This is a genomic window from Corynebacterium crudilactis (assembly GCF_001643015.1).
GTDB lineage: Bacteria > Actinomycetota > Actinomycetes > Mycobacteriales > Mycobacteriaceae > Corynebacterium > Corynebacterium crudilactis.
Genome location: NZ_CP015622.1, coordinates 2,998,772 through 3,047,373 on the forward strand (window position 1 = coordinate 2,998,772; position 48,602 = coordinate 3,047,373).

The 48,602-nt window shown below is 51.2% G+C and carries 41 protein-coding genes; 18 read left to right on the forward strand and 23 right to left on the reverse strand.

The annotated features are described in order from the left end of the window. Positions 1–88: 88 nt before the first annotated feature. Positions 89–361 (forward strand): SDR family NAD(P)-dependent oxidoreductase, encoded by a 273-nt coding sequence (locus ccrud_RS15770; RefSeq protein WP_066569143.1) that lies wholly within the window; start codon positions 89–91, stop codon positions 359–361. Between the two features lie 259 nt (positions 362–620). After that, positions 621–803, forward strand: coding sequence for a Sec-independent protein translocase subunit TatA (gene tatA, locus ccrud_RS13765; protein ID WP_066569146.1), 183 nt, complete (start codon positions 621–623; stop codon positions 801–803). A 131-nt stretch (positions 804–934) separates the two neighbouring features. On the opposite strand, the gene ccrud_RS13770 is transcribed toward tatA, so the two are convergent. Further along, positions 935–2,461 carry a peptide MFS transporter gene (locus ccrud_RS13770; RefSeq protein ID WP_066570047.1) on the reverse strand — a complete coding sequence of 509 codons (1,527 nt, stop codon included), beginning with the start codon at positions 2,459–2,461 and terminating at the stop codon, positions 935–937. A 368-nt stretch (positions 2,462–2,829) separates the two neighbouring features. Between ccrud_RS13770 and ccrud_RS13775 the strand changes: the two genes are divergently transcribed. Then, positions 2,830–3,642: an SDR family NAD(P)-dependent oxidoreductase gene (locus ccrud_RS13775; RefSeq protein WP_066569149.1), complete on the forward strand. Its 813-nt coding sequence runs from the start codon at positions 2,830–2,832 to the stop codon at positions 3,640–3,642. A gap of 69 nt (positions 3,643–3,711) precedes the next feature. Then, positions 3,712–6,030 carry a cytochrome P450 gene (locus tag ccrud_RS13780; RefSeq protein WP_245670297.1) on the forward strand — a complete coding sequence of 773 codons (2,319 nt, stop codon included), beginning with the start codon at positions 3,712–3,714 and terminating at the stop codon, positions 6,028–6,030. On the opposite strand, the gene ccrud_RS13785 is transcribed toward ccrud_RS13780, so the two are convergent. After that, on the reverse strand, positions 6,027–6,590 hold the full coding sequence (locus ccrud_RS13785) for a TetR/AcrR family transcriptional regulator (RefSeq protein WP_066569151.1): 564 nt from the start codon (positions 6,588–6,590) through the stop codon (positions 6,027–6,029). The genes ccrud_RS13780 and ccrud_RS13785 overlap by 4 nt on opposite strands. A gap of 529 nt (positions 6,591–7,119) precedes the next feature. Between ccrud_RS13785 and ccrud_RS13790 the strand changes: the two genes are divergently transcribed. Further along, positions 7,120–11,523, forward strand: coding sequence for a lamin tail domain-containing protein (locus ccrud_RS13790; RefSeq protein WP_066569153.1), 4,404 nt, complete (start codon positions 7,120–7,122; stop codon positions 11,521–11,523). Between the two features lie 204 nt (positions 11,524–11,727). Here the strand turns inward: ccrud_RS13790 and ccrud_RS13795 are convergent, their stop codons facing one another. The 8 genes from ccrud_RS13795 to ccrud_RS13830 form a co-directional block, all read right to left on the reverse strand. Next, positions 11,728–12,495 (reverse strand): SDR family oxidoreductase, encoded by a 768-nt coding sequence (locus ccrud_RS13795; protein WP_066569157.1) that lies wholly within the window; start codon positions 12,493–12,495, stop codon positions 11,728–11,730. A 24-nt stretch (positions 12,496–12,519) separates the two neighbouring features. Then, complete coding sequence (locus tag ccrud_RS13800; protein ID WP_066569160.1) at positions 12,520–14,541, reverse strand: acetoacetate--CoA ligase; 2,022 nt, start codon at positions 14,539–14,541, stop codon at positions 12,520–12,522. 35 nt (positions 14,542–14,576) lie between these two features. Beyond that, a complete protein-coding gene (locus ccrud_RS13805; RefSeq protein WP_066569163.1) occupies positions 14,577–15,938 on the reverse strand; it encodes an MFS transporter in 1,362 nt (453 codons plus the stop codon). Between the two features lie 246 nt (positions 15,939–16,184). Beyond that, entirely contained in the window at positions 16,185–16,952 is a 768-nt protein-coding gene (locus ccrud_RS13810; protein WP_066569170.1) for an IclR family transcriptional regulator, read from the reverse strand. Between the two features lie 2 nt (positions 16,953–16,954). Beyond that, positions 16,955–17,836: an amidohydrolase family protein gene (locus ccrud_RS13815; RefSeq protein WP_066569171.1), complete on the reverse strand. Its 882-nt coding sequence runs from the start codon at positions 17,834–17,836 to the stop codon at positions 16,955–16,957. A gap of 210 nt (positions 17,837–18,046) precedes the next feature. Continuing rightward, positions 18,047–19,033 carry a hypothetical protein gene (locus ccrud_RS13820; RefSeq protein ID WP_066569172.1) on the reverse strand — a complete coding sequence of 329 codons (987 nt, stop codon included), beginning with the start codon at positions 19,031–19,033 and terminating at the stop codon, positions 18,047–18,049. A gap of 318 nt (positions 19,034–19,351) precedes the next feature. Next, complete coding sequence (locus ccrud_RS13825; RefSeq protein WP_066569173.1) at positions 19,352–20,866, reverse strand: MFS transporter; 1,515 nt, start codon at positions 20,864–20,866, stop codon at positions 19,352–19,354. A 440-nt stretch (positions 20,867–21,306) separates the two neighbouring features. Next, positions 21,307–22,044: a slipin family protein gene (locus tag ccrud_RS13830; protein ID WP_066569176.1), complete on the reverse strand. Its 738-nt coding sequence runs from the start codon at positions 22,042–22,044 to the stop codon at positions 21,307–21,309. A gap of 466 nt (positions 22,045–22,510) precedes the next feature. Here ccrud_RS13830 and ccrud_RS13835 point away from each other — a divergent pair, with 466 nt between their 5' ends. The 4 genes from ccrud_RS13835 (at position 22,511) to ccrud_RS13850 (ending at position 26,199) form a co-directional block, all read left to right on the forward strand. Further along, positions 22,511–22,831, forward strand: a complete 321-nt coding sequence (locus ccrud_RS13835; protein WP_066569178.1) for a nucleotide pyrophosphohydrolase — start codon at positions 22,511–22,513, stop codon at positions 22,829–22,831. After that, the gene (locus tag ccrud_RS13840) at positions 22,818–24,581 is read left to right on the forward strand and encodes a DUF2075 domain-containing protein (protein WP_066569180.1); all 1,764 of its coding nucleotides are present in this window, start codon (positions 22,818–22,820) and stop codon (positions 24,579–24,581) included. The genes ccrud_RS13835 and ccrud_RS13840 overlap by 14 nt, the downstream gene beginning before the upstream one ends. A 211-nt stretch (positions 24,582–24,792) precedes the next feature. Further along, positions 24,793–25,770, forward strand: a complete 978-nt coding sequence (locus ccrud_RS13845; protein ID WP_066569184.1) for a zinc-binding dehydrogenase — start codon at positions 24,793–24,795, stop codon at positions 25,768–25,770. A 42-nt stretch (positions 25,771–25,812) separates the two neighbouring features. After that, positions 25,813–26,199: a DUF1304 domain-containing protein gene (locus tag ccrud_RS13850; protein WP_066569192.1), complete on the forward strand. Its 387-nt coding sequence runs from the start codon at positions 25,813–25,815 to the stop codon at positions 26,197–26,199. A gap of 329 nt (positions 26,200–26,528) precedes the next feature. Here ccrud_RS13850 and thiD read toward each other — a convergent pair whose 3' ends face one another. Further along, positions 26,529–27,329, reverse strand: coding sequence for a bifunctional hydroxymethylpyrimidine kinase/phosphomethylpyrimidine kinase (gene thiD, locus ccrud_RS13855; RefSeq protein ID WP_066569196.1), 801 nt, complete (start codon positions 27,327–27,329; stop codon positions 26,529–26,531). 74 nt (positions 27,330–27,403) lie between these two features. On the opposite strand from thiD, the gene ccrud_RS13860 reads away from it, so the two are divergent. Together ccrud_RS13860 and ccrud_RS13865 are read left to right on the forward strand one after the other, a co-directional pair. After that, positions 27,404–27,751: a hypothetical protein gene (locus ccrud_RS13860; protein WP_066569199.1), complete on the forward strand. Its 348-nt coding sequence runs from the start codon at positions 27,404–27,406 to the stop codon at positions 27,749–27,751. Between the two features lie 72 nt (positions 27,752–27,823). Beyond that, on the forward strand, positions 27,824–28,027 hold the full coding sequence (locus tag ccrud_RS13865; RefSeq protein ID WP_066569203.1) for a heavy-metal-associated domain-containing protein: 204 nt from the start codon (positions 27,824–27,826) through the stop codon (positions 28,025–28,027). Positions 28,028–28,090: 63 nt separating this feature from the next. On the opposite strand, the gene ccrud_RS13870 is transcribed toward ccrud_RS13865, so the two are convergent. Genes ccrud_RS13870 through ccrud_RS13885 form a run of 4 tightly spaced genes read right to left on the reverse strand, consistent with a single transcriptional unit; the run spans position 28,091 to position 31,245 of the window. Continuing rightward, positions 28,091–28,441 (reverse strand): branched-chain amino acid transporter permease, encoded by a 351-nt coding sequence (locus ccrud_RS13870; RefSeq protein WP_066569206.1) that lies wholly within the window; start codon positions 28,439–28,441, stop codon positions 28,091–28,093. Beyond that, complete coding sequence (locus ccrud_RS13875; protein ID WP_066569212.1) at positions 28,434–29,147, reverse strand: AzlC family ABC transporter permease; 714 nt, start codon at positions 29,145–29,147, stop codon at positions 28,434–28,436. Before ccrud_RS13875 ends, ccrud_RS13870 begins: the two co-directional genes overlap by 8 nt. Continuing rightward, positions 29,148–29,753 carry a YqgE/AlgH family protein gene (locus tag ccrud_RS13880; RefSeq protein ID WP_066569214.1) on the reverse strand — a complete coding sequence of 202 codons (606 nt, stop codon included), beginning with the start codon at positions 29,751–29,753 and terminating at the stop codon, positions 29,148–29,150. It lies immediately after the preceding gene. Then, positions 29,746–31,245 carry a CCA tRNA nucleotidyltransferase gene (locus ccrud_RS13885; protein WP_066569219.1) on the reverse strand — a complete coding sequence of 500 codons (1,500 nt, stop codon included), beginning with the start codon at positions 31,243–31,245 and terminating at the stop codon, positions 29,746–29,748. Before ccrud_RS13885 ends, ccrud_RS13880 begins: the two co-directional genes overlap by 8 nt. A gap of 344 nt (positions 31,246–31,589) precedes the next feature. Here ccrud_RS13885 and ccrud_RS15775 point away from each other — a divergent pair, with 344 nt between their 5' ends. The 7 genes from ccrud_RS15775 to ccrud_RS13920 all read left to right on the forward strand — a co-directional run bounded on the left by ccrud_RS15775 (position 31,590) and on the right by ccrud_RS13920 (position 42,050). Continuing rightward, a complete protein-coding gene (locus ccrud_RS15775; RefSeq protein WP_074025547.1) occupies positions 31,590–32,540 on the forward strand; it encodes an NUDIX hydrolase in 951 nt (316 codons plus the stop codon). Positions 32,541–32,593: 53 nt separating this feature from the next. Beyond that, positions 32,594–35,053, forward strand: a complete 2,460-nt coding sequence (locus ccrud_RS13895; RefSeq protein WP_425394224.1) for a hypothetical protein — start codon at positions 32,594–32,596, stop codon at positions 35,051–35,053. 54 nt (positions 35,054–35,107) lie between these two features. After that, on the forward strand, positions 35,108–38,428 hold the full coding sequence (locus tag ccrud_RS13900) for a lipid II flippase MurJ (RefSeq protein WP_066569228.1): 3,321 nt from the start codon (positions 35,108–35,110) through the stop codon (positions 38,426–38,428). Positions 38,429–38,670: 242 nt separating this feature from the next. Next, positions 38,671–39,255, forward strand: coding sequence for a sigma-70 family RNA polymerase sigma factor (locus ccrud_RS13905; protein WP_066569230.1), 585 nt, complete (start codon positions 38,671–38,673; stop codon positions 39,253–39,255). Between the two features lie 135 nt (positions 39,256–39,390). Then, positions 39,391–40,344, forward strand: coding sequence for a thioredoxin-disulfide reductase (trxB, locus tag ccrud_RS13910; protein WP_066569232.1), 954 nt, complete (start codon positions 39,391–39,393; stop codon positions 40,342–40,344). Between the two features lie 86 nt (positions 40,345–40,430). Then, a complete protein-coding gene (gene trxA, locus ccrud_RS13915) occupies positions 40,431–40,754 on the forward strand; it encodes a thioredoxin (RefSeq protein WP_066569235.1) in 324 nt (107 codons plus the stop codon). A gap of 105 nt (positions 40,755–40,859) precedes the next feature. Further along, the gene (locus ccrud_RS13920) at positions 40,860–42,050 is read left to right on the forward strand and encodes an N-acetylmuramoyl-L-alanine amidase (protein WP_066569237.1); all 1,191 of its coding nucleotides are present in this window, start codon (positions 40,860–40,862) and stop codon (positions 42,048–42,050) included. Here the strand turns inward: ccrud_RS13920 and ccrud_RS13925 are convergent. From ccrud_RS13925 to rpmH, 8 genes are all read right to left on the reverse strand, one after another. Next, on the reverse strand, positions 42,047–42,664 hold the full coding sequence (locus ccrud_RS13925; RefSeq protein ID WP_066569243.1) for a hypothetical protein: 618 nt from the start codon (positions 42,662–42,664) through the stop codon (positions 42,047–42,049). The two genes, ccrud_RS13920 and ccrud_RS13925, sit on opposite strands and share 4 nt — an antisense overlap. 18 nt (positions 42,665–42,682) lie before the next feature. Continuing rightward, positions 42,683–43,957, reverse strand: coding sequence for a ParB/RepB/Spo0J family partition protein (locus tag ccrud_RS13930; RefSeq protein ID WP_066569246.1), 1,275 nt, complete (start codon positions 43,955–43,957; stop codon positions 42,683–42,685). 53 nt (positions 43,958–44,010) lie between these two features. After that, a complete protein-coding gene (locus tag ccrud_RS13935; RefSeq protein ID WP_066569250.1) occupies positions 44,011–44,940 on the reverse strand; it encodes a ParA family protein in 930 nt (309 codons plus the stop codon). A 105-nt stretch (positions 44,941–45,045) separates the two neighbouring features. Further along, positions 45,046–45,675, reverse strand: coding sequence for a 16S rRNA (guanine(527)-N(7))-methyltransferase RsmG (gene rsmG, locus ccrud_RS13940; RefSeq protein ID WP_066569252.1), 630 nt, complete (start codon positions 45,673–45,675; stop codon positions 45,046–45,048). A 228-nt stretch (positions 45,676–45,903) separates the two neighbouring features. Then, positions 45,904–46,857, reverse strand: coding sequence for a membrane protein insertase YidC (gene yidC / locus ccrud_RS13945; protein WP_066569255.1), 954 nt, complete (start codon positions 46,855–46,857; stop codon positions 45,904–45,906). A 54-nt stretch (positions 46,858–46,911) separates the two neighbouring features. After that, entirely contained in the window at positions 46,912–47,211 is a 300-nt protein-coding gene (gene yidD, locus ccrud_RS15115) for a membrane protein insertion efficiency factor YidD (protein ID WP_074025658.1), read from the reverse strand. Further along, positions 47,192–47,593, reverse strand: a complete 402-nt coding sequence (rnpA, locus tag ccrud_RS13950; protein WP_066569259.1) for a ribonuclease P protein component — start codon at positions 47,591–47,593, stop codon at positions 47,192–47,194. The genes yidD and rnpA overlap by 20 nt, the downstream gene beginning before the upstream one ends. A gap of 36 nt (positions 47,594–47,629) precedes the next feature. Next, positions 47,630–47,773, reverse strand: a complete 144-nt coding sequence (gene rpmH, locus ccrud_RS13955) for a 50S ribosomal protein L34 (protein ID WP_066569265.1) — start codon at positions 47,771–47,773, stop codon at positions 47,630–47,632. Between the last annotated feature and the right edge of the window lie 829 nt (positions 47,774–48,602).

Genomic DNA, 48,602 nt, shown 5'->3' on the forward strand with positions numbered 1-48,602 from the left:
ATATGACATCACTGGCGTAACCTATGCGCACCCGAATCTTCGCATTAGATTTTTGGATGTTCGGGATGCCACTTCATGAGATCAAGCGTTGGAAAAGCTTGCACAACATACCGACGGAACGATCGATGTCGTAGACAATAATGCAAGCGTGGTTTTTGAAGGGCCATTACAGAGTGCAGAGGAAGGGGACGTCGATAAGCTTCTTTCTATCAACGTGAAAGGCCTGACTTTTGGCGCTCGCGCTGCCCACCCTTATTTAGCGCGCACGCCGGGCGCGCATTTGTTGAATACGTCTTCGGCTTCAGCCGTGTACGGTCAGCCAAATATTGCCGGCCCGGCAGAAGCGCTGAATTTGGAATAGCGCAAAGACAATATTCGCGTGGTAGATGTGTGTCCGCTCTGGGCTAAAACTGGTTTGGTTCAAGGATTACGTTTGGGAGCACGCATCACGGAGTTTCTACCTTGGTTAAAACTCCGTACGTGATGAAACCCCTGTCTCCAAACCGCCTGGCCAAGAATTTCGCCAGACTAATTGCCGGTTAGTTGAACTGATCATTGTGTGCACCCTGTGCTGAAGTCTAGGGTGGAATACAGCAATCATTTCCTATGGAAGGTCCGTTATGACACCCGCAGGCCCAGCACAATTACTCATCGTCGCACTGGTAGTAATTGTTCTCTTTGGCTCCAATAAATTGCCTGATGTTGCCCGATCTTTGGGTCGTTCAATGCGCATTTTTAAATCCGAGATCAAAGAGATGAATAAGGATGCAATTGAAAGTTCTGAACAGTCTGTAAAGAACTAAAAAGAACTAGACAAGAAATAGGCAACAAAAATGCCGGCCCCCTCAAGATAGCGAGGGCGGCCGACATTATGCGTTAAAAATTCTTAACGGGCAAAATTCTTAACAGATAGATCTTTTAGCAGATTGAGCTTTTAGCGAACATCAATGAACTTCTTGAGTACCCAATTCTTCGATGCAATGATCGCAATACCAATAACGATTGCAGCGACACCAACAGCGATGAAGAAAATCTTTTCAGCGTCTGCATTGGTTGGATCGTAGTAACCACCCAGGGTGCCGGAGAGAGAAGTGCCCATGGATACTGCCATCAACCACACGGCGAACATGCGGGATTGGAAGGCTTCTGGAGCAACCTTTGTAGCCAGGGAGTTTCCAACAGGGGAGAGCAGCAGCTCTGCAATGGTGAAGAGGAAGTAGACCCAAATGATCAACAGCATTGGGGTGGAGTTCTCTGCACCGCCTGCGAAAGGCAGGAAGAAGAACAGTGCACAGCCGATGATGATATTGGCGATACCGAACTTCACAGCGGTAGACCACTGCTTGGAGCCAAGCTTTGTCCACAAGGTAGCAAAGATACCCGAGAAGATGATGATGAAGATCGGGTTGAAGGAGTTGATCAGTCCTGGAGGTAGTTCAAGTCCGAGGAAGTGGCGATCCAAACGGGTATCGGAGTAAACCGCAAGGACGGTGAACTGTGTCTGGAAGATAGCGAAGAAAAGCACGCCACCAATAAACATTGGGATGAATCCCAGAAGGCGAGACTTTTCTTTCGCGGTGGTCAGTGGGGAGGAATACATCTGAACCAGCAGTGCAACTGCCGCAATCAGGGCGATGGCAGCGGTGATGTTAGAGAGCCATTCCAGCTTGATCACGCCAGTTGCCACCAAAGCGACAACAGCTGCAACAACAATGACTACGCCCAAGAGCCATGGAAGGTATTGGTTCTTAGGGAGTGGGTTAGGGACATCGTGCCCAGCCGCACCGATGGTGGTCTTGCGCATTGCAACGTACTGGATCAGACCAAGTGCCATACCGAACGCTGCGATACCGAAGCCCCAGTGGAAGCCACCCCAACCCCAAATAGCGTTGGTGATCAGTGGTCCGAAAAGACCACCGAGGTTCACACCCATGTAGAAGATGGAGAAGCCTGCATCGCGGCGGCTATCCGTGCGAGAGTAAAGCTGTCCCAGCACCACCTGCGCGGCGGTCTTAACGCCACCAGATCCTAGACCGATGAGGACAAGGCCGATCGAGAGGCCCACATAGCCTGGAACCAAGGCCAGGGCGAGGTGTCCAACCATCACGATGATGGCGGAGTAGAAGAGTGTACGCTCTGATCCGAAAACTCGGTCCGCAAGGAATGATGCAACAAGGGAAGTCATGTAGACGAAGCCGCCATAGGCGCCCACGATAGACAGCGCTGCTGCTTGATCCATTCCCAATCCACCATTGGTGGTGGAGTAGTACAAGTAGAAGGCGAGGATGGACTGCATGCCGTAGAAGCTGAAACGCTCCCACATTTCTACGCCAAATAGATTTGCCAGCCCCCAAGGCTGGCCGAAGAACTGTTTTTCGTGGTGAGCGTCCGCCGTCTCGGACCCTGGATTAGGGCCTGAAGACTCGGGACTCACACCGTCTTGAGTTGTGTCGGTGTTCATAACTTCCATTTTCCTCCACCCAAAAGCACATTTCCAATTCTGGGACCCCTAAAGCCCTCATGAGAGCCCCCTTTAAAACCCCCAAGCATCAACCAGCTGATGAGGGAGTCTGGAAATGTTTCACGTGAAACATTCCAATCAACCCCGACCTGCTTGAGCACCCTCCCGTTTCCCACATACGCCGATCAGCAACCCCTGCAGTTAAGTCCATCAAATCAAAAAACAACCCCGGAATAGGGTGGATAAAGACGGAAAATGCCACCCTATTCAAGTTTTCAAAAACCTCACTAGACAGGTGTCTAATAACTACGGCATAGTGGGCGACAACATAAAAAGTGCCATGGAACACAGTTGGAAGGGAAATTGAAATGAGTCTCAAAAATAAGATTGCAGTAGTCACTGGCGCAGGATCCGGAATGGGACTAGCCACTGTAAAGGCATTCTTAAGAGAAGGCGCAACTGTTTATGCCCTTGATATCTCAGAAGACAATCTGAACCAAGAACTCAAGGCAGAGCCACATGCGCATCTCATTGCACTCGATATTTCCAATTCAGCTGCGGTCAATGAAGCCTTTTCCCGCATTGCTAATGAGCAGGGAAAAATCCACGCACTGATCAACGCAGCCGGAGTGAATACTCCCAATCGTCGTGCAACCGAATGGCTAGACAACATCAACCATTCCATGCTGGATGCGATGAAAAATGGTCAGCCGTACCATCCTGAATTTCTTTCTGAGATTCCCGATGAAGATTTTGATCGCGTCATGCAGATCAATGTCAACGGAACTTTCTACGCAATTCGAGCCGCAGCGCCACTATTAAAAGCTGCGGATGGGGGAGCCATCGTTAACTTTGCTTCTGTCGCTGGTCTCGTCGGGCTGCCCATGCCTGCTTATTATCCGGCATCAAAAGCGGCCATCGTGGGCATGACTCGGTCTATTTCTGGCGAGCTTGCGCCGTTTAATATCCGCGTCAATGCTCTTGCCCCGGCCGGGATCAACACCGCGCTGCTCACCCAATCCGGTGAGGATCATGTGCAGGCGCTGCTTTCCATGCAACCACTCAAGCGGCTCGCTGAGCCAGAGGAGATCGCGGAAACGTTGGTGTTCCTCGCTTCAGATGCCGGCGCTCATTACACCGGCCAGATTTTGTCGCCTTCCGGTGGCGCGTACCTCGCTTAAAAATTTGCTTCTCGACGCCTCCCTCCGGCGAGACCCCCACAACTAGCCCTTAAGTAAAGGACTCTTTTCATGTCTTCTCAAGAAACACACAAAGTTGGTTCCGCAGCCGCTATCAATGCAATGAATGCAGCTTCCCAAGCAGGAACCTTAACTGTTGATAATCCAGCTCCTGCTGCACCAAGCCGTTGTCCTTTCGCAGCTGGCTTTGATGCCATGGGCGATGCTTATTACAAGGATCCCGCTGCGCACTTTGCAGAGTTCCGAGATGAGACCCCAACATTTTTCTACCCATACCTCAATGCGTGGATGGTCACGCGCCACCAGGATGCACTCAAGGTGTTGGGGGATTGGAAGCAGTTTTCCTCAGCTGCAAACGCTGGGCTCATTGAGGTTCCAGAGGAATTCCAGGATGTCATTTCTAGCGAATTGATCTCCCGCGTTCTGGTGGGTTCTGATCCGCAGGGGCATACAACAGCTCGCGGTGTTGCCCAGTTGGGTTTCTTGCAAGAGAACATGGATGCGCTCGCTCCAGAAATTGAGGCACGCGCGCACCGCATCATCGATAAATTTGAAAACAACGGTTCCGGCAACCTCTTGGAAGATTATTGCTTGGAATTGACCACTCAAACTTTGCTTGCTCACATGGGTTTGGATTACTCCTGGGATACTCAGATCCGCGAGCTTCGTGATGATTTCTTCGCGGTCCTCGCATCTGCCCAAGAGCCTCTGCCTGAGCCGATGCGTTCTCAGGTCTGGACACGTTATGTGGCAGGAAATCTGAAACTGCGTGAAGTTATTGAATCACGCCGTGATTCCACCGAGCTTGATCTCATCTCTATCATGGCTTCTCAAAAAGATGAGCAGGGCAACTTTGTTCTGGATGCTGATCAAATTGCCATCCACCTCACCGAGTTCTGTGCAGCAGGCACTGACACCACGGCGCAGGCAATGGCCAATGCTTTGCTCTTCCTCAACGCACAACCAGAAGCGTTGGAGGATGCACTCTTGGAGCCGGAGTTGTGGCCTCGTGTGTTCGAAGAGACTGTGCGCCGTCGTCCATCCTCTACCTTCGCGTCCCGTCAGGCGATGATCGATATCGAGCTTGGTGGCGCATCCATCAAAAAGGGCGACATGGTGTGGGTCGCACTGTCCTCGGTTAACACTGATCCAGATTTCAAGGACAATCCTTTTGACTTTGATATTCACCGCCAAGAGCCAGAAGATCACTTGGCCTTTTCCACTGGCCGACATAAGTGCTTGGGTAATCCTCTGGCACGCGTGCAGGGGGCAACTGGCCTGAAGGTACTGTTTGAGCGCCTTCCTTCAATTACCGTCGATGATCCAGATTCTTTGGATTTCGTACGCATGGCTCTTCTTCCAGCACGCCGTTCCCTCAACGTCCATTGGGATCTTGCAGATATCGAACGCTCTCAGCAAACCACAATCCGCACTCTAGATCTGAAGGTTGCGCAGCGCGTGGAGGAATCCGAGGGCGTCATTTCTCTCACGCTGGTTCATCCCGATGGGGGAAAACTACCTAAGTGGAAACCGGGCGCACATGTGGATTTACATATCGGTGAGTTCACACGCCAGTATTCACTGTCCTCAGACTGTGAAGATCGCAATGCCTACCGAGTGGGTATCTTGCGCGAGCCTGCCGGACGTGGCGGCTCAGCTGCGGTTCATGATTTGCTTATCGACGGATCCTCCATCACGGTTTCCTGGCCACGAAATAATTTCCGTTTCGTGGATGCGGAGCGTTACCTCTTCATCGCCGGAGGCATTGGCATCACTCCAATCCTTGCGATGATCAAAGAAGCTGAACGCATCGGTAAGGAATGGACACTCCTCTACGGTGGCAGGTCTCGTTCCTCCATGGCATTCCTTCATGAATTGGAGGGCTACGGCGATCGCGTGAAGTTGGTTCCTCAAGATGAGCTTGGGCATTTGGATCTAGAAGCAGTACTTGGCACCGCTGCTGAAGGTACCTTGATCTACTGCTGTGGGCCTGAAGGATTATTGCAGGCTGTTGAATCTCAATCTGCCCACTGGCCAAAGGGCAGCTTGCGGCTAGAGCGCTTTGCTCCGAAGGTCATTGAACGCACCGGTGAAGATCAGGAATTCGAGGTGGAGTTCACCACCTCCGGAAAGACGTTTACTGTTGGTGCCGATGAGTCCATTTTGACGGCAGCAAAGCGCGAAGGCTTAAGCGTCATCTCCTCTTGCGAGACCGGAACCTGTGGCACATGTGAAACGACAATCACCTCCGGAGAAGTGGAGCACCGTGACTCCATCCTCACCGACGATGAGCAAGAGGCAAACGAAACCCTGATGATCTGTGTGTCTCGAGCTCAAGGCACCTGCCCGAAGCTAGTGCTTGCTCGTTAGGGTTTTTCAAACACAGTGAGCCACTGTCGGGCTACTGCCTGTTTCACCAATTCCTCGTTGGCATCTTGAGCGCGGACATAAAGGAAATAGAAATTCCTGTCCAAGCTCATGAGACTGGCGAGGAATTGAATGCGACGTTCCTCATTTTTTGCCAATTCCGGAACGGACAAGCTGAGGCGTTGCATCATGGCGAGCCATTCATCAGCGACTGCTGAGTCTTCTGCCATAGCCTGTTCCATAGCCCCGAACACCATGGCATATTCTTTCCACAGTTCCGACATGGTGTTCAACCAACCCAAGATTGATTCGAAAGTTGGTTCTTCAAGTTCAAAAACCTTGAGCAAAGGCGCACGGACACCAGGCTCAATTTCGCGCATTTTAGCCATCATCAGATCTGGCTTATTGCGGAAGTGTAGGTAGAGATTCGCGCGACTACCGCCAGCAGCTTGGGCAATCTGGTTCATCGACGTTGCTCCATATCCCTGCTTCAGGAAGAGTTCGTGAGCGGCGTCGATAAATTTTCGACGAGTTTCTGCCGCCTTCATATCTTTAAGATTCATGCTTTATAGCTCTTCTAGTTAAGGGAAGGGTTTTGAATAGCTTAGATCATCTGCGTCCACTAAAGGTGAAACGTGAAACCGGCAATGTTTCACGTGAAACATTGCCGTCCGAGGGGGAGACGTCGAAAAGCAAAATAGCGCGGGAGGCCACTAATCCCAACCCTATCTTGATTTTTTCACCCACTCGCCTCAAAACACCCCTCCCAGATTGGCGTCTAGCGAGCGTTTAAGGTGACACCCATGATGGAAGTCATTTAAGGTCATATATGCCCTTAAAATTGCCTTGAGGGCGTTTTTCCTCCGATGGCCTTAAAAATTAACCCGCTCCACCAAAAGTCATACTCATTTCGCCCACAGTTCATGTGAATTTAATAAGAAAACTCTAATCTATCTGCCAGGTGCAGGACATGCTTTCACTTGGAGATCTCTCAACCTCTTCCCGCCAGTTTGGCCGGATGAGGTTTTCTCTTTTCCACGTGTTGTCCACACGCAATGCTAGTAACTGAAAAATTGGACCTGAGGGAAAATCGTGAAAACTTCAAAACTAGGCCTACGGATTGCCATAGCTGCCACTGCAACCACAACGGCTCTTGCACTAACCAGCACCCATATGGTGCTTGCGCAGGAAAATGCTGATCTGTTGAATTCGGTGGAGGCTCTTGCTGAAGTTCCCTCCGATTTGGTCGTGACGGAAATCCTTCCGGACAACACCAGCTATGACAACTTCGAATTCTTTGAAGTACACAACACAGGTAGCGCACCCGTTACCATTGGGGAAGGGGAGTACACCTTTGCCTATTCCTATGATGATGCCGCGGACACTACACGCGATAATCCTCTATCCCTGGGCGAGGCTGTCACCGTGGCTGCCGGTGAAACAATCGTAGTGTGGATGGAATACACCTCAAGCACAGTAGACACCTCAGCGTTGAGTGAACAGGAATTCCGTGATTTCTATGACATGGATTCCTCTGCACGGATCTTCCGCGCGACGGGCCAAGCAGGTCTTGCCAATGGTGGTAACCGTGGCATCCGAATCCTCTACAACAATGAAGTTTCGCAGTGGGCGCATTACCCAGCAGGCAGCGCAGCAGTACAAAAGGGAATTGATTTTGCAGTTCCAGCACTGGGAGAACAGGCAAGCCCTGCTGTGCGCACCCAAACAGATCCGACTCCAGGTGTGGTCACTGCTGATCAATTAATCCCCGGTGGAGTAGAGCTTCCCGTGGAGCCAGAACTTCCTGTCGATCCAACAGATTCTCTCTTTGATGGGCTAACATCGCCGATAAATGCTGCTCCATTGATCATCACTGAGCTGATGGCCAACTCCACAAACATTGGCGGTTCCGATGGCTTTGAATACATCGAAGTAAGCAACACAACGGATGAGCCTGTCGATTTCTCTAACTTCACCTTGAACTATCTCTACCCTCAGGATGAGTTCACCAATACCAACACGGCCGTGTGGGCTGCAGAACCTGGCGATGTTGTTATTCAGCCTGGAAAGTCTTTGGTGTTCTGGGTAAAGAATGGTCCAAATGATAGCTCTACCGCGGCAGATTTCAATGCGGAATATGGCACTAACCTTGAAGCCGGTAAGGATCTCGTGGAGATTTCTTCGGGCGGTATGGCCAACGGCTCTGCGCGTGGCATGCAGATCCAAACCAACACCGGACACATCGTCAACCGCGCTTATTACAACATGGCTGGGGCATCTGATGTCAAAGCTAATGAAGGCCTACATTACGGCGTCGATGAGGCAGATCTACTCAAACAAACACTAATCGGCAGTGGTGCCCCTACTCCAGGCAGCGCGCATGCTGTGCAACTTCCAAGCACACTCATCTCCGTTGTTGCGGATAGCTCTGCGCCAACCATCGTGGACAATACTCTTGAGAGCATCGATCCAAGCCAGCCATTTACCTTCTCTTTCAACATCACCGATGACATCGCGGTGCGTACCGCCACGTTGCAGGTGACATCGAGTGCTGGCGAAGAGGCTACTCAGGTCAACCTCATTGATGAAGACGGCACCTTCAGCTGGGAACTTCCGGCCGCCGATCTCACTGGCAAGTCCTGGTTTGAATACAGCCTCAGCGTCACCGACGGCTTCAACAACACCACCACAGAGCCTGTACGCATCACGGTCGACGGCGCCAACACCGATCCGCTGCGCCTGAACTTGGAAGAAAACCAATGGGTCAGCGGCACCACCGATATCATTGGCGCTTCAGATACCTTCGGCGACGAGCTTGAATTGCTTATCGACGACGCCCCAGCGCCTACGCGCTCCAGCTTGTCGGCGGCTCCCACCTTTGCCATGGAAGTAACCCAAACTGATGTATTCTTCCGCAACGGCATCCTCGCTGGTGAGAAAGAACTCCACATCTTTGATAAAGGCACCTATTCCAGAATCGAAACCATTTCCACCGCAGTTCCGCTCTATCACATCAATGAAGACGGCAGCCTCACCGTCAGCGTCTATGCCGGAACTAAAGCCGCCCCGGGCATTGATCTCAATGAGAACAATGATGATTTCCAAATCAGGAACCTCCGCCTCATCCTCCCCGATGGCCGTACACTGACCCCCGCAGGAATCTCAGATTCCAACGCATGGCTCAACATGGGAGACAGCGCTGGAAAGCTTGATTTCATTGACGCCACTTTCCAGCTTCCCGAAGATTCCTTTACTGGCGTTTCCCACACCTGGGATACCACCAAGCTTGCAGATGGCGATCACAACATCACCATTTCCAAGGCAGCAGGGGAGAGCATCAGCCGCACGGTCCGCGTGGATAACACCGGCCCAGAGCTTCATGTCACCGGAGTCGAAGACGGCCAAGAGCTTCGCGGAACTGTCAACATCGATGCACAAGCAGACGATGCTGGCGCGGGTCTAAAAACAATTGAAACATTGCTCGATGGTGAGCGCGTGGAACTTCCACTGGCCACTGGATCACTTGCACTCAATCAAGGCGAACACACATTGGTTATTCGCGCCGAAGATGAAGTGGGCAACCGTACTGAAAAAACCATCACGTTCAGCACCCCTGATGAAAACCCGATCAGCGGCGATTATGCACCTTCGCATGGCGCTACTGTCGATGCCGGCGATGTCACCCTTTCGGCTCGAGCAACCGACCCAAGCGGCGATGCCGTGACCATGACATTTTTGGAAGCCGACACTCCACAATTGGCAAGCGGAAGAATTCGCACCTCCTCCGGAGCGGTAGAAAATGCGGCAGGAATTCAACGTAAAGAAGCTAAAGCACTGTCACAGGAAGACGTCGATAAGCTTGCCGGCACCGCTGATGGGCTGAGCCTGGAAGTAGCCTCAGACACCGCATTGCCGTATCAGCTCTTCGAGGTCGACGCAGCAGCAGAGCTCGCCGATGACACCGACGTGCGACTGAATTGGGCTGGCGCCGCCGATAGCCGAGCGCAAGTAATCATGTATGTTTTCAATGGCACATCTTGGGTCGAGCTAGATCGACACCTCACTGGCGATGCCCAAGAAGAGTTCAAGCTGCAGGGCATCGTCAATGCCTCCGAGTACGCTATCGACGGCACTGTCACCGTCCTGATCCAACATTCAGAAGGTTTCGCTGGCGCTGATTTGAGCACCCGGGCCTCCGCCGTCACCCCGGCGCATGCAGAGGACGTTCCTCGATCTGACTACGATTTCACCCTGGCTTGGGAATCCGACACCCAGTACTACAATGAGGAATTCCACGAACACCAAACCAAGATTCATGATTACATCCTTGCCGAGCGAGAGAACAAGAATATTCAGTTTCTGTTCCACACCGGCGATGTTGTAGATAACTGGGATCAGCCAGAACAATGGGCTGCCGCCAATCCTGAATACCAGCGACTCGACGAAGCTGGTCTACCTTATTCTGTCCTGGCCGGTAACCACGATGTGGACCATGCAAACGATGATTTTACCGAATTCAGCCGCCACTTTGGCGAACAGCGTTATGCAGACAACCCTTGGTACACCGAGTCATACCGCGACAACAGGGGACATTATGATCTGTTCTCCGCAGGCGGAATCGACTTCATCAACGTTGCCATGGGCTGGGCTCCAGACGATGACGCAATCGCATGGATGAATGAAGTTTTGGCCAAGCACCCTGAACGCGTGGCAATCCTCAACCTCCACGAGTTCATGCTCACCACCGGTGGCCTTGGACCAATTCCACAACGCATCCTTGATGAAGTTGCGGGAACCAATCCCAACGTTCGCATGATCATGTCCGGGCACTACCACGATGCCTACCAGCGCACAGATTCCTTTGACGATGACGGCGACGGAGTAGATGACCGCACTGTCACGTCCATGCTCTTTGATTACCAAGGCTTGCCAGAAGGTGGACAGGGATATCTGCGCCTCATGCACTTTGATAATGAAGGACAGAAAATGATGGTACGCACCTACTCACCATCATTGGAGGATTACAACTCAGAAGAAGCCTCCCTCATGGGACCGGCAGAAAATCCAAATCTCTACCAAGAGTTCGACATCTCCTACGAGCAGCTTGGCATCACACCAGAAGGCCGCACTCTCATTAGCGATTCCTTCAGTGCAGATTTCCTCACCTCCAACGAGATTGGCACTGTTCAAGATGTTCCTTCAGGAGCAGTCGCTTCTGTCGTATGGAACGCGGTTTCCGAAGGACGCCATGATTGGTATGTTCGCTCAGAAGATCCTTTCAGAGGTGCCGAAATTTCTCCAGTGCAATCCTTCATTGCTGGGGAAGAAGCGCTTGGTGAGGGCCCCACTTCCGGTAGCTCCAACGGCAGTTCTTCATCCACTGGACTCTGGGGAGCAGTTGCAGGATTCTTTGCAGGCGCTGCTGCCTTGGCGGGTGCAGCGGTTGCCTTCGTTCCAGGAATCTGGGACTACGTAGTGAACGCTTTCAAGAGATAAGAGAGTGAGAAAACGCTCCACACCAGATGGGTGTGGAGCGTTTTTCATTTCTCGATACTTCTCAATGTTTCACGTGAAACATTTACATTTGGACCGCTGGTTTAAAAGATAAACGGAGTCGGGTGGCGATGTTTCACGTGAAACATCGCCATGGTTCATGTCCCCACAACCCCGCAGGGTTCGTCGACAAGCATCTAGCTGTTTTTATTGCGCGGCCTTCGAATCCCCATCAATGGGGAATTGCTGACCGGAAATAGTTCTTGCATGTGGGCCAGCCAAGAATACAGCCAACGCCGCGATATCCTCGGGGTCCGTAAATTTCTTAATGGACTGGTTACTCAATCCAGCTTCCCGTTCCTCTTCCACGCTCCGTCCAGAAACTGCAGCCCTGCCTTCAAAGACCTGATCAACACGCGGACCATTCACTGCGCCTGGATGAATCGAGTTAACGGTAATGCCGTGTGGCCCAAGCTCCAAAGAAAGCGTCTTGGTAAAACCAACCAGACCCCATTTGGTTGCTGAATAAGCAATGCGGTTGGCATAGCCAAAACGACCAGCCAGCGAAGACATCACCAAAATGGAACCGCCATTCCCTGAAGCTTTGAGGAGTGGCACAAAATGTTGCACAACATTAAATGATCCCGTCAGGTTAATACCAACCACGGCATCCCACGCCTCAGCATCATATTCTTCAACTGGGGTAGTAGGGCCAGCGATACCAGCATTACTGACCAAAACATCGAGTCCGCCCCAACGGCTTTCCAGATCTTTAGCAAGCGCAGCAATATCTTCCCGGGAAGTAACATCACCGATGCTGGCACTTAAATTCTGATGTGTGCCCGATACTTTCGCCACTGCTTCAGGGTTCACATCAACGATATGAACCAAGCTGTCGGAATTTAAAAATGCCTCAGCAATTGCCCATCCGATACCGCCGGCGCCTGCTGTAATAAGGACTCGTTGTTGCGTCATTATTTCTTACTAACCTTTCTCTACTTAAGCCGCTGCTCGTTGCCGAGCGTACTCCCGGAACCACGCTAAAGCTTCCGGATTTTTCACGGAATCTGGATTCAATTCCCGTCCTGCAACACGTGGACTAAAGACCTTTTTCAAAGGAACTTCAAGCCTCTTCATAGTGTGTGTAACCGGAATTTCCGGCGCCACAATGATTTCATCAGGCACATGGCGAGCACTGGCACGAGTTTTCAACGTGGTGCAAATACGGTCACGAAGTACATCATCAAGCTCTGCGCCCTCGGCGAGAACAACAAACAATGGCATCCAGTACCCGCCGTTATCCTCTTCAATGCCAAGAACGAGGAAATCCTCGAGTTCTTCAATCTCAGTTAAAGCATCATAAATATCCGAAGGTCCGATACGCACGCCCTGACGGTTCAAGGTTGCATCAGCACGTCCATGAACGATGAACTCACCATCATAGGTTCGAGTAATCCAATCACCATGCATCCAAATGCCATCGCCTGCAGTGAAATAAGAGGAGTTGTAGCGATTTCCATCTTCATCACCCCACAGCATCACAGGCATGGAAGGTATCGGCTTGGTCACAGCCATGGCGCCTACTTGCCCCAGAACTGCGTGCCCATCTTCATCGTGTGCTTCCACCGCGACACCCAACAGAGCACCTTGCAAATAACCCAAATGGACGGGTTCCATGGGATTAGATCCTAAGAATCCACCGCAAATATCTGTGCCACCGGAATCTGATCCCAAGTGCACATCAGCTTTAATTGCTTCGTGAACCCAGCGCCAGGTGCTTGGTGGAAGTGGGGAACCAGTGGACAAAATAGAGCGCAATGCAGAAAAATCACGGCCACGTTGAGGATCAATTCCGGCTTTTTCTACCATGGTCAAATAAGCCGCGCCGGTGGCAAACATGGTGACTTTGAAATCTGAAATAATCTGGAAGTGATGATCCTTGCCCGTCACTTTCGGCGATCCCGCATAGGTGACAATTGCAGCGCCAGCCAAGAGGTTTTGCACAAGGGTGTTCCACACCATCCACGAGGTGTTTGCCGCAACATAATAAACATCTCCTGGACCGATATCTTGGTGCAGGCCAATATTTTTCAGCCCATCCAAAACCATGCCACCATGCCCATGCACGATGCCCTTTGGTTCACCAGTGGTGCCGGAGGAAAATAGAATCCACAGCGGATCATTAAAGCCCACTCGCTTATATGCTGGGGTGGTGCGCTTAGCCACACAACGATCAAAAGTAAGACGCTTCTGGCCGGTGAGAGACATAGTTCCAGGGTCCCGATCAGCTTCTAAAGTGCGTACCAGGATTGTTGCAGTAATGGAAGGAAGTCCGGCTTCCACCTCGGCGGTGTGCTCACGTCGCTCAATGTTCCGACCACCAAAAACATATCCATCGCTAGCCACCAAGATTTTAGGGTCTAGCTGCTTGACTCTGCGCACGCTAGCCTCAGCAGACAAATCTGGAGAGTTAATAGTCCACACCGCACCGACACTGGCTGCCGCCAACAGACCAATCACAGCCTCTGGGATATTGGGCAGTACTGCAGCAATACGATCGCCAGGCTCTACTCCGAGTTCAATAAAGGTGGCAGCTAGCGATGCCACCTGTGATTCCAACTGTGCCCACGTTAATTCCGTATGGCTGCCGTCTTCTGCAACATTGAAAATTGCAGTTTCATGAGACATCAGCGGATTGTGTGCATGGCGCAGCACATTTTCAGCGAAGTTCAACTTTGCGCCAGGGAACCAAGAAGCAAAGGGCATGACCGGCTCTTTGAGCACCTCGGTGCCATCAAAACCTTCACCAATGATATCAAAGTAGGTCTGAATGGAGCGCCAAAACTCTGCGACCTCAGTTACTGACCACTCCAAGAGGGTCCGAAAATCAGGCAGTGAACGTCCGAATTGAACTTCAGAGTAGCGAGAAAAATCTGCCATTTTGGAGTTATAAATTTGCTCCGAAGTAGGGCACCAGGTGATTGGGGCTTCCTGGACAGAATGTACAAGTGCAGTGGACATGATGAGAGGACCTCCGAGGTATTCTACGAATTTATCTAGTCAGCGAGGGTTGCTGTGGAGCGACCAAACAGCAGAGTCAGAGCGGCTGCGCCAGAGATCAGCAGTGGGACAGCGAAGTAAAGGAAGACTTTTTCAGGAGCAGCGCCAGAAGCCAAGATATAACCAACGATGATCGGGGCGGCTACGGAAACCAACCGTCCGATGCCGATCATCCAGCCGATTCCTGTGGCGCGGGAGCGAGAAGAGTAGATGGTTGGTGCCACTGCGTAGAAACCTGCGATGCCACCAGTAGTAAGAACACCCAGAACGAAACCGACCATAATTGCTACTGGGATGATGCTAAAGACCATGCCGAAAACAAGGTAAGCGCCTGCTGCAGCAAACAGCGTGAGGAAAAGAAGGTGACGGCCACTAAAGCGCATTGCTAGCGCTGCGAAGACGAAGCAGCCCAACACGCCACCGAGGTTTGCACCGATACCCATGGCATTGCCCAATTGTGGATCACCACTGACGTTGGTCAAAATGGTTGGGATCCAGGTGTTGGCAAAGTAATACGCAGCAACAAGTAGTGCATAGCCAACCCACAATGCGATGGTGAGACGAAGGGTCGGCGGGGAGAGGATATCGCGGATGGTGTTCTTGGTGCTGACACGGTTCTCTTCATCAACTTGTACTTCTGGAAGGGAAGCCAAAGGAGCGAGATTCATCTTGGTCAAAATGGTGTTTACCCGCTCAAGTGCGCCTGCTGGTCGGCGACCAAAGAGGTAATCCAAGGACTCAGGAAGAAGGAAGAATGCGGCGACAAGAGCCAGTACAGCCAAAATGGTGCCTGCAATAAACATGGAGTGCCAGCCGAACTCGGGGATCAAAGGACGAGCGATGAATCCTGCGATGGTTGCACCAATTGGGTAACCAGCAGCGTAAATAGCAATGGCCGTGGTGCGGCGTTTATCAGAGGAATATTCCGCAACCAATGCATTAAGGTTTGCCATCATTCCGCCAATACCCAGGCCGGTGAGGATACGCCATGCAATCAGCCATCCGGCGGAAGGTGCAGTCAGCGTAAGGGCCATGCCTAAGACGATCAGTGCCAGCATTGCCAAGGTGAGGGGGCGTCGACCAAAACGGTCTGCCAATGGTGTGAGGAAAATTGAGCCGATAGCCATACCGAAGAGGCTTCCGCTGAGCACATAACCTAAGATATCTGAGCTAATTCCCATTTGCTCTTGAATTTGTGGAGCGGCGAAGGCCATGATGCCAACTTCAAAGCCGTCCAAAATGACCATCATCAAAGCAATGGTGACGGTGATGATCTGGAATTGAGACATTTTGTTGTTGCGAACCTCAGCAAGGATCTGCTCTGGGCCCCGCGTTGACTGTTGGATTGTTGCGGTCACGGTGACTTCCTACCCTTCATAATATGACTGAAACTTCATCTGCGAAACAATGTGAGAGGAATCATAGGCAGGGTGTGATCTGTATGTCACTTCATCTGATACAGGTTCCGCACAAAGGAATTAGCAACCATGATTTTCCGATTTACACACCCCTAAAAATGCCAAAAGGGCACTTGAAAAAGTGCCCTGAGCTTGTCTTATTACCCTATTTCGTTATGTATTCCCCATAGAGGAATGCGCAACGGTTTAGCTTGATAGAAGTGTCGCTTCCACTTCTGCAACAGCCGTTTTTAAACCTTCCACATACTCTGTAAGACGGTTCCTATCGAAACGGGAAACAGGTATTGCCAGCGTCAAGGCTCCAAGCGGACGTGCATCCTTTCCCAGAATGCATACTCCGACGCCCACAACTCCCTGCTCGGTTTCTTCCACGCTCAAGGCATATCCATTTCTTCGCACTTGAGTGAGCATTCGCTTCAACATTTTCAGCGATGTAACTTTACGCGTAGGCCATTCGATCAGACCGCGCCGATAGATTTCTTCCACTTCTTGGTTAGACAAACGACCAAGAATCACTTTTCCGCCAGAAGAAACAAAGGCTGGCATTTCATCACCAGCTCTGCGTGTGACTCGCAAAATAGTATCCGGCTCAACACCATCAACAAAGCGGATATTTCCGCCTTTTAGCACCATCACCTGCACAGTTTCCCGAACGGCTTGTTGGAGCCTTGTCATGGGATCCATGGCAGCAGCACGCAGATCAGCCTCACTGATAATGCTCTTCTCCGTTCCCAAGACCATCCTGCCTAGGCGATAACGGCGGGAGAAATCCTGCACAACAAAGTCACGCCTAGCCAATGTGGAGAGCAATCTATGCGCAGTGGAGGCAGCAATGTCTAGATGTTCCGCTGCCTCTTTAACTGAGATGGAATCATTCTCACGCAAGTAAATGAGCAGTCGGAGAGCACGATCTACTGATTCCACTGGCGCTGACATAGAGTCTTGGGAAGACATAGCTATTTCAACCCGAGCGCACGCATAGCGTTTTGCTTAAAGATTTTCGGGCGCACTTCATCCTTGATTGGTAGCTCTGCGAAATCAGCAAGCCACCTTTCTGGAGCAAGCAAAGGGTAATCCGTAGCGAAAAGCACCTTGTCCGAAAGCATATTAGACATGTAGCCCACCAAAGATTGTGGGAAGTACTTTGGTCGCCAACCTGAAAGATCAATGAACACATTAGATTTGTGGATCGCAATAGAGTTCGCTTCATCCTGCCATGGCACAGAAGGATGTGCCATGATGATGCGCAGTTCTGGGAACTCGGCAGCGATATCATCAAGAAGCAATGGGTTGGAGTATCCCAGCTTTATTCCGCCACCGCCTGCCATGCCGGCGCCGATTCCATTTTGTCCAGTATGGAAAAGAGCGGTGACTCCCAAATCTGAAATTGTTTTCCACAGTGGGCGATACTGCGGATCAGAAGGGTCAAAACCTTGAAGAGACGGGTGGAACTTCATGCCCCACACACCCAGCTCTTCTACCTGGCGGATTGCCTCATCAATCGCATCTTGGCCCGTGCGAGGATCAACACTGCCGAATGGAATCAGCACATCATTATGCTTTTGGGTTCCGGCAACCAGATCATCAATCGAGTTAGGAAGATGACCAAGCTGAGTGCGTGCATCCACCGTGAATACGACAGCAGCCATGTTTAGTTTGCGATAAAGATCGGCAATCGTATCGATGGAAGGAATGCGTTCGCCACCTTTGAAATACGCAGCAGATGCATCCATATATTCCTGCGGCAAGGAGTGGTGATCGCATGTATCGGTTTCATAATGAACGTGAACATCAATTGCCTCAATGGCATCAAAATCTACAGCTGACTCATAACGCATAGTGGTGAATTCTTTCTGGAGGAATGAATATGGATTCCCCTGAGCGTAAATGAACCAGCACTATAGTGAGGTTAATTTGCGACAGATTCCGGTAGGAGGAATCGTCGATAAGCACTTTTCGACGCCGCCAGCCACCAAAAAAGCCCGCCTATCAGCGGGCTTTGAGGCTGGATAAAGCAATAAATCCTGCCCACCTAGAAACAGTAAGAGCTACGGAGCCTCCATCGTGGGATTACCAAATTGATCATAATATCGAGGGGAAGTTTCACCAGTAATTTTGTCGAACCAAATCGCATTTCCATACTCATCGTAATAACCACATACTGCAGCTGGCCCTACGCATCCATCAGATCGTAAGGGCTCTTCATAAACCTCGATTTCAGGAGCACAGTTAATTGTGTCAGTAACAATCGAACCATCCGACATAACAGCGGCATTGCTTTCCCAACATTCCACGAACCTCAATGGCCCATAGGGGTCAAAATCCTCAGGATCCATAAAAGGCGGCCTTTGAGGAACAGAGCTAGTTTCTTCCACAATGTCTATAACTTCATTCGTTGGTGGTGTTGTCACTTTACTGGCAGTTGATGTGACCTCAGCACTTATCGGAGCTGACTTCGCACTACTGATATCAATCATGGTCAAATCGTCGTAGTGAGTTTCAGGATCCGCAAATCCAAAATGAATGATCTTAACGTCATCTGGGACCGGAAAAGACCAGATCATAGTATGACTAAAACCAGGATTTAGATCATCGTTACATCCAGGATTGCCAGGGATGCGATAGAGGTCATCGACGGGGTCATACCGCTGTCCCTTATCACTAAAGACGTGTGCTTGAATTGCAAAACCACAGGTCAAATCCCACGAAACTAACCCTGCATTTTCTACCGTGGTGGCAACCGTAACAAACCGTCCCCCTTCAGGAGCATCTAGCTGTTCTTGAGGCTTGGTACCTGGCTCCCACCCGTCAGCATGGAGCATTAAAAGTTCCATCTCCGACACACCGTCTACAATCAAAGTCACTCCAGGAGCTTCTACAGCTTCGTTGGCCTGTGGCAACTTAGGAGCCTCTGAAGACGAGACTGCTAGTGAATTTGAAGAAACTTCCTGGTCGATAGTCTCGCTAGATCCACATCCTGCAAGAAATAACAGTGCAACTGCCCCAAAAACCAGTGCTCTTTTACCTTTATACATCTACACTTCTTTCAGGATTCTCACGTCATGCGTCGCGATCAATTACGGCAGTAACTCACCTTACAAATGGAAGTCCGATGTAAAGGTCGTGTAATCATATTATCTACACATCAACCTTCTGCCCCCATACTCCTGAAGAATCCATTACCCCCTTACCTGACTCTATTCCAATATTTGGATGATTAACCAAATCTCAGAGAATCATTCTCTCTAACTACACGTTAAAGCGAAGTACGAAATTCAACATAGCCACCGTCGATAAGCACTTTTCGACGCCGCCAGCCACCAAAAAAGCCCGCCTATCAGCGGGCTTTGAGGTTATGCGTTTTGCTTTTCCGGTTCTATGGTTTCCTCATCGGGAAACGGCATATGGGAAAGATCAATATTGGGATCTTCATCCTGATTCTTCACGATCTCTACTGCCTCAGACTTGGTTTCCACAGTGGGGAATGAACCAAGCAAAGGCTTCTGTGAAGACTCAGTCATGAACAACAAGGCAATACCTGCGATTGCAGAGAAGAACATGATGTACAACGCTGGCACGATATCCAGGCCGGTCTTTTGCAACAAGAACTGGGTGATCAGCGGGGTAGTGCCACCAAACAGCGACACCGAAATGTTGTAAGAAATACCCATTCCGGAGAAACGTGATGCAGTTGGGAACAGTGCCGGCAGTGCGGATGCAGACAGCGCCACATACAAACCAGTTGGGATCGCAACCATGGACAGTGCAATCAGCACCGCACCGATTGTGCCGATATTCATGATCATGAAGGCAGGAACCATCAAGATCAACGTCGCAGCCACAGCCGTTGCATACACAGGCTTGCGGCCCACCTTATCACTCCACTTGCCCACGAAAGGCAAGAGCAAAGACATCACAACCAAAACTGGGACCGTCACCGCCGCAGCAGATGCAGAGTGCAGACCAATCTGCTCCTCTAGGTACACCGGCATATAACTAGTCAGGGCATAACCTGCAGTATTCGTTGCTGCAACAATTGCAATACCGATCAGCAGTGGACGCCAGTGGTGGCGGATCACGCCCATCAAGCCAAGGCGTGCATAAGGATCGTCAGAATCCTTTTCCAGGACAGCATCTTCGCCATCCTGGTTATTTTCAAACGCAGGAGTTTCCGGGATTCGGGTACGCAGATAAACAGCGATGATGCCCAATGGAATTGCCGTCAGGAATGGAATACGCCAACCGAAATCCTCCATGGCAGTAGCGCCATAGAAATGCGTGGTCACCCAAGTAGTGATCGCAACGACGGAAGCACCTGCAGCAAAGCCCAAGTAAGAGCCCATATCTAGGAAAGAACCAAAGAAGCCACGACGGCGATCCGGCGCAAATTCTGCCACATATGTGGTTGCACCTGCATATTCACCACCGGTGGAAAAGCCCTGGATCATCTTCAACAGATATAAAAGCACCAAAGCCCAAGCGCCTATCGACGCCGCCGTCGGCAGCAAGCCAATCAGCGCAGTAGACACCGCCATCATGGCCATGGTGACATAAAGGACCTTCTGACGGCCTACCTTGTCGCCTAATGGTCCAAGTACAAGACCACCCAAGGGACGTACTAAATAGGACACCGCGAAACCGAACATCACGGCCAGCAGCTGCCACTCTTCCGGCAGACCTTGCGTAAACACCGCGGTCATTGTGACTGTTAAATAACCATAAATACCGAAGTCGTACCACTCCATAAAGTTACCCACCACAGTGCCTTTAATGGCAGGGCGGATCTTTTTCGGAGGAACAACATTTACATCTTCAACTGTTAATCGTGGTTCGTCTTTGATTTTCTTTTTTGAGCGAATCGGGCTCACGAGTAAAACCTCTCGTCTTCTTTTTGAGTGCAGGTTCCTTAGAACTTTGGATTTTCTTCATCCAACACACCCTCGAGCGATGCTTCCGTCTTCCTGTAAAACTCCTTAAAGCTTTGCCTATAAAAGCGAAGTGGAAACACCACCTCTTTTTCAACATTGAACAACTTTAGTAGGGCTTAGGGGTGAAAGTCAGATCAATTTCAGGTCTGGGAGCTGCATAAATGCAAAAATACCCCACGCCCTTGCAGGTGAGCGGGGGTTGATTACAAATTGATTACGGTTTTAGATATCTCTGAAAAATCTATAAATCTAGGCTTTTCATGGCCTGTGTAGAGGGCTTTTCTACAGTGTGGATGTATTAAAATTAGCCCGTTCCGATGCTGCTTCAGTACTGCTTCGGTGCCATTTCGGTGCCGTGGAGGGTACTGAAATTGGCAACTTTAAGTCTTGGAATCTCCGTCGCGAACCTCAATGGTGGATCCTGGAGGAAGAGCTTCCAGCATCCGAATCTTGGCCAAAATTGGGTTTTGTTCCAACACTTTCGCGCTTGCCAGGCGAGCACGAGTAGTTTTCACCTCATTGCGAGCACGTTCCAAATCAGTTTCTGCTTGGATTCTCGCCACAATCGACTCTTGCAACGCTCCCGAGTACTCGCGTGGGAGATTCAAATCCTTAAGCAATACAGAAGACACTTCCACGCCAACATTCTTCGCAGCAGCTTGAGCAGCGGCAAGCACCGGCTCTAAATCAATACGCACGCCAATGAAATCTTCCAACGGCATAGCCACGACCATCTCACGCAATGCAATCTGAGCTGCCAAGTAGATCTCTTCCTCCGGATTCTGCGAATCAGCAATAAACTTCACCGGATCAAGAGTGCTTGCAGTCAAAGCCAACGTAATAGTCACAGACATCGCATCAGCAGTGGGAATAGACTGCGGGTGAATCTGAATCAATCGCCTCCGCAGATCTACCTGACGGAATTGATCCCCAAGCCGAGAAAACTCCCGCCCCTTCAACCGTGAGATTTCACCATCACGCTGCCGAAGCACCGTGAAACCTACTTGTGGCACAGGGGAGCGCACCGCCGAGCTCTGCCACTCTGCTACCGGAACCGCTTGACCAGGCGCATACATAGACCAACCCATTGCAGCTGAACGCGAACGAAAAATTCCCATTGAAAACACCTACAGAGCCTTTAATAGCGAGTCACCGCCACCGGGATCTAACAGCAGCGGGGCATCGGCGCGTCCCCTGAACTTTAAAAGAACAGGATATAGGACCGGACCACAGGCCACCATCAGAATAAACCCGGCAGACGGAAACTCTATGTCAGAAAGGAGTGCGGGACTCGAACCCACTTAGCCCTATTAAGAGCCGTGCCACGATGCGATCCGCATCAGTTCAATCGGAAACACCCCGGAAAACCGGAAGCGTCCAGCAACCAAGAATGCGGTGCGTTCGCCAGAGTAGTGGATTACAGCTTAATTAGCAGAGAAAAAGTTGAAACTCCCTCTCTGTCAGGCTGGTTGTGAAGCAACCACAACCAGCCTGACAGAGAGGGACACTAACCATTTCAATAAGATTCAGAAATAGATCAGTATTCCCTGATCAGAAGTAGTTTCCTTGTTAATATAATCAACTATGAATACTGAACAGGTTCTGGCACAACTGCAAGAATTTGCTAAAGACCGCGACTGGGGGAAATTTCATACCTCAGAGAACCTGGCAAAGAGCATCAGCATTGAAGCTGCAGAATTGCTCGAGTGCTTTCAATGGAGTGGTGACTTCGATAATAAAGATGTCCGCCACGAGCTAGCCGACGTTCTTACTTATTGTTATTTCCTGGCCATGAAGCTGGATGTTGACCCAAATGACATTATTTTGGAAAAACTGCAGATAACAAAGGAAAAATATCCCGTCGAGCAGGCATATGGAAAGGCCAACAAATATGACCAGCTTTGAAATTCAGCAATTTAATTTCGACGAATCTTTGCTCACATCGACGCGTTCTGAACAGCGCCTTCAAAACTGGCCTATTGTTTATGTTCTCAACCGTCCAGCGCAAAGTGCTCGCGGACTAGGGCGCATTTATATCGGTGAGTCCCGTAGTTTCAACAATCGCATGAAACAACACCTCGACGGGAAGAAAGAGCATGATCTGAAAGCAGTGAGAGTGGTTCTCGATGACACTTTCAACAAATCTGTCTGCCTCGACCTCGAGTCTTTCCTAATCAGCCTTGCTTTCGGCGATGGCCGAAATGAAGTCCTCAACCGCAATATGGGTATTTCAGACGCCGCCTACTTCGGCAGGGAGAGCTACCGCGATACCTTCCAAGAGATCTTCGAAGAGCTGCGGAATGAAGGCCTTTTTCAGAGATCAATCCCCGAAATTATTAATTCCGAGCTCTTTAAACTATCTCCATTCAAGGCGTTAAACAATGACCAAGCAGTTGCTGTCATGGATATCCTTGAAGGCCTCAGTGAGGATTTAGTATCAGACATTGATCCTGGTCAGGTGACGTTTGTGCAAGGTGCACCTGGTACCGGAAAAACTGTTGTCGCTGTTTATCTCATGAAATTGCTCAAAGATATCTCCGATTTCCGCGATGGTGAAGATATCGATGGCGATGAAATGTTCTCAGAATTTTTCTTAGAAGGCACCCGCGAACGCTTTAAAGACCTCAAAATCGGCATCATTGTCCCGCAGCAGGCCCTTCGTAAATCACTAGAAAAAGTCTTTGCCGCCACCCCTGGGCTCAGCAAAACTATGGTACTTTCCGCGTTCACCGCTGCCGATTCACCAGAACAATTTGATGTCCTGATCGTTGATGAAGCCCACCGACTCAATCAGTACTCTGCACAGTCTGTACCTGCATTAACAAAAAGATTTAACAAAATAAACGAGGTGCTTTTCGACGGCCGACACCCTCACGCGTCTCAATTGGACTGGTTGAAAAAGAAATCCCGCCACGTCATCATGATGCTTGATATGGAACAGTCAATCCGCCCCAATGATCTTCCACAAGAGGAGTTCCAAGAAGTTCTTGATCAAACCCCTCAGAGCAGAAAGTACCGCCTGCATACTCAAATGCGCAGCCTCGGTGGGGAAGACTACATCGAATACGTGACTCAAGTCTTTTCTCATCTGCCACCTACTGAGAAACTCAATTTTGAGTCTTATGATCTTGAAATTATCGATTCTCCATCTGAGTTTGTCAACACCATCAAACAGCACGATATAAAAGTTGGCTTATCCAGAATCGTCGCTGGTTACGCGTGGAAATGGGCAAGTAAAAACGACAAATCAGCCTACGATATTGATCTCGGTGATGGTGTACAGCTCCAATGGAATTCCAAAGTAGTGGACTGGGTGAACTCCAAAAACGCAGTGCATGAATCCGGCTCCATTCACACAATTCAGGGTTATGACCTCAACTATGCGGGAGTCATTATCGGCAAGGATCTGCGATACACCGCAGACCGTGGCCTATTCATCGACAAAACCCAATATTTCGATGCCAAGGGTAAAACAAACAACAAAATGCGTGGTCAAATAACTTCCGAAGCAGACCTCTTTAGCTACATCACCAATATTTATAAAGTCTTGCTGACACGAGGAATGAAGGGAACGTACCTTCATATCGTTGATGACGGTCTACGTGAATACTTAGGGCGGTATTTCCCGGTTCGAGAAAAAACTGAAGCAAAGTAGTCGGAAACTATCTTAAAAAATCCAGCCCACTCCCAGCACAAGTTGCATAGATTTTTCTGAAACGTTAGCCCAATGAAGCGAGGCGTCGATAAGCACAAGCACGACACAAGCCGCACTATGTTGACCACGTCTTTTATTGAGGCAGGAATGTAATAAGTAAGTGCGACGTTCCACAGACATACCCTGTTTTTAGACTGAGAGGAACACCACCATGCGCGCAATCACTCACAACACTTTCGGCAACCCCGCCGACGTCCTGCAGGTCACCGAGAAGGATATTCCTAATCCCGGCCCAGGTCAGGTTCGTATTCGAGTGACGCTGGCAACCATCCACAACCACGATCTATGGACCGTGAAGGGCTCTTACGGCTTCGTCCCAGATCTGCCGGCCGCCGCAGGCACCGAGGCAGTCGGCATCGTCGACGCCCTGGGCGAGGGCGTCGAAGGCTTGCAGGTCGGTCAGCGTGTTGCGTCCGGCACCAGCTTTGGCATCTGGGCGGAGTACGCGCTTATCGACGCCTCCGGCTTGATTCCCGTACCAGCGCAGCTTTCCGATGAAAGCGCAGCTCAGCTCGTGGCAATGCCATTCAGTGCGATCAGCCTTCTAGATTTCTTGGAAATGAAGCCAGGGGAGTGGCTGATTCAAAATTCGGCCAACGGTGCGGTCGGACGAATGCTCGCACAGCTGGCAAAATCCCGTGGCATTAATGTGCTGGGCTTGGTGCGTCGTGATGCTGGCGTAGAAGAACTTGCTGACCAGGGGATCACGCAGGTCATTTCAACTGAAAATCCAGACTGGAAAAAGCAGGTTTCAGAGATCACTGGTGGCGCCAATATTTCGGTGGCGCTGGATTCTGTCGGTGGTTCGTCCGCCTCAGATCTGGTCCAGCTGCTTGGCGAGGGCGGTACTCTCGTTTCCTTCGGCGCAATGGGCAACCCAGTGATGGAAATTCCTTCGGGACCTGTGATTTTCAAGCACATCACGGTGAAGGGTTTCTGGGGAAGTAAAGTCAGCCGCGAGATGCCTGCAGAGAAGAAAACCCAGTTGTTCGGCGAGCTCATTGCCCGCATACTTGATGGGACATTAACCCTTCCAGTTGATTCCACTTTTGATGCCGCTGACATCGTCTCCGCCGTTCGCGCTTCCAGTGAGCCTGGTCGTGCCGGAAAAGTGCTAATTCGTTTCTAAACGTTTAAGACCCATTAGGCCCCTGATTCTAAAGGATCTCACATGATCATTATCGGAGCAGTTTTCACCATCCTCGCAGCTCTACTGCATGTTTTTATCTTCTACATGGAATCATTCGCCTGGACTGGAGAGAAAGCACGCGGAGTTTTCGGCACCACTCAAATCGATGCTGAAAACACTAAAGAAATGGCCTACAACCAAGGTTTCTACAATTTCTTCCTGGCCGTAGTTTCCGGTGTGGGTGTTGCGTTCCTGTTCGCTGGTTCAACTGGCATCGGTGCAGCTCTCACATTCGCTGGTACTGGTTCCATGCTTGCCGCTGCTGCAGTGTTGGCCTTGAGCTCACCTGACAAACGTGGGGCAGCCGTCAAGCAAGGTGCGTTCCCGCTGCTCGCAGTGGTATTCCTTGTGATTGGATTGCTGGTTTAAGCGGTTTTTAAAAGATGATTTCCCTGGTTTTCACATTTGTGAAGACCAGGGAATTTTTGTATTTTCATCACCAAACTAGGTGACGGAAAACTAGAAACCCCGTTCTGCTGGTCACTTGGTTTGGCCTTGTACAAAAGGCTGAAAAATCTTGCTCAGTTCCCAAAGCCCATATCATCACAGAATGCGTTTTAAGTGGGGTGCACACCCATGACCTCACAAACCTCTTCAATGGCCGTGTGGCGAGCGTAAAATCTGACCCAAACACAAATAGTGAAGCTCCCTTTTTGCGGTTTTTCAACGCGTCAAAAAGGGAGCTTGATTCAAGTTTTCTACTTGTTGTCTTCTGCCAACCACACGGAAGTAAATGGCGCGTTGGAGGCAACAGCGTCATGAACTGCACGGGTGACTACTCGCTTAGCGGTGGTCACGGCATCAACGACCGAGCTGCCCTTGGCGAGCTCTGCGGTAATGACAGCCGCGAAGGTGCAGCCAGCGCCGGAGACACGCTCGTCGCCGATCTTTGGCTCAGAGAAAACGTGGTAGTCGGAGCCGTCGAAAAGTACGTCCACTGCATCATCGCCTGGGAGGTCAATTCCACCCTTAACCACGACATACTGAGGTCCCTGCTCGTGAATCAAACGAGCGGCTTCCTTCAGATCTTCGATGGTCTCCAGCTTGTCCATGCCAGACAGCGTGGTTGCCTCAAAGTTATTAGGCGTGACGACGCTCGCCTGTGGCAGCACTCGAGCCCTCAGCGCGGTATCCGTGTCGAGTGCCGCGCCAGGCTCCTGGCCCTTGCAAATCAGCACTGGATCCAAGACGACATGCTTGAATTTGTTCGCTTCCAAAGCCGTCGCCACCGTTTCAATGGTGGTGGGAGTGCCCAGCATGCCAATTTTCACTACATCAAGGTCATGCGCTGCAGTGGCAGCCTCAATCTGATTAGCGATAACTTGAGCATCAACCGGCACAAAGCGGTGATTCCAATTATCTTTCGGGTCGAAAGCCACTAAACATGTGATGGCACCAATGCCATACACATCTAAGTGCTGGAAAGTCTTCAGATCGACCTGGATACCGGCGCCGCCGGTTGCTTCGGAACCTGCGATAACAAATGCGTAATTAACCACAATTCAAACCTAGACCCTCAAGCGGAAGTTTCTGGCATTACCGCGATAAATTTTTCATCCGTAGGCTTAAGTCCATGACTAAAACCATCATTGTTCGTACTGAAATTGAAATCCCGGGGCACCCAACCGCTATCCATATTGCGGAAATGAAAGAACTCCCAGGGGCTGCCACTCCAGAAGGAATTCCAGTGTGCCAATTGCAGCGCATCATTGAATTAGCGGGAACAACTGATGGCGATATCGTTACGGGCGCCGGTGTTATCGGAAGCTCCAATTTTCAGTTGAGCAATGAGCCAAATGAAGTAGTGCCACACCCAGATACTTACGCGGATTTCCCAGATATCAAAGCTGTGACTATTTCCGCAGAAGCATTTGAAGGGCTGTGGCTGGAAGCTGAAGCTAAGTTCCCTGGTTTGAAATAACCGCTTGCCACATACCCCACGGGGGTATATCATCGGGAAGTAGAAGATACCCGACTGAAAGGTACCAATAATATGGCTATCAAAAATTACACCGTCGAAGGCATGACCTGCGGACACTGCGTCTCATCTGTCAAAGAAGAGATCGGCGAGGTCACTGGCGTTGCTGCAGTGGATGTCACTCTAGAAACCGGTGCTGTACAAGTCACCGGTGAAGGCTTCACTGACGAGGCCGTCGAGGCCGCGGTCGCGGAGGCTGGCTACAAGGTAGTCGCCTAATCCCATAAAGCTTAAAACCGCCCACTCACCGCGATTTACTACGGTGGGTGGGCGGTTTCGTCGTTAAGCAAAAACAACGTTGACCAGCAGCATATATGCCAGGGTACCGCCGACAATGGACAGCCCGGCTGAGCCTTTCCACCAATGTAAAAGAGCAGTAAAAGCCACCGCGATAAGCGAAGCCCAAATTCCGCCCGGCGCGCTGACCTGACTAAACAGCGTGTAGAGAACCAAGACAACCATCACACCGACTGGCATGGTTCGGCCTAAAACTCCCATGAGTTGATTGTTTTTCATGCGTTTCATCGCTGCGAATGGGAAGAGGCGCAGCAGCACGGTGATAATGGCAATCGGGATGAGCACAGAGGCGACATTGATCAGGGTGACGCCTTCGGGAAGGCCGTACTCACTCATGCGTGGTCCTGATCTCTAGTTTCTTGTCCAGATTAGGGAAGCGGACGCGCACGAGCAGGATGACAAAGTAGGTGGTTAGAGCGATAACGAGCATTTGTTCCGGCGCAATAAATCCTGAGATAAGTGCAAGCACCACAGCACACAATGGCAATGAATAATCTTTGTTGTTTTTGAATGCTTCCCAGGACAACACCACAAATAGGGCAGTCAGGGCGAAATCCATGCCTTTGAGGCCATCGGGGAGCACCTGGCCGACCAAAGCGCCGATAATTCCAGGAATAACCCATAAAGATTGGCACAAAATTTGGATCGTCAAAACCCGAGTGCCACTGATGTCTCCTGGTGGGCGGGCTGAGACGATGGCGTAGGACTCGTCGGTAAGCGCATAAGTGGAGTAGGCGCGCCCTACGCCGGGCTTGACGCTATGGCGGGGGAAGGTGAGGCCGTAGAAGATGTGCCGGAAATTCACCATGAAACCCGCAAGCGCCGCCGAAAACGGGCCGATTCCTGCGGTAATCATGCCGATTGCGAGGAATTCCATCGAACCGGCATAGATAACAAGGGAAAAAATTGGCGTCCACCACCACGCAAAACCTGTTTGCACCATCAGCAAACCAAAGGCCAGCCCAAGTGGAATCAGACCAAGCCCAACAGTTGCTGTTTCGGCAATTCCGCCACGTATTTCTTTGAGGGTTTCTGAGCTCATCTAATTATCGGATGGATCTGAAGGAAAAGTGGAATACAGAGGCAAAGGCATCGCCTGCCTGCGCATCACATCGCCCCAAATATCCACACGACCAGGCGCGATAATATCCGATGGCAATGCAGGCGCAACATACCAATCGCCTTGTTCAATTTCCTCATTGAGCTGACCTGGTGCCCATTCCGCATAGCCTGCGAAAAATCGCATTCCTTCGAGCTCTTCAGCCACAGACTCAGGTTCAGAGCGCAGATCAACGTGCACAAGACGGTTGGCTAGTTTGTTAAAACTCGTCGAAGCCTCAATATCGACGCCCGGTTTTGTCACACCCAAGCCAACAACAGCCTGCTGACTCAACGGACCACCAATATAAAGCGCCTGTGGTTTCGACGTCAGATCGACCCACTCCGGCAAGACATTGGCCACAGCCACATCAGAACGCGATGCAATATTCACACCGAAAGTGGTGGAAAGAGAATGCTCAACAATCAAAATGATGCTGCGTTCAAAATCCTCTGATGCCATATCTGGTGCAGACACCAGCAACATGCCTGGAGAAACCTCATTACGCTCCAGCGCATTAAACAACCTGTCAGCATAAAAATCACTCATTGTGTTCTCCTTCCCACCAGCTTTTCAGCTCAACAATGGCCTCATCGCGATCCAATGGGCCTCGCTCCAAACGGAGCTCCTTCAAAAATCCCCATGCCTTACCCACGAGTGGTCCAGCTGGAATATTCAGAATCTCCATGATCTCATTGCCATCCAAATCTGGACGTACTCTGGCCAGATCTTCCTTCGCTGCGATCTCTGAAATGCGCTTTTCCAAATGATCGTAAGTGGCCTGCAGTCTCGCTGCCTTCCGCTTATTTCGAGTGGTGCAATCTGCGCGGACAAGTTTATGCAAGCGGGGGAGCAGCTCACCCGCATCGGCGACGTACCTACGCACGGCAGAATCCGTCCACTGACCTTCGCTAAAGCCGTGAAAACGCATGTGTAGGAACACCAACTGTCCGACATCGCCGATCATCTGCTTGGAGTACTTCAGCTTGCGCATCCGGCGCCTGACTAGCTTTGCACCAACTACCTCATGCTGATGGAAGCTCACGCGACCTTCTTCATTGAAATCACGAGTATCGGGCTTACCGCAATCATGAAGCAAAGCAGCCCAACGAAGGACTAGATCAGGACCGTCTTCTTCCTGATCAATAGCCTGGCGCATCACCTGCAAAGAGTGCGCATAAACATCCTTGTGCTGCATATGCTCATCTTGAGTCATCTGCATAGCTGGGATCTCTGGGTAAATAATCTGCGCGAGACCAGACTCCACCATGAGATCGATGCCTGACTCAGGATTTTTTCCAAGAATCATTTTGTTCAGCTCAACCTGCATGCGTTCCACAGTGATTCGAGTGATCTGCTGAGCCATCTCAGTCATCGCACCAACAACACGTGGCGCAAGCGCAAAATTAAGCTGGGAAACAAAACGAGCAGCGCGCAGCATACGCAGTGGATCATCGTTAAAAGACTGCTCTGGCGTAGCCGGAGTATCTAGGATGTGGTTGAGCAGATCATCCAGACCACCGACAGGATCGTGGAATATTAGCTCTCCATCTGCTTGGATCTCCACAGCCATGGCATTGACCTTGAAATCACGCCTGACCAAATCGCCTTCTAAAGTGTCACCAAAAGTGACCTCAGGATTTCGAGAGTTTCCGTCATAGAGATCAGAACGGAACGTGGTGATTTCAATCTGCTGACCATGCTTTTCTGCAGAAAGCGTGCCAAAAGCAATGCCTGTATCCCACACTACATCGGCGTAGTTATCCAGAATTGCTTTGGTCTCCTCCGGACGCGCCGAAGTGGTGAAATCAAGGTCATGCCCCAATTCACCTAAGAAAGCATCCCGAACGGAGCCTCCTACCAGATAAAGAGAATGACCCTTTTCCGTAAAAGCTGCTGCAAGAGGTACAAGAATGTCCGAAAGTTCACCAATCGCCTGGTGGGCGCGCGCCATCAAGGCAAGGCGGTGGTCTGTCTCCGTTTCCGTCTGCGGTTCCACCTGGGGTGTGGGAACTTGGTTCTGAGCATCCTGGGAATTCACGAATCTGAGTCTACCTAGTAGAAGTGTGGGCAAAAACTGACGGTAAATCGATACTGGAAAGACATCTGCTTAATATAGCGATTTAAAAGGGCAAAACTGGTCAATATGGAATTGTCTAGGTGCCTCCTTAAGCGGCTGTTAGAAAGCCATACAGAAGGCCAACTTTTGAGAGGCCACTTGTGCCTAATGTGCGGATTCACCATTTTAGGAGGGTGGCCCCCAAAAATGGTGAATCCGCACATCTCACGCCTGTACAAACCAAACACCCCTTAAAGTTTGAGACTTTTAGCCCCTGGGCGGTTCATTAATACCGAATACCTACCTCTCACGATACGATTGGTCGAATGAGTGACTTGAAACCCGAGGGGACTACAAGCGGAGCGCCTAAACGCAGGCGTCGCCGCCGTTCTCGCCGTCCTTCAGGTCAGAACCAGAGCCACCAACCTCAGCACCAGCCCCAGGGACAAAACTCCCAAGACTCCCACAGCTCCCAAGGTTCCCAGAACTCCCAGGGCTCCTCCGGCACTCCAAAATTCCAGAGCCAATCTCAGGATCCGCAGAACCAGCCAAGCCAACAGAGCCAGCAGGACTCCGAAAAGACTTCCCAACGGCCAAAGCGTCGTAGGTCTCGTAGAAGTCCGAAAAGTGGAGAGTCTCAGCAAAATAGGCAACAGAGCAGGCAGAAGCAGGGCCAGGCTCCAGCTCAGGAGAAGAACAAGAGTAAAGGCCGGAGGTCTCCAACAAGGAGGCGTTCTAATACTCGTGTGCACCAGGCGGGGCAGCAGTCTCGGATGGTTACTTCTGATGAGACTTCGGCAGGCGGTCTTGTTGTTTCGGGTTTGGCGGAATCTGTCAATGCTCACGGCGAGGTAGATCTATCGAAGATTTATGTGGCTTTGATTGGTCGTTTGGATCGTCGTGGTCGTTTGTTGTGGTCGATGCCAAAGGGGCATGTGGAGCCTGGTGAAGGTAAGGCAGCCACCGCAGAGCGTGAGGTCTGGGAAGAAACCGGCATCCATGGTGAGGTGTTCACTGAATTGGGTGTGATTGATTATTGGTTTGTTTCTGATGGCAAGCGGATCCATAAGACTGTGCATCATCATTTGTTGCGTTATGTGGATGGCGATCTCAATGATGAGGATCCAGAGGTCACTGAGGTGGCGTGGATTCCGGCTAATCAGTTGATTGAGCATTTGGCTTTTGCGGATGAGCGAAAGTTGGCGCGGAAGGCACATGATCTTTTGCCAGAGTTTGCGTTGAAGGAAAAGGCGGAGGGAAGGGCCACCCCAAGGTGAGCGCAAAGGTTAATCCAGGAGCGAACCTAAAAACACAGGCCCTAGTTTTAGGTATTGCTGCTGTCGCGCTTGTCGGGTTTAGTGCGACTCCGCTGCATGCGTTGCCGATTCCAGTTGATCCTTCTGATCCGTCGGTGGCTCAGTTGTGGGTGAATCCGCAGGCGCGTGCTGATGATGCGATGTCTGATGTTGAGTTGTCTATTACTGGTTTTTCCATGCCTGGAGATAATCTCACGGTGCGCGTGGGGGAGACTGTTAAAGCGCAGGTCAAGGTCACTAATCATACCTCGGAAACATTGAGTAATATTACGTTGCAGGCGCAGCGTAAAGAGGCTTCTGTAGATGTTGCGAGTGCGCGAGTTGCGGCCACGGATGATTTCTATGGTTTTTTCGGCTCTACTCTGACGCTTGATCGCACCTTGGAGCCGGGAGTGTCGGTGGATGCTGAGATGGAGATCCCCACGAGCAGTTTGTCGATTACCCAACCTGGTTCTTATCCCACGTTGGTGTCCTTGTCGGGCCAGCTTGATGGGGTTGCGACGCATTTGGATTCGCAGCGGTTTTTGCTGCCTGTGCGCGGTAGCAACACCGACCGAGCTGATACTGCGACTCCCACGACGATGATTTATCCCATCACCGCCCAGACGCATGTGCTGGGTGGTGAGACCGGCGAGGCGCCGGAAAATCCGCCGCTGCTGGTCAGCTCCGACGCTTTAGCTGGCGAGCTGGAGGAAGGCGGGCGGTTGCAATTGCTTATCGACGCCTACCTCCGGTCTTCACCCGCCGTGCAGCAGGCCACGTGCCTTGCGATTGATCCTCAACTCATTGATGTGTTGGATCGCATGACCGGTGGTTACACCGTCACAGATACTCGTCCCAGCACGGTGCGCCAGAATCAGCGTCTGCGTGAATTGTGGACTGCTGATAACCAACCCACCACGGGCACTCCTGGCACGGGCTCTGCGAATGCCGCGTTGTTCTTAGATAAGCTTCGTCAGGCCACTGCTACTTCTTGCACGGTAGCTTTGCCATGGGCCAATGCTGATCTCAATGCAGTGAGCAGCACGGGCAATCAGTGGCTGATGCGTGAAGCTCTACAGCGAGGAACCACTACTTTCCACAACATCCTTGGGGTAGTTCCGGAATCTAATGTGGTGATTCCGGGCAATGGCTATATCGACCCTACCGCGGTCAGTGATCTCGGCTGGGCCGAAACCACCGGTACTCCCGATGAGGCGTGGGAGCTGCAATCGAAGCATCTGGTTGCCTCCACTAATTCCTCAGAGACAAGCGCGCTGGATAATCCAAAGCCCACCCCAGGCAATGTTGAGGCACCAGTGCCGACATCGCAGGTATCTGTGTTGGTATCGGAAAACACGATGTGGCGCACAGAAAATGCAGATCGGTTTCATAATTTGGCACCGGGCATCACCGGAGTGTCTTATCAGGGTTCTTTGTCCGCCACCTTGGCAACCTTAGGAAAAAACCCAGAAACAGTTGGCTATTCCAACCCAGATTCCCGCTATGACTACGCATTGGATTCTGAAAGCGCACGCAATCTCACAGGACAGGCTGCACTTCGGTTATCGGTAAGCAATGGCGATGAAGACACACCAGTTCTCGTGATGCCAAGCGCTAGCCTAGGTCCGAAAGACGGCGAAATGCTTCTGGAGACAACGGCAGAATTGCTCAGCGATGGCACTGCTCGTCCGTTTTCTTTACAGCAGTATGTGACAGCCAATGAGGAACAAAGAACTGCATTCGCAGCCACTGCGCCACCAACTGATGACGGAACGTCTTTCGGTGCTCCCTACGATGATCCTGCGTCACTGACGGAAACAGAGATCCTGCGTGCCACCCAACAAGCAGAATATATCGATGATCTCACCGGCATCATGTTTAATGATCCGGGCATCGTGTTGACTCGTTATGGGTTCACAGCTCCATTGCGCCATGATCTGCTGCGTGCGTTAAGCATTAATGAACGCCGCTCCTTGGCACAGCATGCAGACTCTACGGCCCAGGCCGATACCACTCTTAACAGCAACCGCGATACCTTGCAGAAGCTCCGCAGCTCTGTGGCCTTGTTGCCCCCTGGAAATGTGTATACCCGCACTTCGAATTCCTCACCGTTGCTGATTGTCGCGCAGAATGGTTTGCCACTGCCTGCCGAAACTCAGATTCTGTACACCGGAAATCAAGAAGCGCACATCAACACTCCAGGTGTTGTACGCATCCCGGCCCAAGGTTCCATCACGTTGCAGATGACTGCAGATTTGCCCGATGAAAATCTGCGCACAGATCTCATCTTGTGGCTCGCTTCGCCAGATGGGGCAACAATTAGTGAACCTGTGGAAATTACTGTGCAGCCACGACCAAACCTTCCTGTCACAATCATTACTGTGGCAGTAGGCATTCTGGCATTGGGAGGGTTGTTGTTTATACGGAAGAAAAGAAACGTCGAAAAGCATTTACCCGGTACGGGATCGCCTAAACCGCGCCCAAAGCACTAACGTATCGCATTAGTTATTTTCGCCGTGCACGCCTTTTATGGCGGGCACTCGTACATGAATGGTCAACAAGTGAGTTCTTCGCTTTCGAATAGTTCGGAGCAGCCTGGCCTACGCGCCCGGATCATTGCTCCTACGCCACCGGCGCCTGTGCCTGAGGCACGCAAGAAGGCTGTCGCACGCACAGATGGTGATCGCTCGAGCTTAAAAAGCTCACCAACTGCGCCGACAACCTCTAAACCTGAACCAGAAAAGCACACCTCCGATTCGGATGTGGTGCGCTCGACTGGCTCAATGGCAATTGCCACCCTGCTGAGTCGTATCACTGGATTCCTGCGCACCGTGATGATCGGTGCGGCGCTATCCCCAGCTATCGCGTCGGCGTTTAATACCGCCAACACCTTGCCCAACCTGATCACAGAAATTGTGCTTGGTGCGGTGCTGACATCGCTGGTCATTCCAGTGCTCACGCGAGCTGAAAAAGAAGATCCAGACGGTGGCTCTGGGTTCTTTAGAAGGCTACTCACGTTATCGGTGACGTTGCTGGGCGGTGTCACCATCTTGTCGATTATCTCCGCCCCGATCCTGACTCGCATGATGCTGTCCTCCGAGGGCCAAGTCAACGTGGTCATGTCTACGGCCTTTGCCTATTGGCTGCTGCCACAGATTTTCTTCTACGGGCTGTTTGCGCTGTTCATGGCAGTGCTCAACACCCGCGAGATTTTCAAACCCGGCGCGTGGGCACCAGTTCTCAACAATGTGATTACCTTGAGCGTGCTGGGCATTTACATGGTACTGCCAGCACGTCTTCATGCAGATCAGCATGTGGGTGTGCTTGATCCGCAGATTTTATTTCTGGGTATTGGTACTTCCCTTGGCGTAGTAGCGCAGTGCCTGTTCATGGTTCCTTATCTGCGTCGCGCCGGGATTGATATGCGCCCGCTGTGGGGAATTGATGATCGCCTGAAGCAATTTGGCGGTATGGCGATGGCCATTATTGTCTACGTGGCGATTTCCCAATTCGGCTATATCATCACCACCCGTATTGCCTCCCTTGCTGATGAAGCAGCACCGTTTATTTATCAACAGCACTGGATGTTGTTGCAGGTTCCTTATGGCATCATCGGCGTCACACTGCTCACTGCCATCATGCCGCGGCTGTCTCGTAATGCTGCAGATGGCGATGATAGGGCAGTAGTTTCTGATATTCAGCTGGGCTCTAAATTGACGTTTATTGCGTTGATTCCCATCGTTATCTTCTTCACGGCTTTTGGTGTGCCGATTGCCAATGCACTTTTCGCTTATGGACAATTCGACGCGGGTACCGCCAATATTCTTGGTTGGACGTTAAGTTTTTCTGCCTTCACCTTGATTCCTTATGCGTTGGTGTTGCTGCACCTTCGTGTGTTTTATGCCCGTGAAGAAGTGTGGACTCCTACCTTCATCATCGCTGGCATCACTGCCACCAAGGTGCTGCTTTCCCTGTTGGCTCCTGTGCTGTCTAGCTCTCCAGAACGTGTGGTTATTTTGCTGGGTGCGGCCAATGGTTTCAGTTTCATCACTGGTGCTGTCATTGGCGCATATTTGCTGCGCAAGAAACTCGGTTTGTTGGGCATGCGTTCCTTGGCTCAAACCTCCCTGTGGGCGTTCGGTTCTGCAGTGGTGGGCGCGGCAGCTGCGTGGGCTTTGGGCTGGATCATCCAGGCGCTCATCGGCGATTTCCTGCTGGGCACGTTGGGCTCTATTGGCTTCTTGATTTATCTGGGTATTCTCGGTGTCTTCTTCCTGATTATCACGGGCCTTGTGTTGTCTCGTTCTGGCCTTCCAGAGGTGCAAAACTTAGGCCAGGCGCTGACGCGGATCCCAGGTATGAGCCGTTTCATTCGCCCGAATAATAAGATTTCTCTTGATGTCGGCGAAGTTTCTGAGCAAGATTTCTCTACTCAGTTGGTGGCTCCAAGTGAGTTTGCGGCAACTCCAGTGCCACCTCCGATGTCTGCGGGTATTGTCCGTGGACCGCGGTTGGTTCCTGGTGCTCCGGTAAGCGATGGTCGTTTCCGTCTCCTTGCTGATCACGGTGGCGTCCAGGGTGCACGTTTCTGGCAGGCACGAGAGATCACAACCGGGCGGGAAGTGGCGTTGGTATTTGTTGATACCTCCGGCAATGCTCCTTTTGCACCGCTATCTCCGGCAGCTGCAGCGGGTATTGCCTATGAAGTACAGCGCCGCACCAAGAAGCTGGCAAGTCTGAACAGCTCCGCCGTCGCCTCTAATATCCACACAGAGGCCTACCGCAATGGTTGCCTAATCGTGGCAGATTGGGTGCCAGGTTCCAGCTTGGCGGCCGTTGCAGAAGCCGGTGCGGATCCGCGCGCCGCGGCACTTGCGCTTGCAGATCTGACCGAAACGGTTGGCCTTGCGCACGACAAGGGCATCCCTGCAGGCTTGGACAACAAGTCCCGCATCCGCATCAACACCGATGGCCATGCCATCCTCGCCTTCCCGGCGATTTTGCCCAACGCGTCCACGCTCCGCGACGCCAAGTCCTTGGCTTGGGCCACCGATATGCTTATCGACGCCTCCCTCGCTCCGAGCGATGTCAAGGCCATGCTCACACAGGCCCAAGAACTCTCTGAGGTTGAGGAACCTGATTACGCAGCCCTAGCCGTCGCGATGCGTACATGTGGCCTGTTGACTGAAGAACCCGCTCCCTTGGTGGTGAAAAAGGAAAAGACCCCGAAGCCTGCCAAACGTGATGGCTTCGGAGCTTCCGACTATTCCGTCAAAGGTATGGCAACCATCGCTGCTGTGGTGATCGTCTTAGTGTCTCTCGTGGCTGCTGGCACTGCACTGCTCACGAGCTTCTTCGGAGGCAAAAACCAAGAATCTCCACTGGCAACGGTAGAAACCACCACCTCCGCCACACCAGAACCAGTGGGACCACCGCTGTATTTGGCATTGGACAAAGCCCGTGAATGGGATGAGGGTGCAGGTGTGGACGTCGAAGATGTAACTGATGGAGATACCTCCACAGCCTGGACATCTACTGGTGGAGCAGGATTACTGGTAGATCTTTCTACTCCTGCACGCCTCGACCGCATCATCCTCACCACTGGTAGTGGCTCCAACAGCTCTGTGACCTCAACTCTGAAGATCTACGCATTCCAGGATTCTTCACCACATTCACTGTCAGAAGGCATTGAAATTGGCACTGTTGATTATTCAGGTCGAAGCTTGAGCCACAGCATTCGGGACTCCTCTAAGATTCCCGGGAGTGTGGAATCCGTGGTGATTTTGGTCGATGAGGTCCATTCTTCTCAGACCTCAAATACAGACCCGGAAATGCAGATTGCCGAAGTAGAACTCGTGGGTTGGTAAATTACGCCCGTGTAATTGACCCCCGTTAAGGTGCGCCCACCCTCCGTTTATTGAAACGAAGGTGGGCGTTAACTTTTGCCAGTTCATGGAACATACCTAGTCGCAAATTTCATACAGTCTGTACGTTGATATTGGCACCTCCCACTGTGGTGGGCACTGACAAATATCTCTCAGCAAAGACTCAGCACATACTTAGTCTCATGTGGGATGCGGGGTGCATCCCTCAACACATGGGGGATTTTATGACAGTGCTACCCAAACCAAATGAAATCAGCGATGCCAAACTAGTGAAACAATTCATTGCTGGCGATTCCGCTGCTTTCTCCACCATCATCCGTCGCCACGAACGCCATATGTGGAAAGCAGCCCAAAGGTATGGCCGCAAACCAGAAGATGCCCAAGACATTCTTCAAGAAGCGCTCTTTAGAGCCAGCCGAAATATGCATCTCTACAGAGCAGAAGCAGCTCTGGGAACGTGGCTCCACAAACTCGTACTCAACAGTGGCTTTGATTGGGCTAATCACCGTTCCCAAGTGGAATTCCCTGTCCTTAATGAACCAGATACTGACTTGGATAAAGATCCCCGCCTGGCCATCGATCCGCTGGGATACCTCGATATCGCTCTAACAATCCGGCAAGCCATCGATCAATTATGTCCCGATCAACGCATTGCCTTAATACTCGTTGATCTGGGAGGCTACACAGTAGAAGATGTAGCCGACATAGAAGGCATAAAAGTAGGCACCGTTAAATCACGCCGAGGGCGCGCACGCAAAGCGTTGCGCGCCCTTTTGCATGCAGACTTCTTCGGCGCAGAATATGACTAAATGCTGGGAAACTGTGAGCTTTGTATTTATTGGAAGCTTTTGGTGAGGTCGCAACGTTGAAAACATCGAGATCACAACTAGTGTGAATAGTGCACTTCAAGCTGCACGAGCAATATCAACAAATTGAGGGAAACAATGTCTGAAGAACAATCTGCCGTAGCACCAAAGATTCATGATGTCGCCATCATCGGCTCCGGCCCTGCTGGTTACACCGCAGCAGTATACGCAGCCCGCGCTGATCTGCACCCCATCATGTTTGAGGGTTATGAATACGGTGGATCTTTGATGACTACTACCGATGTGGAAAACTTCCCAGGCTTTGAAAAGGGCATCATGGGCCCAGAGCTCATGGAAAATATGCGTGCCCAGGCCGAGCGTTTCGGTACTGACATGCACATGGAACTTGTCGATCGCGTTGACCTCAGCGGAGACATCAAGAAGCTGTGGGTTGGTGACGATGAGTACCACGCACGCGCTGTCATCTTGTCCATGGGTTCTGCACCTCGCTACTTGGGCATTAAGGGCGAACAGGAACTTCTCGGCCGTGGCGTATCCGCATGTGCCACCTGTGATGGTTTCTTCTTCCGCGACCAGGACATCGCTGTTATCGGTGGTGGCGACTCCGCGATGGAAGAAGCAACCTTCCTCACCAAATTCGCCCGCAGCGTGACCATCGTGCACCGCCGCGAAGAGTTCCGCGCCAGCGCCATCATGCTGGAGCGTGCACAAAAGAATGACAAAATCCGCTTCGTCACCAACAAGACTGTCGAAGAAGTCCTCGAAGCAGGTGGCAAGGTCAGCGGCCTGAAGCTCAACGACACTGTTACTGGCGAAGATTCTACTTTGGATGTCACCGCCATGTTCGTTGCCATCGGCCACGATCCTCGCTCCGAGATGCTGCAGGGCCAGATTGATCTAGATTCTGCGAACTACGTCCTCGTGCAGCATCCTTCCACCAACACCAACCTTCCAGGTGTCTTTGCAGCAGGCGATCTCGTGGATAGCCACTACCAGCAGGCTATTACTGCCGCTGGTGCAGGTTGCCGCGCAGCCATCGATGCAGAGCATTACCTAGCTTCTTTGGCCTAATTCACAGTTAGCCTTTAAAAAAACCATGTACCAATGAATGTCGGGATCTTTCCAAGATCCCGTCATTCGTAATTTAGGAGAATTCCATGAGCAATGTTGTCGCAGTCAGCGAACAAACCTTTAAGTCCACCGTCATCGATTCTGACAAGCCAGTAATCGTCGATTTTTGGGCAGAATGGTGCGGTCCTTGCAAAAAGCTCAGCCCAATCATTGAGGAAATCGCCGGTGAATACAGCGACAAGGCAGTTGTCGCAAGCGTTGATGTCGATGCAGAACGCACCCTTGGCGCAATGTTCCAGATCATGTCCATCCCATCTGTTCTTATTTTTAAGAATGGCGAGAAGGTCGAAGAATTTGCCGGACTACGCCCAAAGAGTGAAATCGTGGCAAAACTGGAAAAGCACCTCTAACTGGTATTCTTACTGCAGTTACTTGGATGAACTATATCCATTGTGAATTTTCCACGAATGCCCCAAGATCCCGGGGTTTTTAACATGATTAATGTAAGGAGCAGGGTGTCTAAAGTCCTGAGAGTTGGCGATCGCAGCCCGCGCGTAGCTGAAGTGCGCACTACGCTCGCTCGCCTCGGCGTGATTGAAGGCTATTCACGGGAGATGTCTGCCAAGACAGAATCCCACAAGTTCCACGAAGAAGAAACACTTTTCGACGAAGAACTCAGCCTCAGCATCAAGTCTTTCCAACAAGCTCGAGGCATCATTCCCTCCGGGCTTATCGACGACCTCTCCCTGCGCATCATCCGTGAAGCTTCCTACACCCTAGGAACCCGCGTTCTGTCGTATCAGCCGGGCAACCAGATGGTGGGCGATGATGTCGTAGAGATCCAATCCCATCTCCAGGAGCTAGGTTTCTACACCGACCGCGTAGACGGCCACTTTGGTGATCTCACACACAAAGCTGTGATGAATTACCAATTGAACTACGGTATGCAGGCCGATGGAATCTGTGGCCCAGATACCATCCGTGCACTGGCTCGCCTCGGTCTTCGTATCAAGGGCGGATCTGCTCAGGCCATTCGTGAACGTGAACGGATGCGCACCGCTGGTCCACGTCTCACTGGCAAGCGAGTAGTCATTGATCCTGCTTTGGGTGGTCCCAACAAGGGACAAATTGTGCAAGGCCCTTACGGAGAAATCTCTGAAGAGGAAATCCTCTGGGACCTAGCCACTCGCCTTGAGGGTCGTATGATCGCAGCAGGTATGGAAACCATCCTGTCGCGCCCACACATGGATGATCCCAACAGTCGCGACCGTGCATCTATTGCGAACGCTTTCAGCGCCGATCTGGTGCTCAGCTTGAATTGTGATTCTTACTCAAACGACAAAGCTAACGGCGTTGCCAGCTTCTACTTCGGCTCGGAAAACGGCACCAACTCTTTGACTGGAGAGACGCTGTCAGCGTATATCCAAAAAGAGATCGTGGCGCGTACTCCATTGACCAACTGTGGCAGCCATGCGCGTACCTGGGAGCTTCTTCGCCTCACGCGTATGCCCATGGTGGAAATCGTGACCGGCTATCTCACCAACCCAGGTGATGTTGCTGTGCTGACTGATCCTAAAATGCGTGATCATATCGCCGAAGCCATCGTCGTGGCCGTCAAGCGTCTGTATTTGCTTGATGATGAAGCACAACCGAAAACTGGTACGTTCAAGTTCTCGGAGCTGCTCCAATCTGAACAGGCTGATTAAAAAGCGCCTATTTCTTGAAGCAATCGCTGCGCATCTTTAGCTGTCATCAGCACCGTCGCGGGTGGTAATTCCATCCGCAGGCGAGGCAGCACAGGATGATCGGCGATGACTTCAAAGCCTGCGGATTCTAAAGCCTCCACATCAATCAGGCCGATCTCTAAACGCCTGGAGGCAATAGGATCCGGATGGGTGCTGTCGGCGCGATAGCCAAAAGCCTCCACGGCAGGATAATCGCGCCGAATAAGTTCCATGAGGGAGGCGTCGAGAAGCGCCGATTCCATGCCTATGCCCCGGAAAACCTCGTCGATGAACAGACTGCTGATGATCGCGGCGTCGCTTGAAATCGGTGCCGTAGGCAACGCTTGTGCACCTGGAGCGGCATCTGGCTCGCAGAAAATTACCGACGCCAGCGCGGGCGTCCCATTGCGGTAACCAATATTGAAACCGCAGGACTCAAACTCTAAAAGCGTGGTGGACAGCCAGGCTTCCTTCTCAAAAGAAGGATCAACTTTGGCTGAAACCGCCGGAGCAAGTTCCCAAAACGCCGACTTTCGGGCCTGCGGATGCAGGAAATCTAAAGCTTCCTGCGCGATTGGGAAAAGTGAAGCCTGCATGTGGGCATCAAACTCGAGTTATTGTCCCTGGATCAAGGACATAATGCGCTCAAAATCATCCTTGTCACCGAATTCGACAACGAGCTTGCCCTTACCCTTACCCATGCTCACAGACACCTTGGTATCCAAATTATCTGCCAAAGATTCCGCAGCGCGGGTAAATACCTCAGGAGTTGGAGCCTTTTCACGCGGTGGCTTCTTCTCCTCTTCATCACCACGGTTGGTGAGCAACACCAGTTCCTCGGTGGCGCGCACAGACAAGCCCTCAGCGATGATGCGGGTAGCTAGAACATCCTGAGCTTCCTCGCCAGACTTAAGGCCCAGTAGTGCACGTGCATGGCCTGCAGAGAGCACACCAGCAGCAACCTTGGTCTGTACATTCACGGGCAGACCAAGCAGACGGATCATATTGGTAATCACTGGACGAGAGCGACCCAACTTATCAGCCAGCTCTGCCTGAGTGACACCGAACTCCTCCAGCAGCTGCTGATAAGCAGCTGCTTCTTCCAAAGGATTCAGCTGTACCCTGTGGATATTTTCCAAAAGGGCATCGCGCAGCATGGCGCTGTCTTCAGTCTCACGGACAATCGCCGGAATAACATCTAAACCAGCACGCTTGGATGCACGCCAACGGCGCTCACCCATGATGAGCTCATAGCCATCTTCAGACCTGCGCACCACGATCGGCTGCATGAGACCGAACTCGCTGATCGAATGCACCAACTCATCCAGTGCCTGAGGATCAAACTCATGGCGAGGCTGCTGCGGATTAGGGCGGATCTGCTCAATGGGGATCTCAAGGTAAGTTGCCCCGAATTCAGTGGACTGCTCAGACTGCTGCGGAGCGCTTACCTGTGGTTGAGCTTCTTCTGCCTTGGTTGCCGGCTCAGCAGCTTGTTGCAGCGCTGACTCTGACTTAGGCTCTACTTTTTCCATGGCAGGCTTTCGCCCATGAGCGTTGCCAGTAACGAGCCGAGCGCTACGCGCACCCGCCATTCCACCGAGAATAATATCGGCGGCACCGCCACCGAGGCCTGGGGAATTACTCGATCCAGCCCTACGCGTACCCGTTGTTCCACTGAGACCGGGGGAAGTATTTGGCTTTACGCCACGTGTATTCACCGAATCACCAGGGCCTGGGGAGTTGCTCGGTTCTGTGCCACGTGTCTCCAGTGGGTCACCGAGAGCTGGGGAATTGCTCGGTCCGGAGGGAATAAGTGCGGCCAGACCGCGCCCCAAACCGCCCTTACGCTTTGCGGTCTGGGGCTTGTCGGAACCCTTGTTCTGAGCCATAGCGCTTAGACGCACCTTTCATACAGCACAACAATTAACGTATTCAAAGAAGTTTACTGCTCATCGGCAGGTTTAACGCCGACCGGACCGGATTCTTCACTAGGCAAGAAATCACCACGGATTGCCAGCTCCTGCGCGGCATCTAAATAAGCCATCGCGCCACGAGAACCTGGATCATATTCAATGACTGTCTGTCCATAACCTGGAGCCTCAGACACCTTCACCGAACGTGGAATCTTATTGCCCAACACCACATCACCAAAGTGGCTATAAACTTCCGTAGCCACCTGCTCCGCCAAGTTGGTGCGGGCATCATGCATAGTCAGCAAAATTGCGGAAATATGCAGCTGACGGTTCAGGTGCTGGCGCAACATCGTGATGTTGTTGAGCAACTGACCCACGCCTTCAAGAGCGTAGTACTCACACTGAATAGGAATCAGTACTTCATTAACCGCGGTCATAGCGTTAATGGTGAGAAGTCCAAGTGAAGGAGGGCAGTCAATGATCATATAATCAAAATCGTGCTTATCAATGAACTCGCGCCCTAAAGCATCCGCCAAGCGGTATTCACGACGAACCAAGCTGACCAATTCAATTTCTGCACCGGCCAAATCCAGGGTTGCAGGAATACAGAACAAGTTCTCATGAGCGGTGGAAGGCTGCATAGCTTCCTCCGGGGTGCATTCACCGATCAACAACTCATATGAGGACAATGTTCCGGAGCGATGTTCCACACCCAATGCTGTCGATGCATTTCCCTGCGGATCTAGATCTACAACCAAGACTTTGAGCCCATGGATCGCCAAAGACGCAGCCAGGTTAACTGTAGAAGTAGTTTTACCAACGCCACCTTTTTGGTTTGCGATGGTAATCAAACGAGGTTCTTTAGGTTTCGGCAGCGTCAGGGAGTTGGGTGTCATCACCTGAGCTGCACGACGAGCCGCCGCTGCAATCGGTGTATCTTCCCAATTAGTGTCTTCCATCGACGTCAACCATCCCTATCTTCCTGTGCATGTGAATTCTTCATGCACACGTCATCGAATCAACATTAGTGCTTAACGCTATACCTATTCCACCACAGTGGAAGGTTACTTTTCTCTGCGGATTGAAATAAGCGTTGTAGGCTCGCTCAGAAGCTGGTCGCCCACTGTATAAACCTTAATATCGGAGCCACCGGCTTTGCGGATTTCCTTGGCATCCCGCTCAATTTCTTCCTCAACGCTGGATCCCTTCATGGCCACCATGCGGCCACCGATCTTCACCAAAGGCAATGACCAGGTGGCAAGCTTTCCAAGTGGTGCCACTGCACGAGAAGTAACAAGGTCTACCAAGCCGACTTGCTTACGCACTATTTTTTCCTCAGCGCGACCACGAATCACCGTGACATTATCCAACTGCAGCGCCTCTTTTACCTCGTTGAGGTACACCGAGCGCTTCAGAAGTGGCTCGATGAGAGTGATCTTTAAATCAGGGCGTGCAATAGCCAGTGGGATTCCAGGAAGCCCAGCACCAGAGCCGATATCAGCTACTGAAATGCCTTCATCCATGGCTTCGCCGATAACACCACAGTTAAGAATGTGGCGATCCCACAACCGGGGAACCTCACGTGGTCCGATGAATCCACGAATGGATCCATCCGTGGCCAGTGACTCATGATATGCAATGGCTTTTTCGAGATTATCCCCGAAAATTTCAGCGGCTGCTGGAGGCGTGGTCATGAAAAGTCCCCTTCGGACAAGAAATCTAACGGTACAGTACCTCAACTATAACGACTCAGCTCTACATGCTTGAGTGTTGGCTGCCTAAAGGTGCTTTTGCGCCAATAATTGCACAGAATCAAGCGTTTTGATCCGCACCAGAATTCCATTGAAAAGCACCAGAAAAGACAAAAGCCGCCAGCCCGATAAGTGGGCTGGCGGCTTTCCTTGTGCAAAAGTTAAAGAATTTTACTTCTTACGCTTCTTTGCATTTTCTGGCTTCGCGCCAGGCTTTGGAGCAGTTGTGCGCTTTGCTGCACGCTTTGCTTCTTCCTCAGCTGCTTCTTCAGCATCCATCTTGCCGAAAATGTAGCGCTGCTGGAAGAAGGTCCACACGTTGTTGGCCATCATGTAGACAAGCAGACCAATGGTCCAGATGAAACCGGTGAACAAAATAGTTGCTGGCATGAACCAGAGCATCATCTTGTTCATCATCTGCATCTGCATCGCCATTTGGTCATTTCCTGGAGCCTGCTGCTTGCCAGCAGCCTTACGAGCTTCCTGACGGTTGACAGACAAGCGCGCGTTCATGTGAGTTGCTACCACGATGATCAAAATCATTGGAGCTGCAACCAGTGCGATGTTGAGGCGGGAAACATCAACGCCAAGGAAAGCGTCGAATGCTTCAGCTGGCATGGTGATGAAGGAAGACAGTGGAGCACCGAACAGGTCAGCACGTAGGAAGGACTGAACCTCATCTACACCGAAGATGTAGTTCGCGGTGTTGGCATTTTCTTCAACTGACATGCCCAGCTGGCCGACGCCCTCACCGGTGCGGTTGAAGGAGCGCAGTACGTGGAACAGGCCAATAAACACTGGAATTTGCACCAGCATTGGTAAACAGCCTGCGATGGGGTTAACGCCAACCTCCTTTTGGAGCTTACGAGTTTCCTCCATCATCTTCTGCTGGTCGTTTTTGTACTTCTCGCGGATGGCCTGCATCTTTGGAGCCATGTCTTGCATTTTGCGCTGTGAACGCATCGTGTTGACCATTGGCTTGACCAGTACCAAACGCACGGTGAAGGTCAAGAACATGATCGACAAGGCCCAGGTGATTCCGGAATCTGGGCTCAGCACAAAGCTGAATGCTTTGTGCCAGAACCACAGAATGGCCGAAATTGGCCAATAAATGATATTGAGCACTGTGAGTCGAAACTCCTTGAGATTAATAGGGACTATATACTTTTGTCTGGATTTTTAGGTCACTGTTTCAGTGGCCCAAAATCCATGGTTTGGCACTGGGTCAAATCCTCCCGGATGCCAGGGCCCACATTTGGACAACCTTGCAACAGCGAGAATAGTTCCCTTAAAAGCCCCATGAACTGAGACTGCTTTCAATGCATATGTGCTGCAGACTGGATCAAACCGACAAGTGGCACCCATCTTAAGGCTAGAAAGGTACTTTTGATAGAAGCGAACAGCACTAGCTAATGCTTTAGCCGGGATGCTTTTCGGCTCTGGAATATCAAAAGGATCATCACTTGTTGGCGCGCACACGATTTGCTTTCCCCAAGCCATAGCGGATATCTCTTTCGAGTTCTGCTGATGTTGCTTCCCCAGAACCTGCCAATGCACGGATTACTACGTGATGGGTGGGGGAGAGTAGCTCTGGTGAATTTTCCGCGATGTTTGCACAGATATGACGAAGCCGTCGGGAAGTACGGTGGCGAACCACGGCATTTCCGACGGCTTTAGAAACGATAAGGCCGAATCGTGGACCACCGAATGAGGCGACTTCGCCTTGTTTTTCGGTGCCATCCAACGATTCGGCACTATCCCACAGGTGCACAACAGCAGTTTTACTGCCAGCACGACGCCCTTTCCTCAGCACCATGCGAAATTGCATGGAGGAGTTCAGTTTATGTTGCGCTGGCAGCACTTTTGCTTACACCCTTTATAAAGTGGTGACGCTAAATTAAGCAGTCAGCTTTTCGCGACCCTTGCGACGACGAGCCGCAACAATTGCACGACCTGCACGGGTACGCATACGAAGACGGAAGCCGTGAACACGTGCACGACGACGGTTGTTCGGCTGGAACGTCCGCTTGCCCTTTGCCACGTTAAACACTCCTAAAAATTTTTGTTAGATCACCGGACACACCGGTTCTACGGACAATTTGCGCGAAAACTTATCGCGCCAGCCCGATGCCGGGGAACGATCACCCAACGTTGGATGATTTTTGAGATTGCAGCTTCATTGTTGAAGTCGCAGCAGCGCTTTATGGAAAGCGCTGCTCTCAAGCACATGCGTTGTGACAGGATGCTTTGGAGAAGCGTCCTGGAAGTCACACGATGCGACAGACTGGTTTAGCTTACGGGAAAACGACCTTTGAAAACAAATTCAACCTTTGGCAATTTGGCGGGGGCACCCGTAATTACAAAGATGGCATTAACCACAGGTGAGAGGGCATATCGCCCGCCTAAACGCTTTTCGACGCCGCCCTCCGGCTATCTCCCCACGGCAAGAATTCACAGGGGTCAAACATGTGGACTGAACTGCGGGTAACAATGAAAATTACACATTGCATCAACAGCCTGTGGAAACTTCAACCTGTGGATAACACCTATTGTTAACCTTTAGATTGAGGGATCAAATGGAGTAATCGCAGGTGAGAGCGAATTTAAAGTTGATGCATATTTTCCACAGGCAATGCGCTATCCTGTGGATAAACGTTTTTGGGAAAAGTTATCCACAGCTGTGGACAACATTGTGGAAACAATGGTTATGGGCTTTTTTAGATGTGGATGAAGTTGTAGAAACATCGTGGAAGCTCTGGTGGATAACAATGCGGAATTTTACTCAATTTTCACACCCCTCCGCTGCCCGTATTCCACGGCTGAATTTAATTATTTTTCGATAGTTTCGCCAAAAGGAGATACCTAAAATA

Bases quoted from the DNA above. Each gene is read 5' to 3' on its own strand.
- tatA (WP_066569146.1), top strand. From the start codon at position 621: ATGACACCCGCAGGCCCAGCACAATTACTCATCGTCGCACTGGTAGTA.
- ccrud_RS13770 (WP_066570047.1), bottom strand. From the start codon at position 2,461: ATGAACACCGACACAACTCAAGACGGTGTGAGTCCCGAGTCTTCAGGC.
- ccrud_RS13775 (WP_066569149.1), top strand. From the start codon at position 2,830: ATGAGTCTCAAAAATAAGATTGCAGTAGTCACTGGCGCAGGATCCGGA.
- ccrud_RS13780 (WP_245670297.1), top strand. From the start codon at position 3,712: ATGTCTTCTCAAGAAACACACAAAGTTGGTTCCGCAGCCGCTATCAAT.
- ccrud_RS13785 (WP_066569151.1), bottom strand. From the start codon at position 6,590: ATGAATCTTAAAGATATGAAGGCGGCAGAAACTCGTCGAAAATTTATC.
- ccrud_RS13795 (WP_066569157.1), bottom strand. From the start codon at position 12,495: ATGACGCAACAACGAGTCCTTATTACAGCAGGCGCCGGCGGTATCGGA.
- ccrud_RS13800 (WP_066569160.1), bottom strand. From the start codon at position 14,541: ATGTCCACTGCACTTGTACATTCTGTCCAGGAAGCCCCAATCACCTGG.
- ccrud_RS13810 (WP_066569170.1), bottom strand. From the start codon at position 16,952: ATGTCTTCCCAAGACTCTATGTCAGCGCCAGTGGAATCAGTAGATCGT.
- ccrud_RS13815 (WP_066569171.1), bottom strand. From the start codon at position 17,836: ATGCGTTATGAGTCAGCTGTAGATTTTGATGCCATTGAGGCAATTGAT.
- ccrud_RS13820 (WP_066569172.1), bottom strand. From the start codon at position 19,033: ATGTATAAAGGTAAAAGAGCACTGGTTTTTGGGGCAGTTGCACTGTTA.
- ccrud_RS13830 (WP_066569176.1), bottom strand. From the start codon at position 22,044: ATGGGAATTTTTCGTTCGCGTTCAGCTGCAATGGGTTGGTCTATGTAT.
- ccrud_RS13835 (WP_066569178.1), top strand. From the start codon at position 22,511: ATGAATACTGAACAGGTTCTGGCACAACTGCAAGAATTTGCTAAAGAC.
- ccrud_RS13840 (WP_066569180.1), top strand. From the start codon at position 22,818: ATGACCAGCTTTGAAATTCAGCAATTTAATTTCGACGAATCTTTGCTC.
- ccrud_RS13845 (WP_066569184.1), top strand. From the start codon at position 24,793: ATGCGCGCAATCACTCACAACACTTTCGGCAACCCCGCCGACGTCCTG.
- ccrud_RS13850 (WP_066569192.1), top strand. From the start codon at position 25,813: ATGATCATTATCGGAGCAGTTTTCACCATCCTCGCAGCTCTACTGCAT.
- ccrud_RS13860 (WP_066569199.1), top strand. From the start codon at position 27,404: ATGACTAAAACCATCATTGTTCGTACTGAAATTGAAATCCCGGGGCAC.
- ccrud_RS13865 (WP_066569203.1), top strand. From the start codon at position 27,824: ATGGCTATCAAAAATTACACCGTCGAAGGCATGACCTGCGGACACTGC.
- ccrud_RS13870 (WP_066569206.1), bottom strand. From the start codon at position 28,441: ATGAGTGAGTACGGCCTTCCCGAAGGCGTCACCCTGATCAATGTCGCC.
- ccrud_RS13875 (WP_066569212.1), bottom strand. From the start codon at position 29,147: ATGAGCTCAGAAACCCTCAAAGAAATACGTGGCGGAATTGCCGAAACA.
- ccrud_RS13880 (WP_066569214.1), bottom strand. From the start codon at position 29,753: ATGAGTGATTTTTATGCTGACAGGTTGTTTAATGCGCTGGAGCGTAAT.
- ccrud_RS15775 (WP_074025547.1), top strand. From the start codon at position 31,590: ATGAGTGACTTGAAACCCGAGGGGACTACAAGCGGAGCGCCTAAACGC.
- ccrud_RS13900 (WP_066569228.1), top strand. From the start codon at position 35,108: ATGAATGGTCAACAAGTGAGTTCTTCGCTTTCGAATAGTTCGGAGCAG.
- ccrud_RS13905 (WP_066569230.1), top strand. From the start codon at position 38,671: ATGACAGTGCTACCCAAACCAAATGAAATCAGCGATGCCAAACTAGTG.
- trxB (WP_066569232.1), top strand. From the start codon at position 39,391: ATGTCTGAAGAACAATCTGCCGTAGCACCAAAGATTCATGATGTCGCC.
- trxA (WP_066569235.1), top strand. From the start codon at position 40,431: ATGAGCAATGTTGTCGCAGTCAGCGAACAAACCTTTAAGTCCACCGTC.
- ccrud_RS13925 (WP_066569243.1), bottom strand. From the start codon at position 42,664: ATGCAGGCTTCACTTTTCCCAATCGCGCAGGAAGCTTTAGATTTCCTG.
- ccrud_RS13930 (WP_066569246.1), bottom strand. From the start codon at position 43,957: ATGGCTCAGAACAAGGGTTCCGACAAGCCCCAGACCGCAAAGCGTAAG.
- ccrud_RS13935 (WP_066569250.1), bottom strand. From the start codon at position 44,940: ATGGAAGACACTAATTGGGAAGATACACCGATTGCAGCGGCGGCTCGT.
- rsmG (WP_066569252.1), bottom strand. From the start codon at position 45,675: ATGACCACGCCTCCAGCAGCCGCTGAAATTTTCGGGGATAATCTCGAA.